The sequence below is a fragment of the Sulfitobacter sp. F26204 genome (genome assembly GCF_026410305.1).
Classification (GTDB): domain Bacteria; phylum Pseudomonadota; class Alphaproteobacteria; order Rhodobacterales; family Rhodobacteraceae; genus Sulfitobacter.
Window position 1 is genome coordinate 1 of the sequence record NZ_JAPMLQ010000009.1, and the last position, 57498, is coordinate 57498.

Consider the following 57498-nt stretch of genomic DNA (forward strand, 5'->3'; position numbering starts at 1 on the left):
GCGCTTCCAACGCCACCTTGGCCTTAAACTCTGGGTGATGTTGCTTCCGTTTCGACATCGTCAATCTCCTTCGTGTTGAAGATCAACAGACAACAAATTGCAGCTTACGTCAGTGTCCGAATTTCGGGGGGTAGCTCAATGGAGACGCAGCGCAGGCGCGCAGCGACGGGCATCTGCGCGCCTGTTGACAAACTTCTCCTCATATAAATCGTTCTCGACCGCCAGCCTCCCAATCTTTGCGTGCAAATCCTTGATCTCCGCTTCTGTCGGGCCGCTCTGCTTGCCGCCAGAGAACACATCGGCCATCCCTTCGATGGCTTGACGCTTCCATGTGCTCACCTGATTTGGATGCAATTGATGCTTTGCCGCAATCTCCTGCACGGTCTTGTCGCCACGCAGCGCTTCCAACGCCACCTTGGCTTTAAACTGGTCTGTAAAGTTCCGGCGCTTCGCCATTCTCGTTTCCCTTCAGAGGTTTGGGATACACCTTAGCTGACTGTCCAGTTTTCTGGGACCACTTCAGCCACAGTCCCCTCTGGACTTACAACAACGAGCGACCCAACATGGGCATCGGCGGAGTGACACCCGCCATGAAACTAAAAGCAGCCGCGTGAATTCTACGGCTAAGCCCCATTAAAGATGGGGGATTACCCCACCCGCTGCTTTTGCTTCGGAATTTTGTCACGGCGATCAGCGTTGAACTTGTGCGGTATTTATAGCAAGCTGAATAGAATAAGCCGTGACTGATATCACCCGAGTCGTGCTCCGTGCATCAAGGCTATAAATGTCGTGCATTGTTATGAGAGAAGACGAATATGGTAAATGGGAATTTTAACTCAGCAAACGACATAATTGCATACGGTTCTGCACTTCTGCCTCCATCAGATCTCATTGGGGTTATACTTTGTTCCATTTTTCTGATAGTTATTAACTTCCTCATTCTGCTAATAATTATTAGCACCCCTAAAACTCGCAAACCACAGGGGACGCTTGCAGAGAACGAAGAGTACATATTTGTACCGCATTGGTACTAACAACCCCCTCTGCTAACGCTGTTGTTTAATCTCGCAGTAAGATGGCTAACCAGCATCCAAAATCATACCAGCTTATAAGGTTTCAGAAATTCGTAATAACCTGCGCTGAGGTGAAATATCCCAGTACTGTTATCTGCACCTTATGGCTCGAATTGCCGAACAAGCTAATTAGTAACCGATAATGGGTGCACTTTTCGCGCCGCTGGAGGCGAAGATACAGTCGATTAAACCACCGCTAGGCCGCATCCTACCCCTGTCGGTAAACGCAGTTCACCGTTTTGCACGCTCAAGCCAGTGCTTGGATCATCGCCGAGGTGCTCAAATTCTGCCAATTCGTGTGGATAGAAATGTGTGCCAAAAGTCGCCGTCATGTGGGCGATTTGCGCCGTGTAGAACTTTGGCCCAAAAGCAGCGCCAATACGATATCCTAGGCCGGCCGAATGGCACATGCGTGCCGCGATTAAAGTATTTCGCAGCCCTCCCATGCGCGAGACTTTGAAATTCACACAATCGGCAGCTTCCGACCGGATTATAGTCATCACGTCCTCAAGGCATTGAATACATTCATCTGCTTCGATGTGCATGTCCAGATTTTCGCGCAACAACTTGAGGCCTGACAGATTTCGTGCAGGCACAGGCTGCTCCGCTAGATCAACACCAAAGCCAGCTACCTGCCGCAGTGTCATCAACGCCCCTTTGGTCGAGTAGGACTGGTTTGGATCGACACACAGCCGAACATTGTCGCCGACCCGCGCACGAACCTCACGGATGCGGGCTATGTCCTTGGTGGCGTTCCCGTCCATCTTGATTTTAAGGTTTTTATACCCTTCTTCACAAAGCACAGCCGCTTTTTCTGCGGCGTCCTTGGGGTCACAAATCGGAACGATGCGCGTGTTCACAATCCGGTCGGTCAATGCGCCGCCGAAAAGTACCGACAGTGGCACGTCCAAGAGCCTGGCGCACAATTCATGCAGCGCGAAGTCTACGCCCGACTTTGCATGCAGATGGCCATAAACATTGCTGTTCATCAATTGCCAAATCCGTTCGATATTATGCGGATTTTGCCCCACAACAATGGGGACCAGCGCATCCAATACAGCCTTGGCGCCGTCAGGCGTATCAGAAGATATGCCGACTGCCTGAGAATACCCATTGGCGACGATACCCGTGTTTGTCGTCAGCGTAACCATCCACCCTGTGACAATGGGGATAGGTCCGCCGGCATACCGCCAGTCCTTGTCTTCTTGGGTCAGATTACAGGCTGTGACCTGCATGTCGTTGATAAAAACTTCGGTCATCGCGGCCTCTTTCAATAACGACCATGTGGAAAACTCGGAAGGCGTGAGTTATAGAATTTGACTCAGGAAGTTTTTGGTCCGCTCGTTCTTGGGATTGTCAAAGAAATCATGTGGCTTGTTCTGTTCTACGATTTGCCCTTGATCCATAAAGATGACGCGATCGGCCACTTGTTTGGCAAAGCCCATTTCATGAGTTACGCAAATCATTGTCATCCCCTCCTCTGCGAGGCTGATCATGGTGTCGAGAACCTCCTTGATCATTTCGGGATCTAGTGCCGATGTCGGCTCGTCAAACAACATTATCCGCGGGTTCATGCATAGACTGCGCGCAATCGCGACACGCTGTTGTTGCCCCCCCGACAGTTGACCGGGGTATTTGTTTGCTTGATCGGGAATCTTGACCTTTTCAAGAAAATACATCGCAATCTCTTCCGCTTCTTTTTTTGCCATCTTGCGAACCCAAATCGGCGCGAGTGTACAGTTCTCCAGAATCGTCAAGTGTGGAAACAAGTTGAAGTGTTGGAAACACATGCCAACTTCCGACCGGACCTTGTCAATATTCTTGAGATCTGACGACAACTCGATCCCATCAACGATAATATCGCCTTGTTGGTGTTCCTCCAGTCGGTTGATGCAGCGGATCAATGTCGACTTTCCGGACCCCGACGGCCCACAAATGACAATCCGTTCGCCAGTGTGAACGGTCAGATCAATGTCGCGCAAAACATGAAATGTACCGTACCATTTGTTCATATTCCTAATTTCAATCGCGACTTCGTCTTTAGGGTTGGGAACGTGATGATTGAGCGCGGCAGTTGACATGTGATATTTCCTGTTGGTTCAGATTAGAGGCATTTCATCGTTAATCGGCTCTGATTTCAGTCTGATCAGGTGTCGGTAAATCTTGTAAAGGTGATAAACCTATACTATAGATTAATTCACGTCACAACATAAATTCTCACACTACTTTTGGCCCAGAAAACCTATCACTAATGTAAGGACTTAACGGATGTGCAACGTAACTCAATCGGTCGAAAACGAAGTCTTTATCTGTGATGCGCTACGCACTCCGGTTGGGAAGTACGGCGGTGCGCTGTCCTCCGTGCGGCCAGATGATTTATTGGCGAATGTGCTCCGAACGCTTGTCGAACGCAGCGGAATCCCGACAGATCTGATCGAAGAGGTCGTCATTGGCTGTGCCAACCAAGCGGGTGAAGACAACCGCAATATTGCCCGTATGTCCGCCCTACTGGCCGGCTTGCCCGTGACCGTTCCCGGCGTCACGATCAATCGGCTGTGCGCCTCTGGTCTGGACGCTATTGGCCTTGCCGCACGCTCTATCAAAGCTGGAGAATTGGATCTTGCGATCGCCGGTGGCGTCGAGAGCATGTCACGCGCGCCATTCGTCATGGCCAAAGCCAACGCGGCGTTTTCCCGTCAGGCCAGCATTGAAGACACAACTATTGGTTGGCGCTTCGTCAATCCAACGATGGAGGTGCAGCATGGCGTGGATTCCATGCCGTCGACCGCCGAAAACGTGGCTGATGACCATGGCGTCAGTCGCGAAGATCAAGACGCCTTTGCCATACGCAGTCAAGAACGGGCAAGCGCTGCGTTGAAGTCAGGCGTGTTTAACACAGAGATTATTCCAGTTTCGGTCCCAGCTCCCAAAAAGACCGTTATTGAGGTGTCGTTCGACGAACACCCCCGGCTGTCCAGTTTGGATCAACTTGCATTGCTTCGCCCGATTGTGCGGCCCGACGGAACCGTAACGGCCGGCAATGCCTCTGGTGTAAACGATGGAGCCTGTGCGATGATTTTGGCATCTACGAAAGCAGTCGAGGAGCACAACCTGACACCACGCGCCCGTGTATTAGGCTTGGCGTCCGGCGGCGTTGCACCGCGGACGATGGGCATGGGACCGGTTGTAGCTGTGGCTCGATTGAATGCCCGACTTGGCCTGTCGATGAGTGATTATGACGTGATTGAGCTGAACGAGGCCTTCGCCAGCCAAGCCCTCGCTTGTCTACGTGAATTTGGAATCGCCGATAACGCAAGTCACGTCAATCCAAACGGCGGAGCCATTGCCTTGGGTCATCCACTGGGCATGTCAGGCGCACGCATGGTCACAACCCTAACCCGAGAACTAAACCAGCGCGGTGCGCGGTATGGTTTGGCCACGATGTGCGTGGGCGTTGGTCAAGGTGTTGCCCTCGCAATCGAGGCTATTACCTAAAGTAGATCGTTAAGTCAGCTTGATATCCAATCGCACCACATCGCCGCGGTAAATTCCTTCGGCAACCAAGACCGCCACACCGTTTTGGTCAACAGCGCGCCGATGCACAAAAGCGACGGGCGCATTCAGCGGCATATTCAATGCATCGGCAACGTCCATATCAGCGCTGCCAATCGTCAGCGTCTGCTGCGCTTCGACGATCTTGAGCCCTGGGATATCGCTGATCAATCGTAGTGCGGTTTTTGTGGTCAAATCTTTGTCCGAAATACTGTCATTCAGCCGTTCATCTATATGAATATCCGTAATCAAGAACGCTTCTTTGTTGCGAAAGTGGCGACGACGCAGGTGTCGGTACATCGGGGCGAGAGTTCCGATCGGATAGGCCACCTGTTTTAGGATCACGTTGGGTTCGTCTGACAGAATCTCGATTTCTGAATCGCCTGCAGGGCGCAGTAACCCACCCAAATCAGTTGCAACCGAGCACCATAATTCTTCTTGCGGACGCCGACGCACAAACGTGCCTTTTGCCCGATACCGTTCGATCAACTGTTCTTTTTCAAGCTGGTCCAGCGCCTGCCGGATCGTCGCACGCGCCACGCCGCAATCTTCTGCTAGCTCATCCACAGTTGGAATTTGACTACCAAGCGGCCACTGCCCCGAAACGATCCTGCTTCGAAACAAGGTCGCCAATTGGATGTAACGTGCAATCGCACTTCGGCCGAAATCAAGGGGTGGGCCAGATGCTCCGCTCATGTTTTTACCGCATTCCTTCGTCAATCTATCGCGCGACGCTAATCGTTTAGTCGGGGCTGCGCAATGACCCGCAGAGGTCACGATCCCTTTCGCTCAATATGGGGCTTTCGGCCGCCAATTTATCATAAGGTCATGCGTCAGCACGAAAAAACCCGTGCCCCGTAGCTGTCTGTAATTGATCCATCAGACCGGTCAGCTCATCACAGGGCAATTGCTGCGCCCAATACATCGGCCCGCCCCGGTACGACGGGAACCCGTATCCGGTGACCATAACCACATCGATATCGGACGCCTTGTCAGCAATACCGTCTTGCAGCACCAGCTTGGCCTCGTTGACGATGGCCGCCATAACGCGATCCACAATTTCCTTCTGTGTGAAGGGTCTGGCAACAATACCTTTGTCCGCACGGCTTTGTTTGACAATTTTCGCGGTTATCGGATCGGGTACGCCAACTCGTGGGTTTTGTGAATAGTCGTACCACCCCGCACCTGTCTTGCGACCAAGCCGCCCTGCATCACACAAGCGATCAGGAATATCGACATAACGTGCCATTGGATCGCGTGTCGCGGCCAGCCGGTCGCGGCGTGCTTTTGCAATGTCCAGTCCAGACAGGTCACTGACCGAAAACGGGCCGAGCGCGAAACCAAAATCGACCAATGCAGCATCCACCTGTTGTGGATCTGCCCCCTCTTCTACCATGAACTCACATTGCCCACGGTAGGCCGCGTAAATGCGGTTACCGATGAACCCTTCCGCAGATTTCGCCAAAACCGTAGCTTTTCCAAGCTTACGTCCGACTGCAAACGCCGTAGCAAGATTGGTGGCGCTGCTGCGTGGTCCGCTCACCACCTCTAGCAGCCGCATCCTGTCAGCCGGACTAAAGAAATGCATCCCGATCAATCGGCTGGGGTCTGCCATTGCATCGGCAATACCGTCGATATCCAAATAAGATGTGTTTGTCGCAAGCACGGCGTGGGACGGCACGATAGTTTCGAGATCTGCAAACAGAGATTGCTTGGCGCTCAGGTTTTCGACTATTGCCTCGATCACAAGGTCGGCTGTCACCAGCTCGCTACGATCCGTAGTAGGTGTTAATCGCGACATGCAATCATCCGCCTGAGATTGGGTTAGACGACCTGCCTTAACTTGACCAACATATCCGTCACTGATCCTCTGCACACCCGCATCCAAGGCTTGGGCAGCAAGTTCGATGATGGTCACGTGGAAACCCGCGTTTAGAAAACAGATCGCTATTCCCGCGCCCATGGTTCCAACCCCAATTACGCCAACTGTCCGCACGTCGCGCGCCGAAACTTCTGTAAGGCTGGGAATGCGTTTTGCATCACGTTGCGCGAAAAATTGGTGCCGCAAGGCGTAGGCCTCGGGTGACAAACGTAAGTCTTGGAACACCGTGCGCTCTTTGGCCAAGGCGGTGTCGAACGGCTCTGTAGCAGCGCGTTGGATGGAAGTGATTGCCGCTTGCGCTGCGGGCACACTTTTGTTCCCGCGCAGTGCTTTGGTAATTTCTACGACGATTTGATCGGTATAGATGTCAGGTACAGGGGCAGCACTCAAAAGGCGCTTTTTCCCATTCAAAGAGCGCAGGAACGTGATCGCGTCGGCGCGTAGATCATCCCTAGATATCGCATCCAACATGCCAAGTTTGTGTGCTTCGACGGCCTTAACACGCGCGCCCTTGCAAATGAGCTGAATCGACTTCGCAACCCCAACCAAGCGAGGTAAACGCTGCGTGCCACCCGCTCCTGGGATGATGCCCAGTTTCACTTCGGGTAAGCCAACAAGTGCATCTGCGGCCCCGATCCGAGCATCGCACCCAAGTGCCAGTTCGTATCCACCCCCAAGAGCTGCGCCGTTGATTGCAGCCACGACAGGAAATGGAGCGTCCTCAATCGCAGAGATAACAACAGGTAATTGCGGTTCTGCGAGCGGGCCGGAAAACTCTTTTAGATCTGACCCCGAGATGAAATTCCGTCCCACCCCCATTAATACTACGCCAGCGATGTCTTGATCGGCGGAAAGCGTTCTAATGGCGGCCAATAGCCCTTGCCGCAAAGCTTGGGTAGAGGCGTTGACCGGTGGGTTGTCCAGCAAGACAATCGCAATATCACCATCGCGCTCGATCCGAACGACATCAGTTTTTGTGGTCATAACTTAGCGCCCCACGAACACCGGGCGGCGCTTTTCTACAACAGCGCGTGTGGCCTCGCGTGCGTCTTCGGTGGCCATCAGTTTCGTGCTGTAACCCTGCTCTTTTGCATAACCGTCCTCGACTGGCATGAACTCGATCTCATTCAAGGAGGCCTTGCCCAACCGCAGGCCAAGTGGTGCCTTGGCAGCAATAACTTCGGCGATCTCTTGCGCGCGAGCCATCAGCTGATCGCCCTCCAACACTTCGTTCACCATGCCAACGCGCAAGGCTTCGTCCGCACCAATCGGTTGGCCGGTAAAGGCCATCATGCGCAGCACGCTTTGCGGGACAAGCCGCCCAATATGGGCACCGCCACCGCACCGACCAACATTAATTTCAGGCAGACCAAACGTGGCGTTTCGCGATGCAAGCCGGATGTCACAAACGGATGCCAGCACCGCACCTGCACCAAGCGCGGGGCCGTTCACCGCTGCGATGACCGGCATTGCTGCGTGACGAACCGCACTGAACATGCGCCGCACAATTGCGGCCCGCGCGGGGTCATCCTCGACCGAGGCCGCAAGGAATTCGTTCAGGTCCAAGCCAGCACAAAACGCCCTATTGCCCTGAGCCGTCAGGATAACGCAGTTGATGTCATCCCAGTCCTTTGTGCTTTCAAAAAGTTCCGCTAACTCCTCGTACAGCCCGATTGTCAAAGCGTTGACTGGCGGGCGATCCAAAGTGATACGTGCAATTTTGTCGGCTTTTACGATGTGCAAGGTCATGCAATATAGACTTTCTTTAAGAGCATAGTGAGGGGCATTTTTTTTGGAGACTAGCCACGGGCCGCGGCCAGTTTGGCCAAAACATCCGCGCGGCGCGCCTGCGCGTCGTCGGCCAGATTGTCATACAGACTGTTCCCGTCTGCATCGATGGCAACGGTCAGGGGACCAAGGCGTTCGACTTCAAGCACGACCAAACGGTAATGCGAAATCATGTCCTGCCATGCAACTTTGACCACATGGCGGATTGATGCGGATAACAAGGGGCACCCGCCTCCCAAGAACGAAAGATAGACGCCACCGACATCTTTAAGCGCACGGGCACATTCGGCATCCAAGCCACCTTTGCCACCAACGCACGCCAAATCCAATTCACGGATGATGCGCGGCATCACAGAATTGAACCTCGTACTTGTGGTCGGGTTCATATAAAGGACGTCAAATTCACCGTCCTTTTCCTCGCTATAGCTCCCAAGGTGGAAAAACGCCGCGCGGTTCAAATCCACCGGAAGGGGCTCACCCCGATCCAGATAGTCCAGAATACGTGCGTGGGTCGGAATACCTGCGGTGGCGTTGATCTGACCGTCCAAGTATATCATTTCGCCCAGCTTGAGGCTGCGGGCAACTTCGGGCGTCATAGGAAGGGTAATCGTGCGGATATCGTCCATTTTTACTCCACCCGCTCGACGCGGCCATCGCTATAGATACGGGCGCGGGTGCGGCGGTTGATCCAGCAGTTGAAGCTGACCGCGACAGGCGTAAATCCGTGGCCTGAGGCATAGTTAACATGTACGCCCAGCGTAGTTGTCTTACCGCCCGTTCCCATCGGGCCAAAGCCCAGGTCATTCACCGCCTCGGTCAGGCGCTTCTCCATCGCCGCCAGAATAGGCTCTTCATTGATCGACCCCAATGGGCGAAGCGTCGCCTCTTTGGACATTTTGGCGCAGTAGTCAAACGTGCCGCCAATTCCCACTCCCATGATAACGGGTGGGCAATGCTGTGACCCCGCCTTGATCGCGGTGTCCAGCACGAAGGTTTCGATCGTTTCCAACGTGGGGAATGTGAACAATTCCATCGCAGCCCATCGACCCGAACCAAGCGCCTTAGGCGAGCAAGTTATGTCGATGTAGTCCGCGTCACTGATCAAATCGAAGGTCACAATCGGCATGTCTTTGCCGTGATACCCCCGTTCACCAGTTAGCGGATTGGTGACATGCTTTAGGATCGGCGGATCAATCGTTTTGACGAGGTTATCAAACCCCTCACGAATGGCGTTTTTGATGTCCGCATTCCAAACAGCTTTGGTTCCGATGCGCACGAAATAGACCGGGACACCGGAATCGGAACATACATAACGATCATTGTCCTCAGCCGCTTTTGCACTGTGCAGCATCATCGTCAGCGTGTTCTTGGCTGTGACGCTGTCTTCATTTTCACGGGCGGCCTCAAGCGCCGCCTTGGTATCATCTGGCACCTTACGCAAGGCCCAAGAATATAGGTCTTGTGTCAGCTGACTAATGGCGCTGTCTGATATTGTCATAAAGGTCCTGCCGTTCGATTTGAGAGCATGTCCGCGAGCATTGCTACATATTTTAGATACGAATAGCCTACTATTTGTCTTATCCAGGCTTGCTTAGGGCATAAGTATGACCTATTGGTTTTGATGTCAATCACGGTAGGGGTAAAATCAATATGGATACCAACCATCGCCGAAACTTTCTGCAACTTTGTCTGAAATCGGATGCACTCTGATGTCTGGCTCTGAGCACGTACAAGTGGACGGCGCATCGCTGTATTTTGAGGTCGAAAGCGCTCACTCGGGGGCCCCTTGGCTGGTATTTTGTAACTCGCTATTGACCGATCACACAGTATGGGATGGGCAAGTCGCCGCGTTCAAGGATCGGTACAATATTCTGCGGTACGATCAGCGCGGGCACGGAAGAAGTAGTGACCCCGACGGACCAATGTCCTTTGATGTTCTTGGATCGGACGCCATTGCAACCATGGAGGCATGCGACATTCCCACCGCTACCTTTATTGGGTTATCCATGGGCACGCCAACAGCACTTGATATCTGGGGTAAGCGGCCCGATCTGATCAGTCGATTGGTGTTGTGCGACGGGCAGAGCCGCCCGACGCAACAGGGGATTGGTCTATGGAGCGAGCGGGTCCAAGAGGCCCGCACGATTGGCCTGGACGCCTATTGTCGCGCTACTTTAGGTCGTTGGTTCGGGTCTCAGTTTTTGGAAAAGCAGCCAGAGCAAGCGCAGGTGATTTTGTCCATGATGATGCGGACCCGCTTTGCCGGTTTTGAAAACTGCGTGCGGGCCCTGCAGAACTTTGACTACGCCGACTTGTTGCCAAGCATCACGGTTCCGACCCAGATACTTGTGGGCGCAAATGACGGTGGGCTACCGATAGTCATGCAACAGATGTGCGAAAACATCCCAGCCGCAAAACTGACAGAGATTGCAGGTGCTGGCCACATCCCCAATGTTGAGCAGGCCGCGGCCTTTAATAAGGCACTTGGAGATTTCCTCAGTAAAACAACTTAGTATCACTTCGGAATATTCATTAATCAACGCCAGACGCCCAAAAGAACATTAGTACATATGATTGACTTATAGGGGGCAGCATAATAAGGTTATGTCGAATGAACATGCTGCCGTGAGGTGTAAACTAAAGGATGGCCAAGCCGCCATGAAACTACATTGGTCCCCCCGCTCGCCCTTCGTTCGGAAGGTGGAAATCGCCCTTCATGAGGCCGATCTTGTTGATAAAGTCACCCGTGTACGATCTGTCGTTGCACTGATTGCCGCCCCCAACCCAGACGTGTTGGTTGATAATCCGCTGGGGCAAATCCCAACACTTGTACCGCAGACCGGACCGCCGCTCTATGACTCGCGGGTCATTTGCGAATACATTGATGGCCTGTCTGAAAAGACCAATCTGTTCCCGACGAATGCCGACGATAGATTTTGGCACCTGCACTGGCAGGCGCTTGGCGACGGCTTGGCAACTATTCTGATCACATTGCGCAACGAACGCCTGCGCGAGGGCGGGGGCTCACACGTGATGCGGGCTGCACTTGAAACCAAGGCGCGCGCCTCAATCGCAGCCTTAACCGGCGACTCGACTCAACTAAAGGCTAGCGAATTTGGCATTGGTCATATCGCAATTGCCTGTGCCTTGGGTCAATTAGAATTCCGCTTTCGTGATAGCAACTGGCGCGCGGCACATACTGGCCTCGCAGCTTGGTTTGACGAACTTGAAACGCGGCCCTCAATTGCAACGACCAAAGTGGTCGACGATGGGACTGCGCCTGTAGCGTCTGGCCCATCAGATTTGGAAAAACTGGAGTTTTCAACGTGACCGCACCCAGAACTGGCCCGCTTTCTCATGTGACTGTTCTAGACCTAAGCCGCATCATGGCAGGGCCATGGTCTACGCAAATTCTCGCCGATTTAGGCGCCGACGTAATTAAGATTGAGCGAAAAGGTCTTGGTGACGACACCCGTAAATGGGGGCCTCCCTATCTCAACGACACGGACGGCAACCCTACTCAAGAATCCGGTTACTATTTGTCGGTCAATCGCGGGAAACGCTCGGTCGAACTGGACCTAACCACCACTGAGGGCCAAGATGCCGTTCGCGCCCTGGCCAAGACGTCAGACATTGTCGTTGAGAACTTTAAGGTCGATACACTTGCCCGCTACGGGTTAGATGCGGCATCGCTGCGCACGATCAACCCGCGTCTGATCTATTGCTCGATCACAGGGTTTGGCAGCACGGGTCCGCGGCGGACGCAAGCCGCCTACGACTTCATGGTCCAAGCAATGGGTGGCTTGATGAGCGTCACAGGCGAGCGTGATGGCGAAGCAGGTGCCGGCCCCCAAAAGATCGGTGTTCCGATCGTCGACATTATGACCGGCATGTATGCCAGCGTCGCCATCCTGGCTGCCCTCGCGCGGCGCAATGAAACAGGCAAAGGCGACACGATCGATATCGCGATGCTCGACGTGCAAACCGCGTTTTTGGCAAATCAGGCGATGAATTATCTCGTGTCAGGCAAAACACCCGTGCGCAACGGCAACAAGCACCCGAACATCCAGCCACAAGATGTGTTCAAATGCCGCGATGGCCACATCGTTATCGCGGTTGGCAACGATGCGCAGTTCGAGAAATTCTGCGCAGTGTTGGGCATGGAAGGTTGGGCCGAGAGCTCTGACTTTGCAACCAACCCCGCCCGCGTGTTAAACCTACCTGTACTGCACGCCGAAATCACCAAACGGCTGGGCACCAATGATCTCTCCCATTGGATCGCGGCGCTCAGCGCGCAAGGGGTGCCATGTGGCCCGATTAATACCATCCCGATGGTCTTTGAGGATCCTCAGGTCATACATCGTGGTCTCTTGCGCAACATCCCCCACCCGCTGTCGGGAACCGTGCCTCAGGTCACAAGCCCAATGAGGTTCGAAGACGCGATACTTTCCTTTGACACTCCGCCGCCGCTCTTGGGGCAACACACCGAAGAAGTTCTGAAAGAATTTGGTCTTGGCGCGGCAGCTTCAAACAAGCTGGAGGCGTGACCATGGACAACAAGACCGTACAAATGGCACGCATTGCCCTTCCTGACCTTGGCGAGATGACGCCAGACCAACAGGCCGTATTCGATGCGGTTGTCAGTGGCCCGCGCGGCACTATCATTGGCCCCCTACGGGCCGCCCTGCTCAATCCCACACTTGCCGATCGCTGGCAAAAGCTGGGCGAGACTTTGCGCTTCAAGACCAGCTTGCCCAAAAACATCAGCGAGCTTGCAATCATCACAACCGCCCGCCGTTGGGCGAGCGATCTGGAGTGGATCATCCATCAAGCAGCAGCGCTCGACGCTGGGCTCTCTCCCGATATGACCGAAGCCATCAAGCAAGCGGTGCGTCCCGAATTTTCCGATCCAGATGAAGAGAACGTTTATCTGTTTACCCGCCAATTGCTACAAACCGGCAAGGTAGACGATGCGGTCTACGAAAGCGTTCGCCTCCGCTGGACAGACGTCGGCGTCATGGAGCTTACGGCCGTCATCGGTTACTATTCCATGGTCGCCATGACGCTCAACGCCCATAAGATACCCCTGCCCAATGGGGCTGCTGCGCTGTTTCATCAGGCAAGTGACGAGGCCCTCACTGAACTTGGCTAGGACATCCGATTGATGACTAAAAGACATAACGCCATACCTTACAGGGTGCGGCGTTTTTCTTTGTCCGAAAGCTAATGGTGATTCCAACAGAAAAAGGACGCCATGCAGATGCACGGCGTCCTTTGGATCATACGATTTGTCGTTATAATCAACTGTGGCCGAAGTTGGATTCTTTCTCGACCCGCTGGCTGTAACGAGAGATCGAGCGGCAGAAGACCCAATAGATCGCGGCGGCGAAAGCATATCCTTCTAGCTCCATCCCGATCCAACGCGAGTCATTCACACCCGCATTGATCATGCCCAGCAGATCAAACAATCCGATGATGATCACCAAAGAAGTGTCCTTAAAGATCGCAATAAATGTATTCGCAATCCCTGGGATCGCAAGCCGAAGCGCCTGCGGAAGCACGATGAACGCAACGGTTTTCCAATGCGACAGCCCAAGCGACTTGGCCGCCTCGCTCTGCCCAATAGGGACCGCTTGCAACCCGCCACGGACCACCTCCGCCATGTAAGCAGAAGCAAACAAAGCCACGCCAATCAGCGCCCGCAGCAATTTATCGACGGTTACCTCTGCTGGCAAAAAGATTGGCAGTAGAACGGAGGCCATAAAGAGTACCGAAATCAACGGCACCGCGCGGATCACTTCGATAAATGTCACTGCAAACACCGACACAACCGGCATTTTTGACCGACGCGCCAAGGCAAGCAATGTGCCAATTGGCAAGGAGACAGAAATCGCCGTAACCGCAATCGTCAGGGTTAACGTCAGCCCGCCCCACTTTGAGGTCGACACCTTTTCCAATCCCAAACCACCACTTAGCAAGATGAACGTCAAGATCGGAAACCCAAGCACGAGAAAGCCCAGTACATAGGCCTTCCACGGCGTGGCCCGGATCGAAAGCCATGCCAGCCCAGCCAGCAAGATGACAGCAATGATATTCACCCGCCATTGCTGATCCGTGGGATAGAAACCGTACATGAACTGATTGAAACGGACGATGACAAACGGCCAGCAAGCGCCGTCAGGATTACAGCCATCTTGGCTATCCCCCGACCACGTCGCCGAAAACACTGCCCAGTTCAAGACGTGATAAGCAACAAACAGACCAAGCGAGATGGACATCGCACTTAGGAAGATGTGTAGCGGCGATTTTAACAGGTTCTGATGGACCCAAACGGCAGCGGTGGCATTGGCCGGCGCGGCGCGCTCCATGATGTGATCGGGCGTAGTCATTATGTTCTCTCCACTAGCGCGACGCGGCGGTTATACCAGTTCATAAAGGCCGAGATGATCAGGCTGACACACAGGTAGAAACCCATCGTGATCGCCACGATTTCGATCGCGCGGCCGGTCTGGTTGAGGGTGGTTCCGGTAAACACCGAAACGATGTCGGGATAGGCAATCGCAACCGCAAGCGACGAGTTTTTGACGATGTTCAAATACTGGCTGGTCAACGGTGGCACGATGATGCGCATCGCTTGCGGGATCATCACAAGCTTCATGGTCTGCCAATTGGTCAGACCAATCGCCAAGGCGGCTTCTCGCTGTCCTTGAGACACCGCTAGAATACCGCCACGCACCAGTTCTGCAATGAACGCAGCGGTATAAAGCGACAGGCCGATCAACAGCGCCATGAACTCCGGCGGAAGCCATGTCCCACCTTTAAAGTTGAAGCCTTTCAAGACAGGGTAGGTCCAATTTGCGGGCTGGCCAAAGATCATCCAAGCGCCGCCGATCAAGCCCACGGTTGTCAGAAGGAAAGGGATGAACACGGCTTTGCCCTCGCCGCTTTCCTCTTGGACACGGCGGGAGCGACGCACAAGATAGACGAGCGCCGTAATTGAAAGTGCACAGGCCACATAAAAGGCCCTTGTCCCGTCCGAATACTCGGGCCAAGGCATGAATACGCCGCGCACATTCAGGAAGACGCTGTCCATAAACGACAGGCTCGATTTTTGATGGGGCAGAGCGGACAACACACAAGTGTACCAAAACACCAGTTGCAAAAGCAGCGGCACGTTGCGGGCCAGCTCGATATAAGTGCGGCACAGCTTGGCCAATGGCCAGTTTTCCAAAAGCTGGAAGATACCGACAATCATGCCGATGATTGTCGCAATAATAATCGCAAGTGATGAGACTGCGAGTGTGTTGGCAATACCAACCAACAAAACCCGACCAAAAGTTGAAGAGGTTCGGTCGTAGGATATGACGCTGAATGAGATATCAAATCCGGCCGTCTGTCCCATAAAGCCGAGACCTGTGGTCAGGCCAAGCGCTTGCATATTTTCGATCGCGTTCAGCGAAAAAAACGCCACACAAGCCGAAAGTGCCAGCAGCGCCGCTCCCTGAATAGATAGGGACCGTATCCGTTCGGTATTCATGATTTATCCTCATCAATGGCGTTACGCGCCAAAACGACGTTGCAATGCGCGGGCAACCTTAGCCGCCCGCGCATCACACCATTCTAGTGGGGTTCAGTTCGCGGGAGGAACGTACATCACACCACCATCTGACCACAGCGCGTTAAGGCCACGATCAAGCCCGATGGCTGTTTCTTTGCCCAAATTGCGCTCAAAAGATTCGCCGTAGTTACCAACGTGCTTGACGACCTGGTAACCCCAGTCAGCCGGCAGTCCAAGGTAGGCCCCAAACTCGCCCTCGGAACCAAGCAAACGCTTGACCGCTGGGGTGTTGGTTGTGGCAAGTACTTCGTCAACGTTTGCCTGTGTGATACCGCTTTCTTCTGCAAGAACCATCACGTTGAACGACCAACGAACCACATCACCCCATGCGTCGTCACCTTGACGAACAGCAACCGCGAGCGGCTCTTTCGAGATGACCTCATCGAGCACAATGTGCGCACTCGGATCAGGCAATTGACTGCGGCGCACAGCAAGCTGTGAACGGTCGCCCGACATCACGTCACAACGGCCCGCCTCATAGGCTTTGCGGATCTCGTCGCTTTTGTCGAAAACAACAGACTGGAACGACATGTTGTTTGCGGAAAAGTAATCTGCAAGGTTCAACTCGGTTGTGGAACCCGTCCGCAAGCAAACAGTCACACCATCAAGTTCCGACGCTTTGGTCAGCCCCAAGTCGGCCCGAACCATGATACCCTGACCATCGTAATAGTTGATTGCCGCGAAATCCAGACCAAGGCTCGCGTCGCGGGTCAATGTAAAGGTCGTAGAGCGTGGAAGCAGGTCAACTTCACCAGACTGGAGCGCCGTAAAACGGTCCTTGCTGTTCAACGAAATGAATTCGATCTTATTTGGATCGCCAAAGATGGCGGCCGCAACCGCGCGACAAGCATCAACGTCGAACCCCACCCAAACGCCTTCGTCATTTGGTGCAGAGAAACCTGCAACGCCTTCGCTTGTGCCGCACAACAGGTGGCCGCGTTCTTTGACGTCCTCCAGTGTTCCGGCTGTTGCGGCGCTCCCCAACGCCATGGTGCATACAGTTGCAGCACCCATCAGAAATTTTGCTTTCAAATTCATTCTTTCTCTCCCTGAGTTCGAGTTTTATGTTTATTTAACCCGCCGATAACGAGCGGATCACCCTCGCCAAACCGGCAATGCCGTCGGCTATCTGCTGCGTAGAAGGCAGCGAATACGAAAGTCGTAATGTGTTGACGCCAGACCCGTCCGAGTGGAACGAAGCACCGGGAACGAAGATCACTCTTTCCTGCTCAAAGGCGGTCTGTAGCAATGCGCCAGCATCCATCCCTGCTGGCAACGTCAGCCAGACAAACATCCCGCCTTTAGGCTTAGTCCAGGACACCGTGTCGGGCATATGCGCTTTCAATGCATTCAACATTGCATCGCGTTGACCCTTGTAAAACGCGCGAAGTTTTGTGCCATGAGATACCATGATATCGCGGGCAACATCGTTGACGATCATCTGATTCAACATTCCCGAATTCAAATCCGACGCCTGCTTGATCGAGACCAGCTTGGCGATAATTGGTTGGGCAGTGATGATCCAACCGACCCGCAATCCCGGCGTCAAAGACTTGGAGAACGTGCCCAAATAGCTGACAATTGGCGCGGCGGCATCGCTGGCACGATCAAGCTCCAGCAACGTCGGAAGCCGCTCACCTGATAGCTGCAATTGATCGTAGGCCTGATCCTCAATGATCGGGATCTCATATTGACGCGCAAGCGACAGGATCGCCTTGCGTTGCGCTAACGTGAGCATCGTTCCATTGGGGTTGCCATGGTCGGGCATCACATAGAAAAACTTGGCGCCAGCCTTAAGTTCCGCTTCGAGCGCAGCCAAATCCAGCCCGCTATCGTTCAATGGGATCGCGACAAACTCTGGTTCAAACAGGCCAAATGCCTGAAGCGCGCCAACATAGGTGGGGCTGCACGCGATAACCCGGTCACCTTCGTTGATGAATGTCTTACCGACAAACTCCAAGGCCTGCTGTGATCCGCTTGTGATCAAAACATCATCAGGCGAGATTGGCCATTCGGGGCTACCCAACTGATCTGCAACAAACTCCCTAAGTGGCAAGTAACCCTCTGAGGCGCCATACTGCAACGCCTCAGCGCGGCGCAAAGGATCGCTTAAAATTGCGTCCGTAGCGCCGCGCAAGGCTTCAAACGGAAATTGCGATGCACTTGGCGCCCCCGCAGCAAAAGACACTACACCCGGCATCCCTGCTTGCTTTGCCATCGCGCGGATTGCGGATGGTTTAAGCGCGTTCGCACGATCTGAGAGTTGGTTTTCTAGGGCTGACATGAAACGCTTTCTTGACGAAGTGAGGGGGAGGTTTCGGTTGGCTTAGTCCGCTGGGTTAGCCACATTCTTTAACGGTCTACCCGCGATGAAATTATGGGCTTCGCTCAACATGTTACAGATCAATTCTGCGCGCACCTCTTGCGTGACAGACGCCGAATGTGGGGTTAGAACAACGTTATCGAGTGCAATAAAACGAGCATTTAATGCGGGTTCTGTCGCGAATACATCAAGACCTGCGCCAGCGATTTCATCGCCTTCTAGCGCGGCCAACAATGCCACTTCATCCACGACAGAGCCGCGCGCGATATTTATTAAAAAACCCTGCGGACCCAATGCGTCCAAAACCGATCGATCACATAGATTCTCGGTCGCTGGACCACCCGGGCAAGCAAGTACCAAAACATCCGAAACCTTAGCCAAATCCTGCGGGCTCGCCGCGTAATCATACGGCAGAGCCGTATTCCTGATTCGGCTAAAATAACAAACCTCCATGCCAAGGCCAGCGGCACGGCGCGCAATCGCCTGACCAATCCGGCCCATACCCACGACACCCATCCGCTTTTTGTGCACGCTGGTTGATGGCCGGATACGCTCCCCACCCCAACGCCCGGCGCGCACGAAACGGTCCGCCTCCGCAATACGGCGCGTGATCGCATAGGTAAGCCCGATCGCAAAATCCGCGACATCCTCGGTTAAGATATTTGGCGTCACCGACACCACGACACCATGTGCGGTCGCGGCTACAAGATCGAGCTTTTCAAGCCCAACACCCTGGGACAGAACCAAACTAACTTCGGGAAACGTCTCAAGATCCTGCGCCGACAACCCGCGCATCGCGGTTGTTACGGCGATGCGAATGCCTTGGGTATTATCATCCGTATGCATCACAAGCTCGTAGGTTTCAGCAAGTGCAGCGCGCAAGTCCGTAGGGAGTTCTGTAAGAAGAATAAGTTTCTCTGGCGCCTCTGACAAAGTAAGTTCCCCAATCTTTAGATTAGTAATAATTGGACCCTATAGTGCATAAGGTCATATGTATAGCCTTTATAGCTGCCAATAAAACCGAGTCAATAGCCCCGTCATCAGAATAGCTTCTGGATTGCGGACTACAGTTGCTTTGCCAAACGCGTCGAACCAGACCCCACACTAGTATTGCCAAGTTGTTGGCGTCAGATTGTGAAAAGTCGGCGAAAGCGTAGTTATGGCGTCATTTCAGCAGCGTTGTCAGCCCAGAGACTGAATGCAACGTAGCGGGCGTGGCGGTATGAAGATGCGGTGAGTTGGTAACGGCGGGGGCGGAAGATTAAGTTGATCTGGTCATCAGCAGAGACGAACCGTTGAGCCTGCCGGTGGGATTTGAACCGGCCCATTATTTTCTCTCGTTTTTGGGTCGGCCGGCGCGACACCTCGATCGCGTTGTTTAAGCCTTTGTGGGCGCGGTGGTCAGGGTGCGGTGCCAGCATCTTGATCGGCTTGATGTAACTGCGCGACTTGTCCGTGATGACGACCCTTGGCTCGCCAAACCGGGCTACCAATCTTTGGGATAATCGCCTTGCCGCTTTGGCATTCCGGCGCGTTTGTACAAGAATATCAAGAACGTCTCCCCTCGCGTCGATCGCGTGCCACAGCCAGTGCTTCTTGCCACGGATCGTGATCACGACTTCGTCCACATGCCACTTGTCGTTCGGTGGCGATCGATCCCGATGGATGCAATCTAAAAAATGTCGGCCAAAACAATTGGTCCAGAGCCGGACCGTTTCCCGGCTGACAATCACACCCCGCGCAGCCAACAGGTCTTCAACATCAGCCGTGCTTAGGTCTAACCGGTGGTACGCCCAGACCGCGTAAACAATGGCCTCACGAGGATAACGGAAGCCCTTTAGGCGCGGCCTATCAGTTGGAATATTCATCAGAGGGCGATGCCCAAATCAAACGCGATAAACAACTTGGCAATGGCCTTTGGACGGAAGACGCCCGCTGAGGTCTTCCGCGGAAAAATGATGGAAGAGTTGAGCCTCAACCCCTACCCTCAGAGACTACAGGATCCGCAGTTCAGATATTGCTCACATATTATGGTATTATCCTCAAGAGCGATCAGTAGTTGGCCTGCTCGTAGCCGTAGTTGCCCTCATAATCCCGCCAATCGACGAACACCGAACGGTGATGGATGCTCGGACAATTTTCACCCCACCTCTCGAGACCCACATGGGCCTTCGGCAAGGTACTGATCGATGATCGCCGCCAAGAGAAATCGCCCTGTGTCCCGTAGGTCCCGAGTACAACGACCGCACTCCTCTCGCAGTCGCCTTCGCTACCTGCCTGATATTGATGAGCATAACGCACATCAAAGACTCGTATCGAGCGCACGAAGCTGAACTCCGGCCCGCTGATGTCAATATCGGCGCGATCTTTGACCAGCCGAAGAGTAAAATCATTGATCAAATCACCGGCTTCAACCCTTTCCGCAGAGATGACCCTCGTTGGCGGAAGATCGGCTTCCTGCGATGGAGCAACAGCAATCGTCTGGAGCAGCGGAATACGCGGTCTGTCGAACAGAATATCATAGATGCGACCATCATCGTCGCCAGTGCCTTCACTGTCGTAGGATGCACCCATCGGGCAGCGCCAGATCTGCAACGGAGGCTCTACCGGCCAGGGCGTAATCCTTCGGATGAATTCCGCGCGGGCGCGTGAACATGGCACCGATGCCGGCCAACCGCCCGAGAGACATAGCAGGATTGCGCAATCGATTGGATAGGTTTGAGCGCTCGTTCGTTCCACCGTCCCTACGAAGAATGTAGTAGCTAAAGAGACTAACATCGCGATACGGCTAAGGGCTTTGGTCATGGGGAGTGTCCTACAGGTTCGGCTGCTTGATCATCTTTGCATCGTCGTATATTGAATCTTACTATAATATACTTTTGAATTCTCAGTTTGATATCTGTCAAGAGCCGCTACTTTGAGTTTTTCCATCAACAGTCGAAAGCGCTTCAAGGAATTCGGCCACGTCCACCGGCATCGACGATTTCGGATCTTCGAGCACTTCCGGGAGAAACACTGGCTCAATAGCCCCGGCAACACCCTCTTCGCCGAGCCACAGCACAGACAAGTCAGAAGAGTTCCACAAATAGACCCAGCCGACCGTGCGCTTCTTATCTTTGCCAAGCAACCGGGCAATGGGCTTCGCTTCTTCTTTCAACCGTCTCACCGCCGCATTCACTCCAGTTTCAGCGAACGAGCATTACCTCGATCGTTGCCAAGTAGATTTCTCTGAGGTGCCCCTAGATTTGTAGACGCGTTGCCCCCTAACTTTGAGGCAAGGAGGCCGACATGGGGACAAGCAATTACAGCGACGAGTTCAAGCGGGACGCGGTGCATCAGATCACGGTGCGGGGCTATCCGGTGGGGGAGGTGTCCCGGCGTCTGGGCGTCAGCACGCATTCCCTATACAAATGGTTGAAGCTGTTCGCGGAGCCGGCTCCGATGCCTGGCGTGGACCATGAAGCCGAGAACCGTCGGCTGAAGCGGGAGCTGGCCCGGGTCACCGAGGAGCGCGACATCCTAAAAAACCGTTCCGGGTTTTGGCCCGCCTGTGCGCGGTAGAAACAGCCCGTGCTAGTGTTGCTCTATGAAGGGCAGCGGCCGTTCGCTTATTGGTGGTCTGCCTTTGGGCAGAACCCCGTTAAAAAACGTGGTCCATGGGTTGATGCGGACTTGAGAGTGGTGACGCTGTTGTACGGTGATCCCGGTTAGGAAGATGACGGATTTGCATAGCCCACGCCCTTCTGTTGCCAACAGGAGGACAGAAGATGGCGAAGCAAAAGACCCACAAGACGCCAGCGATTGAGACCGTGAACATCGGCGCTGCTGCTGTTGATATCGGTTCACGAGAGCACATGGCGGCGGTGAACCCCGACGCGACCGATGACCCGGTTCGCGCGTTTGGCACCTTCACCCATGACCTGCATAATCTTGCTGATTGGTTCAAAACGCACGGTGTTACCAGCGTTGCGATGGAATCCACGGGTGTCTACTGGATTCCGGCTTACGAGATACTTGAGCAGCACGGCTTCGAAGTCATACTGGTCAACGCGCGCTATGCCAAGAATGTCCCAGGCCGCAAAACCGACGTAAGCGATGCCAGTTGGTTGCGACAGCTGCATTCCTACGGTTTGCTACGTGGCAGTTTCCGCCCATCAGCTGAGATTGCCACACTGCGGGCGTACCTGCGCCAACGGGAGAGGTTGGTAGAGTATGCGGCGGCCCATATCCAACACATGCAGAAAGCGCTGATGGAAATGAACCTGCAACTGCATCACGTTGTGTCTGACATCACCGGTGTAACCGGAATGAAGATCATCCGCGCGATCGCCGCAGGCGAACGGGATTTGGACGTCTTGGCATCTCATCGCGATGTTCGATGTCGCGCATCTGTTGAGACAATCAAAGCTGCCCTGAACGGTAACGATCGTCCGGAGCACCTCTTCGCGCTGTCCCAATCACTGGAGCTCTATGACTTCTACAAAGGCAAAATGCTGGAATGCGATCGCCATCTTGAGGCTACGCTAGCCGAACTGGGCGCAGACCAAGATCACGACCCCAGCCAGCTACCCCGTCCACGCACAAAGACCAAGCAGGTCAGCACGCCGTCATTTGATGTACGCGCGGCGCTGTTTGGAGTTCTTGGAGTTGATCTGACAGAGATCCATGGGATGGGACCTTCACTATCGCTCAAGCTGGTTGGGGAGTGTGGGACTGACCTGCGCGCATGGCCAAGTGCCAAGCACTTCACGTCATGGCTGTGTCTGGCACCGGGCAACAAAATATCTGGTGGAAAGATGCTGTCGTCTCGGACGCGACGGTCATCGAGCCGCGCCGCTGCACTCTTACGATTGGCCGCTGTTACAATCGGACGAAGTGATACTGCTCTTGGCGCATTTTATCGACGGTTGGCCGCCCGAGCAGGCAAGGCCAAGGCAGTCACTGCGACGGCGCGCAAGATTGCAGTTTTGTTCTATAACACCTTGCGACATGGCATGACCTACACAGATCCCGGCGCATCACATTATGAGGAACGGTACCGCAACCGCGTCCTTGGTAACTTAAAGCGTCGCGCCAGGTCATTCGGATATGATTTGCACGAACTGCCTGCCGAGATTGATATGGCTGTTTCTTAGGAAGGCAACGGCGTACTTCGCGCGCGAGTCCCAATGAAGTACGCCTTCATTCAGGCGCATCGTGACGAGTTCGGCGTCCGGGCCATGTGCCGGGTGCTGCGGGTCCATTTCAGTGGCTTCTACGCATGGCTTAAGGAACCGTTAAGCCAGCGTTCGCAGGAGGACATTCGTCAGACCGAGCTGATCCGGCAGGCCTGGGCCGACAGCGGCAAGGTCTACGGCTACCGCAAACTGGCCGACGATCTGCGCGACGAGGGCGAACGGATTTCCGAGAACCGAGTGGCGCGGCTGGCATCGCTGGCCGGGATCGCCGCGCAGATCGGCTACAAGCGGCGTCCCGGCCGCTATGGTGGCAAGCCTGCCATCGTCGCTAAGAACAGGCTGGAGCAGCGGTTTCAGGCGTCTGCGCCCGATCAGGTATGGGTAACCGATATCACCTACATCAGAACCCACGAGGGCTGGCTGTACCTTTGTGTCGTCATCGATCTGTTCTCCCGCCGTGTCGTCGGCTGGTCGGCTCAATCCCGCATGACCACCGATCTGGCCTTGCAGGCTCTACTGATGGCCGTTTGGCGGCGAAAGCCTGATGGCAAGGTTATGGTGCATTCCGACCAAGGCTCCCAGTTCACTAGCCGGGAATGGCAGTTGTTTCTTCGCCAGCACGATCTGGAACCCAGCATGAGCCGACGTGGCAACTGCCACGACAACGCCGTCGCAGAGAGCTTCTTCCAGCTGCTGAAACGGGAACGGATCAGGCGTCGTACCTACCCGACCCGTGAAGCCGCAAGGCAGGACGTGTTCGAGTACATCGAGATGTTCTACAATCCGAAGCGCAAGCACACGAACAACGGCATGCTGTCGCCCGTTGACTTCGAAATCAGACAGCTCAAACTGAACAAGGCAGGTTTCTAGGAAACTAGGGGCACCTCAGTTGCGCAACGTGCAGCATCTCAAAGACGCGCGCGCCGTCGCAAGCTCGTGCGTCTCGCCGGACTGCGCAAAGCTGTGATCAAGCAGCTTAAAGAAGGTTGGTCGCCTGAACAGATCGCAGGTCGATTGCAGTTTGAAGGCCAATCCGTGCGCGTGAGCCACGAGACCATCTACGCCTATGTTTACGGCCCGGATGGTCGTTCCAAACAATTGGCGCGGCACCTTCCGAGTCGCCGTAAGAACCGCAGGTCGCGATACGCAAGAAGACCCAGAGGTCAGGTATTTCCGCCAGATCGGTCCATTCATCAACGTCCTGAGCACGTGAAAACCCGAGAAACTTTCGGCGAATGGGAGGGTGATCTGATGATCTTCGAGCGCGCTCAGGGCAAGATGAACGTCGCCTCACTGGTTGAGCGCAAGACCCGTTTTGCTGTCTTGTTCCGCAACAACGACCGTAGTTCGACCCACTTCATAAACAAGCTGATGGGTGTGATGGAACCCCTCCCCCAAACCGCGCGCCGGTCGATCACCTTTGATCGTGGCTTTGAGTTCCGGGAGTGGCGCAAGCTTAAGCCAGGGATCGGAACGGAGGCTTGGTTTTGTGATCCACAGGCGCCATGGCAAAAGGGTTCTGTCGAAAACCTAAACAAGCGAGCACGGCGCTATCTTCCACGCGATGCGCCCGTGGCCGCGCTCACAAATCGAGATATGAAGTCGATTTGCGAGCGCTTGAACGGCACCCCCAGAAAGTGCCTGGGCTGGCGGACGCCGACTGAGGCGTTCAGGGAAGAACTGATGAAACTGAGATAGCGGAAACCGTCGCAACGACCCTTGAGAGTCCAGTTGCGATGGTATATTTTCGTATGTATGCTGAGGTCTGTCACAGAGGGTCCTCAGCATGCGTCATTTACTCAAGAAGCTTCTCCCCTCGGTCGTAGTCGCTTTAACCGTGACAGGCCTTTCGCTACCGATGTCCGCCCGAGCGCAGACATACCCGATCGATTGCGCGATCCTCTTGTGTCTCTCTGGCGGTTGGCCTGCTTCAGTTCCTTGCGCCCGAGCCCGCGCCGAATTCATTCGGCGGATTACGCCCTGGCCGGTGGAACCGCCACTGCAAATCTGGCGCTGTCCCATGGGCGCCTCCTATGAGAGCGATCGGCTATCAAACAACGCTGGCCGCATCTTCGAGATCTTGTACCGGCCCGATAGCCGTAGACCACTCCAATCCTTGCCAGTCGACGATATCGTTCTCGCCGACCGGGCCCTCCAGCTTATTCAGGACCGCGCGGACATCGATATCAGCGGACCTGAATTCAATTTCGTGCGGTCCATCCGTGTCTATGATGTCCGGTATGCGCGACAGCATGAATCTGGACGTGACGGCGACTGCAACCGTAGCGCCACCGTGGTCCTCGGCACATACGGAACCCAAGGCGACTTCGCCTGGCAGAGGTCCTCCATCACCGCCCTACCCTCCGCCCATATCGGTCTTGAACGCTGGGGCCAGAATTGCCCCGGCATCTATCACCGTTCCGTCTTCGTCGACTGGCGTGACTATGAAGGGAACTACGGCTTTGAGCAGGTGAACTACTAGCGCCTAGAAAGACAGCGTTGGCATTCATCCGTATTGACCTAAGTGCTCTGGGTTACTCAATTACCGGTCGTTCGCTGCTGACGATGCCAAAGTCTGTAGAGCGGGACTAAACGTACTTTCGCTGCGACTGCGCCAATGGCGGCTTTCGATGAAAGCACCCGGTCATAAACGGTCGTTTTTGTCACTAAGGTTAATATCGCCGAAATCATTGGAAAACATTGCGCCACAAACCCTTGGCAAACCTCGGTTTGATTTTGTCACGTTTTTGGCTACGGCCTAAGGAGCGGACTTTGGTGCACGGCGCAGCATTGGTCATTATGGGCTCAGAGTCCGCATTCGCCGCGTTCGGCTCCAATGTCTGGTATGCTCGCGGACCCTATCCATCAATATGAACTGGCGGCTACCTGAGAGGCCTATTTGCTGTCGCCGCTTCCGATCCGCTTCAAACCGTCGAAGTCGATTTCCTGCTTCTGTTCCGCAGTGAGATCCGGCCGGATTTCCGATACCGGCTGGGGCCCGTGGACGTCCCACATCACCGCATGCGCGCCTGTAGTCCAGCGATATACCCAACCAACAATGCTGTCCCCATCGGTCCCGATCAGATTGGCGATCGCGACGCCTTCACCATTATCATCGTCCACTGTTTACTGACTTCCTGCACTTTGGCGCTGCAATCGCGGCATCGTGTTCTCAGGCTTCGCCTGCACAGCATGACGCAATTGGTGGATGTTTGCTGACTACTTCTCTTGAAGGAGCTCACTTCACATGGGGACGTCCAATGCGGTACGCCCCAAAATTTCTTTGCTCTCAAATCTTGTGGTCGGGCTCCGTGGCGGCTTCGACGATCGCCAATATCTCGAAAGGGTCAAACCCAACGGCGCGGGACAATGCGATGAGCTCGACGACGTCGATCCGGCGCTCTCCGCTTTCGACACGGGCCACGAATGACTGGTGATGCCTGAGTTTGACTGCCAATTCTTTCTGGCTGAGTCCTGCTTTATTCCGAGCGTCGACCAACGCCTGGCACAGAGCCTCCTGACCTTTGCTTCTGATTGTTTTTGCCACGCGTCACATACCTTTTGTGACGTCGCTAGCGGATGAAATCTGTTATCTAAAAAGTAGATATTTGAGGGTGTTATCGGCGTCTGATTTCCAAGGGATGCAAGTCTGGTGCATGCCCAGTGGCCCATCAATCCCCCACCAGTTCTAAAAACCGGCCGTAGTCCTGGCTGACCTCACGGGCTTCCTCGAAAGCACGCGCACGCTCCTGCTCGAGGCAGCGAAAGTGGTCCTGAATGTCCGTGATGTAGACATCGAAGTCCCGCCGTATGATATCGGCGTAGTCTCGGGCGGCGTGCGAATCGCTGGGGACGAATGGCCGAACCGGGGCGAGGCAAGAGTTCGCCAGGCATGCGACCGGAACGAGAATCAGTAAGGCCATAGCATGCATTGTCACCAACCGGCTCAACCGTAAGTTTCTGAAACTCCTATTTTCCTTGATAGACGCCAATGGCCGTGCCTAGAGTTTGAGTAACCGAGATACAGCCGTATCTGCCGCATTATATCTTGCGGTCGTTAATATACTATCGTAACACCGGGCTTCAAGTAGGAATGCCCGGAAGTTGCGTCTTTGCAGAAAGCGTGAGCCGGGCCATGAACTGGGACATCGAAGCACCAAATGTGGTTACGGAAGCACGTTTCCGCGAACTCGTGGAAAGCGGCTATAACGCTGAAATCCTGTGCCAGGAGTCGGCACACAAAAAGGGCCCGAGTTATTACGGAGTCTGGATCATGCGTGTCGTCTCTGACGAAGGCGTGGAAAAGCTGCTGGTCACGGCCCGCACCCGGACGACCTATAACGACATCAAGATCCGCGAGTTCAAAACCATCACGGGCGTGGTGTCCTTCCTCATCGGGATCGGCTTCTCCCATGCCGATGTGCCACTCGAGGAAGGCCAGCGGACGACACACAAACTGGCTGCAACCGACAAGGGCGGCAGCAAATAGCCTTCTCCTTTGCTGGTTACTGGCGGGTCCCGCTGCTGCGCAATTGGTGTTGGTCATGGATAGCGATGGCTCTCTGACCCCGTCCCGTTCCCAGGAAAGGTTTGCCCGCAATTACAATGACGGTATCGGTCAGGGGTCCGCAGCTGATGAGCTGGCGATCCTCGGTGAGACTGACCTTGAGCCAGACAAAATCCAGATGGCAGCCCTCGCCCGTCCGGCACCCCTGCCCCGCGCCGATGTACTGGCGGCCATCGAGGCCACCGCTCTTCGTTACGCCGGGCATCCAGGGTTGCGCCGCACGAATCTCTCAGTCCGAGATTGGCTGACCCTCTACCGCGCCAATATCGAGGTCGAAAGCGCCTATCGACAGGATGCGGTATCAAGCGTAGGCGCCATCGGCCTTGGTCAATTGATGCCTGCGACGGCGCGCGATCTCGGCGTCGACCCACGTAATCCGCTGCAGAATCTCGACGGCTCCGCCCGCTACCTCGCGATGATGCTGGAAACTTTTGGCGATCCGCGTCTCGCACTCGCTGCCTACAACGCCGGGCCCGATGCGGTCCGCCAGTATGGCGGCATCCCCCCCTACCGAGAAACCCAGAACCACGTGGCGCGTGTCATGGCCGTCGTGGCCCGATTGGAAGGATCAAATTCATGATGTCCCAACCTTTTTGGAAATCATTCCTCAAAACACTTATCGGCAATGTCACGAGAGCGCGCAGCGCGACAGTGCATTGGCGATACTGCATTTTCCAAACAAGTTGGATTTCAAACCTCTTTGTTGCATCGCTCGCGCTCTTCCTGCTGATCGCCGAACCCGCCCTTGCCCAAAGCATCGACCTCTCTCCGATCCAGAGCCTCTTGCAGGGCATCGTCGATGCGCTGACCGGCCCGCTTGGCGTCGTCATCGCCACGCTCGCCGTGCTCGGTGTTTTCCTGAGCTGGTTCTTCAACATTATCGATCTGCGACAGGCCCTCTGGGTTCTCGTCGGCATCGCCGGTGTTGCCGCCGCTCCCACCATCGTTGCCGCGGTCTTTGCCGGTGGCTGAGCGCTCGCCCCTCTTTCTGGGCCTTGTGCGGCCGCCCAAGCTTCTGGGCCTGCCCATCATGTACGCGATGGTCTGGCTCTTCGGCTCGGTACTGCTCTTCGTCTGGGTGCAGCACGTCGCGGTACTGGGCGTGGCCGCCCTTCTCTATCCCGTGCTTTGGAAGGCCGCGGATTGGGACCCGCGCTTCATCGACGTGATGATGACGGCGCTGCAGGAAACGCCACCGACGCGGAACCGCTCGATTCACGGCGGGGACAGCTATGCGCCCTGACAATGCGTTGGATGAAACCCTCGATCTCCGCACAATGACGCCGGACTGGTATGCGCGCGAAACCCGTCTCGCGTATATGCTCCCATACGTGAGCTTGGTCGACAACCGCACCGTGCGGACCCGGGTCAACGAGCTTTTCCAGTGCATCCGGCTCGACGGGGTCAATAGCTACACGACCGATGACGCCTATCTCGACAAGGTGACAGCGCTCTTTGCCCGGATCATTGCGCAATTGGGGCCGGAGTTCAGCTATTACGTCCATAAGGTCTCGAAGGCGATCACGCCGGACCTCGAGCCTCTACGCGAGGACAGTTTTGCTGGAGAAGTTGACCGACTTTGGCGCAAGAAGCTCGAGAGCAGCGGGTTGCGCGACAAAACCCTGACGCTCACGGTCATTCACCGCCCGCCCCCGAAAAGCGTCCTGCAGTTCCTGAATCGCAGCGCGCCGGATCGGCTGAAAGAGGCAACCGAGAAACGCCTTCGCCGATTGGGCGAGGCCATGAGTGTGTTCGTGTCGGGCCTGACGGAGCTGAATCCACGCGTGCTAACAGCCAAAAGCGGCGAGTTGATCGGCTTTTTGGGCGCGCTCAATACCGGCAAGGAATTGCCGCTCTATCCGGCGAACACCTACGGCTTCCTGTCCTTCAACGTGGCCAACACCCGCGTGACGTTTCAAGGCGATCATTTCGAGCTTTCCGAAGGCGTCGTGGGGCATCGCTACGGCAAGAGTTTCACCATAGGAGAATACTCGGAAGGCACCTCCTGCACCATGTTTGACATGCTGAACCTGCCGGTCGACATGATCGTCACGCATTCCTTCACGCCGATCAATTCGAATCTCATGGCCGGCCGCATCAAACGGCAAAAGCGCCAGATGCAGGCCAGCCAGGATGCGGCCCTATCGCTCCTGGAAGCCCTCGATATCGCCGCCGATGATCTCGAAGCCAAGCGCCAGAGCTTCGGCGAGCACCATATGGTTGTGACGCTCTTCTGCGACACGCTCGAAGAGCTGCAGACGCTGAGCGCCGAGATCGTGAACGCCGCCGCGACCGAAGGCGTGAAGATGATCGGCGAGAGGGTCGCGGCCAAGGCGCATTATCTCAGCCAGCACCCCGGCAACCAGCCCAAGCGCGTCCGCGCCAGCGCCGTCACCAATCGCAACTTCGCGGATTTCGCGGCCTTCCACCGGACGCAGCTCGGCAAACCGTCCGCGCAAACCCCTTGGGGCCGGGTCATCACCTATTTGCCCACGCCGGAGCAGAGCGCCTACCGGTTTTCCTATCACGAGCATGGCAGCCCGGACAAAGAACCGACCAGCGGGCATACCCTGATCATGGGACGGCCCGGGGCGGGCAAATCGGTGCTGTCGGCCTTCCTGATGACCCAGGCCCGTCGCGCAGGGGCGCGGATCTTCGTCTTCGATTACCGGCTCGGTATGGAGATGGCGGTCCGCGCCAATGGTGGGCGCTATGCGTCTTTGAAAGCCGGGCAACCCACGGGCCTCAACCCGCTCTGGACCGAAACCGATACGCGCGGCACGGCCTGGCTTTCAGACTGGCTCGCCACCCTGCTCTATCGCGCAGACAAGCCGCTCACGCCGGCACAGACCAACCGCATTCAGGAGGTCGTGCGCCAGAACGCCCAAGCCGCGAACCCGGCCCTGAGAAACTGGCGAGATTTCGCATCGCTGTTTGTGTCCACCGATGATGGCGGCGATCTGCACCAGCGCTTGCTCGAATGGACTGAGGAGGGCCGCTACGGCTGGATCTTCGGACAGACGCTGGAAGACACCTTCTCGCTCGAAGGCGATGTGGTCGGGTTCGATCTCACCGGCATTCTCGACAGCGAGGCCGAGAAGGAGCGGATGGCGGTCCTGTCCTATCTTTTCCGCCGGGTCGAGCGCGAGATCGAGGACCGCCGCCCCACCATCATCGTGATCGATGAGGCCTGGAAGGCGCTCGACAATGCTTATTTCGCCGAGCGGTTGTCGAACTGGCTCGTGACCGCGCGCAAGCAGAACACCGTCGCGGTGATGATGACGCAATACGCCAGCCAGCTCGAGCGTACCCGGACCGGCAAGACCATCGTCGAGGCCGTGCCGACGCAAATCCTGCTCCCGAACATCCGTGCCCATGCGTCCGATTACGCGATGCTCAATCTCTATGAGAAGGAACTCGACGTGCTTCTCAACACCGGCAGCGACAGCCGTCTCGCCCTCATCCGTGACGACCAGGGCTCCATCGTCGTTGATGCCGATCTGAGCGCGCTCGGACCCAATCTCACCATCCTCGGCGGCATGGAAAAAGGCGAGGCGCTCGTTGGCGCCGATTACCGTGACCGCCCAGACTTTTGGAGGCTTTTATGACACGCATTCTTTTGTTGTTCGCCGCACTCAGCGCTTTGGCCTCCTGCGCCCAATACCAGGGACCGCAGGCCAATTGCTTTACCTTCCTCGCCTCAACGGTGCCAGTCGCGCCGGATTGCAGTTTCACGCCTCTCGGCGCACCGGTGGGCGACATTGATGTCTAGGCTGCCTCATATCCTGGCCCTTTGCCTGCTGCCCGGTCTCGCCCTGTCCCAAGGTGTGCCGACCAATGACAGTGGGCTGACCGCGCGTGACATCGTCGAAACAGGTGATCGCGAGGCCGACCTCGCGATCCAAGCTGACAAGCTTGCCGTACGTGAACTCATCGCCGAAATCGAGCGCGAGCAATTGGCCACCCTCCAGCGCATCCTCGATGCCCAAACCAGCTTCGGCGGTCAGGGCTTGCCAGCCATGGTCTCTGGTCTGGAAAGCGGAAGCGGCGATCCGGACCGCTCCGTCGAGGCGGTCTATGGCACGGGTGAGATCGATCCCAATCCCGGCGGCGCGCAGATGTTCGGCGACGCCGCACAAAACATCGAGCAGCTCATCATCCGTGTCGCCCAGGAAACCAGCGGCTTTGCGGGAGTTGCCCGCGCAGGGCTCTCACCCGTCCAGTGGCGCGCACTCCTACAGGCGCTCATCTGGCAGGAAAGCCGGTTTACGATCCGGGCTCGTTCGCCCAAAGGGGCCTTCGGTCTCACCCAGATCATGCCGGGCACCGCGAGCGATCTCGGCATTAACCCGGAGTACTATGATAGCCCGTACTTGCAGGTGCAGGGCGGCGCACGCTATCTCGCGACGCAGCTGAACACATTCGATGGCAACATCATCAACGCGCTCGCGGCCTATAACGCCGGACCCGGTCGCGTGTTCGAGTATGGGGGCGTGCCACCCTTCGCGGAGACCCAGCACTACGTTCAGGTCATCCCCGAACGCTACAATCTCTATTTGAGCCGTATCGGCGGGATCGAAGCGCTCGGCACGATTGATCCGGTGCTTCTCGCCAATGCCAACCTCTCGATCACCGGGCATGGCGCGGCCTTCTATGGCAACAACGCGCCCGCCGCGATCCGGCGGGCCGCCCTCCGCATAGCGGATATCGTCGAGCAGATTTCCGAAACGGAAGACGTACAGGAAAGCATCGCACTCAACACCTATGCCCGCGCCGAACTCGTGCGCCTCGTCGCAGCCCGCGTCCGGCTACAGGCGGCGCGCACCCGCGTCCTCTCCTCCGAAGAGCTGGCCCAGGCCAGCGCGCGCATGGCCGAGGGCGCATTCATGGAATTTACGATCAGGGAGATAGACTGATGAGACATCTACTCATGAGAACGGCCTTGGCCACGACACTTGGGATTGGCCTGCATTGCGGAGCCCTCTCCCCTGCCATGGCGCAAGGCGTTCCTGTCGTCGACACTCAGAACATCGCGCAAAACATCCAGCAGCTCCGGCAGATGATCGAAGACGAGATCCTGCAAAACGAGCAGCTGACGCAGCTCCGCGAACAGCTTGCGACACTCACGGAACAACTCGCGGAGCTGCAACGGACCTACGAAGCTCTCACCCGCCTCGCCGAACTACCGGAAATCATCCGCACCGAGATGGAGGACGAGCTGAACGGCCTGCTCGATCAGGAATTCGGCGACATCCTCGCCACCATCGAGGCCATCAAGACGGGTGACTTTTCAGGCCTGTCCGGCTCCGGTGCAGGCGAGATCGAAACCCAGATGGACCGGGTTTTGGCCGATCTCGGCTTTGACGATGACACGCTCTCGGAAATGGCCACCAGCGGCAATCCCGGAGCCAATCGCGTTGCCACGCAAGCCACCACCGGCGCGCTCGTCTCGGCGGCGGCCCAGAACAGCTATGAGGACGCAGGCCAATCATTGGAACGGGTCGACCGCCTCGTCGGGCTCATCGATGACATGGACGAACTCAAGGAAAGCATTGATCTCAACACGCGCGTGACGGCGGAACTGGCGATCGCGCTCGTGGCCATGTGGCAGCTCGAAGCGGTGCAGACCGTGGGCGACGGCACGGGCGGCGTGATCGATGCCGCAACCATCGCCGAAGAGCAGCGGTTTATGGACTTCACGCTGCCCGAGTTGCGGGCAGATTGATCAAGGGTTTTGACAGGTGGCGAGTGAACAGGAAATCATCGAGGAAGAGCTGGTCTATGGTGCGCTGCGCCGTGAACGGCTCTGGCAGCGGCTTGGGCTCATCGGCCTGATCTTCGGCATCCTCGGATGCCTGAGCGCCGCGGCTGTCGCAATCCTCGATGTCGACCCGCCTCCCGTCGTTGTCCCCTATGATCCCGCCACCGGCTTTGCTCTCCCCGAGGCCTCGGTGGGCGCTTCCTCGGTGACCGCAAATCAGGCGATCATCGAGGCGGAGGTCTTCCGCTATGTGACCGACCGCGAGGTCTACAATCAGCTCGACAACGATCTGCGCATCCGCAGCGTCTTGCGACGCTCGGACGGGGCGGCCGAAAGCGGGTTGCGCCAGATCTGGAACAGCGCCAACGATAACTACCCGCCAACGATCTATGGCCCCAATGCGCGGCTCGACGTGGAAATCCTCAGCATTAACCGGATCGGCACCAACCGCGCCACGGTCCGCCTGCGCAAGCGCCTGACATCCATCAATGGCGTCCAAACCGGGCTTTTCACCGCCACGCTTCTCTTCGAGTTCCGCCCCGAAACCCGCCGCTCCATCGACGAGGTCTGGACCAACCCCTTCGGCTTCACGGTCCTCGAATATTCCATCCGCTCCGACAGATTGGAGAATTAATGCGTTTCTGGAATTCACTTCAAAATATCTTGTCGCCAATGTCCCGAGAGCGCGCAGCGCGGCAGGGTATTGGCGACGCAACTCATTCCGGAAACGCATGTTTGTTGCTCGTACAAATTGCTGTTGTTGTCCTTGTCGTTTTGCTGCCAGTCCTTGCCTTCGCGGAAGCCATTCCGCGCGGTGGCCCCAATGACAGCCGCGTGCGCTTGGCCACCTACCAGGAAGGTCAGGTCTATCGACTGAATGTCTCGCTCACCCATGTGACCACGATCGAGTTTGGCGAGGGCGAGAGCATCCGCTCGATCATCGCAGGGGACACCGAGGGCTTCGAGATCGATGGTGTGCCGGGCGGGCAAGCCTTCGCGATCAAGCCCGTCGCGCGCGGGGTGCATACCAATGTCACGGTCTATACCAACCGCCGCAGCTATTATTTTAACGTCCAGGAGACCCGCAGCCCGACCTTCTACGTGGTCCAGTTCCGCTATCCCGAAGACAATGTACGGCCCACGCGTGCCATCGCGGCCCAAGCACCGAACTACAATTACGGGGCCAGCGCGCGCACCGAGTTCACCCCGACCCGCGTCTGGGATGACGGAAACTTCACGTATTTCGCCTTTCCGAGAAACGCGCCTGTGCCGGCGATCTTTCGGTACGCGAATGGCCGAGAGCGAACGGTCAACACGCAGGCCACCGAGGACGGCGTGATCCGGGGCTCCGGGGTGAACAGGCAATGGGTGCTGCGGATCGGGGACGAGGTGGTCTGTATCGAGGCCACACCACCTGCGGGGGGAGGCTCATGAGCGACACCGGAAACGCAGACCTCGAGAAACGCCTCGCTGCTCTAGAACAAGGCAAGGGCGCTGGTTCGCCCCCTGCCCCACGGCGCTCACCGCTGCTCGCTTTGGTCGTCGTCCTCGTGATCGGCGCGGGCGGTCCACTGCTCTATCTCCTGTCCCAACCCGAGGAAGAGGAAGCCCTTCCCACGGCCACGCCGGACGTGTTCCAGAACGAAGGCGACGGGTTCGGCGCCATCGAAACCTTGCCCCCGGCCGAGCCCGAGGTTGTGTTCGTCGCACCCGATCCGGTCGAGCCCAATGCCGAGCTTCTGGCGCAACTCGCCGCCCTTCAGGCTCAAATTGAGGAGTTGCGCAATGCGCCCGAACCCGTCGTCGAGGAAGACACGGCTGCCGCCGAAGCCATCGATGCACTGACCGCCCAAATCGCGGCTCTGCAATCGGCCTCAGAATCCGCGCAACAGCAGTTTCGCGATGAGCTCACGGCGCGGGATCGCAGCCTTGAGCAGTTGCGCATGGATCTGGAACTGGCCCAACTCGAGGCCAGCCGACCGCAACCCGCCCCAGCGGGCCCCACGGAGGATGAGCTGCGCGCACGCGAGCAAGAGCGACTGCGCCGCGAGGAAGAAGCCCGGCGCATGGCCGAGCTGGAGCGCCGCGCCGCGGAGGAACGCGCCTTCCAGGAGCGGCGCATCGCCTCACCAACCATCGCCTTTGGTGGCACGTCCGGAGCGAATGAAACGGCTTTGACCGAACGCACCTTCGGCGAGGTGACGGATTTCGTGCTGAACGGTGCGTTGCCCTCCACCGTGACACAGGCCGAGGTGATCGCCAATCCCTCCAACACCATCGTGCAGGGCACCATGATCCAGGCCGTCATGGAAACCGCCCTCGACAGCTCCCTACCCGGCCAGACCCGTGCCGTGGTGTCCGAGGATGTCTACAGCGTCGATGGCGCGCGCCTCTTGATCCCCCGCGGATCCCGCCTCATCGGGCGCTACCGCGCTGGCGTCGATATCGCGCAGCGCCGCGTGACGATCGCGTGGGACCGGATCATCCTGCCTGACAACCAGACCGTCCAGATCAGCTCCTTCGGAGGTGATGAACGGGGCCGCTCCGGTGTCACCGGCTTTGTGGACACACGCTTTGCCGAGCGTTTCGGGTCGGCTGCCCTGATCTCGCTGATCTCGGCCGCGCCAAGTGCCGGCGCCTCCGAGGTCCAGGATGAGACTGCCGCCGACGTTCTCGAAGACGTTGGCGATGATCTGGCAGATGCGACGGACAGCGTCATAGGCGATTACCTCTCCATCGGCCCCGTCATCTATGTCGACCAGGGCGCCCGTGTCACGGTCATGGTCGACCGCGATCTGGAGATATTCTGAGCCCATGTCGCTGAGCTATCTCGAAACCTCCCTCGACAGGATCGACGCCGCCGCCCGCGACGATGTCATCGAGATCTGCATCAACCCTGATGGCACCTGCTGGGGCGAATTCCAGGGCGATCACTTCATGAGAAGACTGGACCAGAAGCTGACCGCAACAGAGGTCAAAGATCTCGGCAACCAGATCGCCTCCTCCGCCAACACCACCATGAGCAAGGACCGCCCGATCGTCTCGGTCTCGATCACCTACAAGGGCCGACCGATCCGAGCGCAGGTGATCACACCACCCGCGGTGCTAACGGCCATGTCGATCAGCCTTCGGTTCTTTTCGAGCCTGCTGCTCGAAGGAATCGCGCTGGATTTCCTATATGGCAAGGAGCGCAAACTCGAAGAACTCCGCCTCGAGAAAACCCGGGAACTGCGCGAGGTAGTGACCGCTGGCGTCATCAACGATGCGCTGGCCTTCTGCGTCGACAACAAGCTCAACATGATCGTCTCCGGCGGCACCTCCACTGGCAAGACCGTGGCTGCGCGCAAGATCCTCTCGCATGTTCCAGCCGATGAACGGATCGTCACCATCGAGGAAGCGGCCGAGCTTCTGCCGACCCAGCCAAATGCCGTCACCCTCATCGCCAATCGCGACGCGGAATTCCAGACCGCCGATGTGCTGCTCACCGCTACCCTGCGCATGCGCCCCGACCGGATCATCCTCGGCGAGGTGCGTGGCAAGGAAGCGATGACTTTCCTTGAAGCCATCAACACGGGCCATGGCGGATCTATGACCACGCTTCACGCCGAAACCCCGCAATTGGCCGTGCAACGCCTGGCCATCGCGGCGCTCAAGACCGATATCCCGATGACCTATGCCGACATGATCCAGTACATCGAAAATTCCATCGATGTGATCATCCAGGCCGGTCGCCACGATGGCCGGCGCGGCATCACCGAATTTTACCTCCTCGGCGCGGACCAGATCGGAGCTTCCCAATGAAGACCTTTGAATACGATATCTTGTCCTTTCCCATGACCCGTAAGACCAGCCTTGCCGACATGCAGGCCAGCCTGAATGCCAAAGGTGCAGAAGGCTGGGAGGTCGTCTCGATCAGCTCCTCAGAATTCGCCAACGTGGGACACACAGTCTTCCTGAAGCGTGAGACCACACCCGCCGGAGCGACAGCATGAGGCAGGCGGGCTGTACCCTCGTAGTGACTGCGCTGGTTCTGGGCCTGACGTCGGCACCCGGCTTCGCTGAGCGCAATCTCGTGCCGACCCTCGAGCGCAGTTTCGACGTCTGTCCAGACCGGCCCGCTGAACCCGTGTGGATTCAGGAGATCCCCCAGCGCCAAGCCTATCAGCGCGTGCTGGTCCAGGACATCTACCGCGCCCAGAATCTCGAGCGCATCGTCGAGATCGGCAACTGCGACTGCGCGACCCGGTTCCCATCGTGGGATGCGGCAGAGGCGGTGTTTCGTGAGCTCTACGCCAGTGATGAACGCTGGGAAATGCTGGAAGCTTCGGACGCCTACAATCGGCGCGCTAACGCTGCCCGCCCTGCCGCCAAGGCCATCTGCGAAGCCGCGGGCAATTGGTAAGGCGGGGCCCTGATGAGCGTCGTCACCTACTTCGTTGAAACCTCCCAGGGCTATCTCGACACTGCGGCGGAAACTCAGTTCGGGTCCGTCACCGCGACAGTCGGCACGCTTCTGGTGCTGGGAACAACGCTCGTGGTGATCCTCGTCTTCCTGAACATGATCTACCAGTACAAGGCGATGGACGGGCGCACGGCATTCTGGCTCGCAGTCAAGATCGGACTGATCGGGATATTCGCGACCAACTGGGTCCAGTTCAACGCGCTCTCCTCCGCCATCCTTGCCGGCATCGACAGCATTGCGGGTGCGCTTGTCGCCTCGGTCGGTGGCGGTACCCCAGGTCCCTCCGGTACTTTCGCCGAAGAGTTTGACAGACTGATCGCGGAGTTGGGGGACTACTTGAACGCCGCTGGTTCCGAGTTGAACTGGATGGCCGGCGCCATGCTCGATATTGTCGGGGTCCTGTTACTCTCGATACTTGGCGGGCTCGCCGCCTTCATCCTAGTTGCCTCGCGCCTGATGATCGCGCTTCTGATCGGGATCGCACCGGTTATGATATTCCTGACCCTCTTCGAAGTGACCAAGGATTATTTCGCGCGCTGGCTGTCTGCGCTGGTTTCCTTTGCGCTCTATCCCATCGTCGTCGCAGGTGTGTTCGCAACGATCACCGGTGTTTCTTCCGCGCTCATTGGCGAACTTGGTGACCCGGAAGGCGCGTCAAATATCGGCGCGCTCATCCCATTCTTCATGATGGTCCTCATGGCCAAGGGCTTCATCATTGCCACGCCCTTCATCGTCCGCGCGATCTCCGGAAACATCATGATGCCCGCCCTCTCCGGTGGTCTCGGCGGTGGCTACAGCTTTGCCCGCGCCGCAATGGGCAGCCAGCAGGCCTACAATCGCTATCTGATCGGCGGGGCAAGTGGCGCAGAATACGCCGCCCTCAGGGCGCGGCAGTTCTTCGGCGTGCAGCAGATGCCCGTGAGACAAGGCATGGGGCAGACGGGTTCCGCAGTAGGCACAGGATCCGCTGACTCGGGGTCAAAAATGCTGGCGCAGCTGGCGAGACTGGGTCGACTTGGACGACGGTGACGGCCCTTAGCCGACGGTCGCTCACCTTGGTCGTCAATGTCCGCTAAATGGTTGCAAGCAAAGCATCAACAAACTCTGACCTGACCGCGAGGAAGGGGATTGTCCGGTCGTCGTCGTTTGGCCCCCTAACGATTACGCCGACAACTTTTCCAGAGAATAGCACGGGACCACCACTCATTCCCTCGTAAGTTCCCGACAACAAGGCGATCACGTTATCGGATGTGGCGGGCGTGCCGTCAAAGGTCTGCCGCGAGAAACCTGTCACTTCGGTGTCGCGGATCGTCAGAGACGTGCTGTCCAGATTGGAAGGATAGCCCGCAGCCTGCACCGCAGAGCGGATGCCCAGCGCTCCAGCTTCGGCTGTCGAGGCCATTTGCAGCGTGGCTGCTGGATTGAATGCGGGCATTGGAGTTCTTAACCGAATGAGCGCAAGGTCGTTGTGTTCGTCGCGGGCTACTTCGTCCGCTTCCATTGCGAATGCCGGGCTTTGTCGCGGAAAGATGCGCAGATTTGGTCCAAGGCAATGCGCGCAGGTCGCAAACAGGTTCTCGGCTACGGCGAAACAAGTGCCCACTGATCCGCCATCTGTGTCATTTTCGAGATACCAAACGGCTGCGTTTAGAACCTCGCTATCCTCGACCAATGGAATCGAAAATTGTCCGCCCGAGGACAATGCGTTGAACCTCGCGGCAAGGCCGCGGAAGACCTGGTCAGTGGATCCCTTCACCTGCCGAATAAACTCTATTTTCCCTCGGAGCACCCATTCGAAGTTCGTAGCTTCCCGCTCCGGCAACCGGCCTCTATCTGGGCGCTTATCGTTGAAGTGGCGTGCCGATGCCGCAGCATAGCCATTAAACTCCCAGTCATGAAGCATCGCCCTGACATCGCGAACAAATTTGCGCTTAACGTTAACTTTCTCATTCACAACCAGACCGGTGACTTCCTGTTGAAAGGCGGCGCCCAGCAGTCGTGTCTTTGCGTGGTTAATTCTAAATCCGTTGTCCTCAATCATCTGCTGAAAGGTGTCGGATAGAATGAAGTCATCGTGGCTGTCGGGGTTTGCAAAACGTCCGATTGGCGCCGGAAAGGTCCTGCGATTGGAGGAGATTGTGATGTCATCGGCATATCGCGTGTAGGTGCATCCAAGTTGCCTGCAAAATCGAGCCAACTCAGCATCGAGTTTGTCTGAAACGATGTTTGCAAGTATTGGCGACAGTGCGGCGCCAGGCATCAGGACATGGGTTGTTCGAAGACTGCCTTCGACCTCCTTTTCTGTTTGAAAGCAAGCGATGTGCGCGATGAACTGGGCAATCTCTTCTGGATAGTCATAAGGCGGGGCCATCAAACGCCCGCGAATGCGACCGAAGTGAATGGTCTCGAAGTAGTCTTCAAGGTCAATGTTGAGCACCCAGCGCTTACCGACGTGTTGTCGAGCATTGCTCACTATGCTGCGTTGATGCCCGCCGACAAAACCGTGGACGTGGGCGCGAGGACGATAGTCGCTTTCCAGAAGGCGCAGGATGTCACGCTGCAACCCGAGAAGCGCAATACGCGGTGCGCAAATACGCCGTGTCCCACCACTTTTCTTCGGTATGGTGAATTCTTTGTATCGCGCACCTGGAGCAAGTCCGTAAGCGATGTAGACAAATCTCTTCCGATAATTCCGGCGAAGCGCAAAGGCGATTTGTCTAAGGTTGGCAAAGGGCTTTAACGACATGGGTGCATCAACGACCTACAATCTCGCATTCCCAACATCGCGGGAATTTCGCAATTCCGTAACAGCATGTAGCGGGGCGAGTTGAAAGTAACCTTCTCGCAGGTGTCGCAGGTAACACAACACTTGGTTGATTGCAGGCCGCTGATGCTCGGTCACGTGTATCTTGATCTTTGAGTGGAGGCAACGGTGGCAGAGTGTCGGTTGCTTCCATTGCAGTCATTCGGAGTGCAGCGAATGGCTGCTTCCCGTCCCGACCACGACCAAGTCGTTTCCGGCCCTTTGCTGCCATTCGCGCTCCGTTCTAAATCGTGCATCTTCACAACTGTTTCGTGCCATACATTTAGGCGGCATGATTACAGGCGCTCGTCCCGACCTGAGTGCGCGATAAACAGGACGACAACAATCGCCGGCTGACTGATTGCTTTCGCAACTTTATGCGCGCGCAGCTTTCTTGATAAGCTCCAGTTGGCCGACCGCATAGCGCTCCACAACAACCAATGTTTCCCTGCAGGCGAGAACCAGATCATCAGGCGGCGGCGCCTCGTCATAGTAGGTACCGTGGCATAGGGAGTTGATCAGGACACTCTTGAGAGTCATGCCCTCCTCGCCCGCAAGATGCTTGACGAAATCTGTCAGGCTGTCGGACTTGTCCGGCCTGCAGAAGCGGCCAATTGCCTCCAGCACCGAGCGGACTGAATTTGCGGTCCTATGATCAGGGTCTTTGCCGTTCGCCACCTCGTGGATGTCCACCAATTGCTCCTGGAAGGGGGCGATGTACTTGTTCAGGCGTGCAAGACTGTGGCTCTTGCCGTCGGTGTGAAGTACAAACGCTGCATTATCATCGACCACACGGTTCGTAAGCGAGATATTGAAGAAATAGCTGCTGTGGGTGAGCAAGAGTAATTCCGGCCTCCAGCACTTTTTGCCATCAATCTTTCCTGGATTTATCGAAATCTCACCCTGATCCGAAATGTTCAGGTTCTTGAGAGTTTGCGCAATTGCGAAAACAAAATCATAAGACATTGACGTAATCGGATCGTCAAAGACGAGAAACAGCTTCTTATAATCACTACCTGTTGCTACCTTCTTGTGCGTGCATGCAATGAAATAGCAGAAAGAAATTGCTGTCTTCTCGCCGTCACTCAACGTCCGATGCGGCCCACGAGCCATTTCCTGTTGGCCGCGCTTCAGCACAAACCTGGTCTTGTCGAAAACGTATTTGTCGGCGAAGAACTCTTTCAGGAGCAATTCAAAGGTCTCGGCAACACGATCCCGTGCTTGTGCCGACGGACTTGCCTTTTCCAGCTCACCTAAAGCGTTCTGCTTCAAGACAACATCGGCATGAAGTCCCCGCAGGTTTTCGATGTCGGGCCAATTGCCGATAGCGAATTCGCGCTCAAACACCGCGCAGGCCTTGCGTTGTAGAATCTTGCGCTCTTCATCAGCTTTCTCGACAGCTAAATTCAGCGCTTCCGCTTTCTCGTTGTTCTCGCCGATGGCCTTGTTGATCGCCGCGATACAAGCGGACAGGTTCTCGGCAGGAAGCGCAGCCGCGGTTCCAAGTGCTGAGGCCTTCTGTTCGATCACTGACTTTATAGCCGTGATCGCTTCCCGCACGCTCTTCAGCGCATCCGCGCCGTCGCTGACTTCTGTATCCTTTTTCGATGGCACATGACGCTTAAGCGCGTCATAGCGGGACTTCTGCCTTGCAAGCTGGGTTGCCGTCGGATCCAGCTGCGCTTCCTTTTGTCTGAGCTTTCGAAAGAAGTCCCTCAATTCCGCTTTGTGTTTCTCTTCTTCGTCTTCAAAATATTCAATGTAGGCATCAATCACCGCCTTAGGATCAGGGTCCGTGATACCCTGTTCGCAGAAGGGGCATACGGTCCGGTGCTCATCTCGAATGATCTTTGCGCCTTCCTCGTAAAAGCCGTGATGCGCATCGATCTTCTTCTTGATTGCGTCGGAGACACTTGATGGGGAGGTCGGGCGCTCAAGCGAAACAGCAAGGGCGTCGAGATCGACATCATTGGTTGCAATGGGTTCAATTTGCCCAGGATAGGCAGGTTCTGCAGGTATTGCCTTGAGGCTATCGAGGTCCCTGATGATGTCGGTGAGAGATTGCTTCGGCGCTTCTGGCTTCTCTTGAAAGGTCTCCAGAAGCTTTTCCAGAGAAAGAGCCTTGTACTCTTTCAGTTGTTTGTTGATGCCTGCCTTCTCGTGCAGCTCGGATTCTTTCGCGGCGGTAAATTTGCCGTCAAGCGTATTGTATGCCTCGGAAGCCTTCGCCCTTGCTTCTTCCAGCACCTTCTTCGCATCATCGAGCTTGATGTTTTCGCTATCGACGGCGATCTGGTTTTCAATCTCGCCATCCAGTTCGTATTTTCGTTCCCGCAACTCTTCTTGCACGAAATCCTCGGAGAACACGTGGAAGATTGTGTCATTGACCGTTGCTGTGACCGCATCTCCAGCCTTTTGAAGGTCGAGAGTTCCCATTGCCGTCGTACCGCGAGAAAACGCAAACGAGCCGGAGCCATCGGTGGATTCGTCAGAAACAAGGTTGAGAGCGGCGCCTGACACATCTTCCTGCTGGCCGTACAGATCAAGATACCGGAAGGCGCGCGACAGGAAGGACTTGCCGATACCGTTTCGCGCGAAAACCAGGTTTTGATTGCTCTTCGTCAACTCTCCATCGAGAGTGAAGACGGGTCCGAGATATCGGGCGGACACGGAAAATTTTGGTTTTGGTACTGTATTCATTTTTCAAATCCATCAAATCAAGAAAACTCGAACCCTTGTGTCCAGCTTCAATATCCTTCGGCTCAAGCGCCGATGGATTGGCGCTCACTCGTGATTGGTGCCTGCGGGCAGCCGTAAGTCAATATCATCTGGCACAATGCTGAACCCCCTAGCCATGGCTCTGCCGAACTCGATTGTTGGCCAATGACGTGTCTCGAGCTTCCATTTTCTTACTCGCAAACGGATGTTTTCGCACGTACACTGAGCGTTAGCATCCCGCCCTCTATGACCTTCAGACCATGCCCACCGCCCTACCGATGAATTGGCTTTTTGCCACCCTCCTCCTGCAGCATCGCTTCCATTTCTTCTAACCCATCGACTGCAGAGCGCATCTGCGCCTCATCATCCACCCCCACTGTCTCGGCATCCGCAAGCTGTCCCCCAAAATCCATCTCCATCTGGCGCTGTTCCTCGGCGATAACGGCTCGAACGACATGCGCGGTCTTCTTTGGAACAACATCAGATTGCCCTGACGGTTGACCGTCAACGCTCTCGCGTGCCCGCTCCACATCAGTTTCAAAACCACAGGGGCCGTCCGGTGGCGGTGTCATCGGCATGGCGCGCATGCTCAGCGGCAGCGCGTCTTGCGATCCCCCTCCCCCCAGCTCCGGAAATGGCAACTCGCCCGTCTGCGCCGCGTGGATTGCCTTGAACAGCCGGTCGTCGAAGTACTGGATCCGCTTCGCCCGGACAGGCATCTGGGCATCGATCACCATGACGATCTCGTCGAGCGGCAAGCGGCGCGCCTCATCCTCAGGCAATAACGAACTTTCTTCGGTCCGTGTGGATTGGCTGCGCCCTTCAAAGGGGTTCTTGCCGATGGACTGGGACCGCGTGACCACGGTCTTCGTGGTCTTGCCGACCGCCTTGCTCAGCTCCTCGACGGTTTTTTCGTCTGACGGCGTGAGGTAGAGCTTCACGCCCGCATTGCCCTGCAGGGAGCGGCGGGTGTTCTCGCCGTAGATTTCATCGAGAGCGGGGATGGTTTGGGTGACCACGGCCAAATGGCCGCGATAGGTTCGCAGGGTCTCGATGCTCTCGACCACGATGGGCATTTTGCCCAAACGATTGAACTCATCGAGCATGATCATCACCGGCCACGGCTCATCCGGCCCGGGGTCCTTCTCCTGCATGGCGGAGAGAAGGTCCGAGAAGAAGAGACGGATCAACGGCGCGAGGGGTTTCACCATCAGCGGCTGGACCACGAGGTAGACCGAAAAGGGCTTTCTCCGGATCGTCCGGAAATCAAAATCCGACACCGCCGTCGCTTCATCGATGGCCGGGTTCTGCCATTGATCGAGCCCTGAGGTCATCAGGAGCGAGACGTAAGAGGTCAGCGTGTCGTTGTTGGTCGAGGCAAGCCGCGTGAAGATCAGCTTGGCCGCCCTGTTGTCGACCTCATGGCCGCGCGCGAAATACTCCTTCTGCTTGTTCCCACCCGACGCCGCGATGCGGTAGATCTCGCCCAGGGTCGGACGCTTGCGCTGGAACGCCAAGAGCCCTGCCGCCACGAAGAGATCGATCCCGCCCTTGAGGAGGCCCTGCACCCGGTCGTTGTCACTCTGCAGGAACAGCGTCGCCAGGAGCTGCAATTCCATCTGCTGGCGCGCAGGATCTTTCAGCTCAAAGATGCGCAGGAGCGGGTTGTAGCGATGCGTCCGCTTGCCCTCCCAATCGGTGGGGGCAAAGCGATAGACCTTGTCGCCCTGCGCTGCGCGGTGCCGGGCCGTGGCCTCGAAACACTCCCCCTTCACATCGAGCGTCACGGCGGAGCCTTGCCAAGTCAGCAGGTTCGGAATGACAAAGCCCGTGGTCTTGCCACGGCCCGTGGGCGCCACGATCAGAGCATGGGGGAAAACCTTCGAGCAGATGTAGTTGGCGCGGGAGCCCGGCGGTCCCAGCTTGCCGAGGATGAACCCGGTCCCGGGCGCCCCGAAGAACCCATTGGCCTTCATCTCGCGCGCACTCTGCCAATGGGTCTGGCCAAAGCGTGTCAGGGCGGACCCCGAGAGGGCGAGGCTCAGCATCAGACCGACGGCGGCGAAGCTGCCGATGATCAGGTGAATAAGTTGGGCGTCCTCGGGACGGCGATCGAGGATCGCCAGATAGTTTTGCGCGATATAGGCAAAGTCGATCTCGGCCCCGAACCCGAGATCCTGGTAGGTCAGCACCGCCGAGGCGATGGTATAGCCCATGGCCCCGGTCACCAGCGTCACCAGCAAGACCCCTGTTGCGATCCGCGCTTTTCCCATGGAGGCGCTCAATGGACCTGACCCCGCTCGGTCTCGCCATCCACGTCTGTCGCGCGGTGTTTTTCATACTCAGCATCGGCCAGTTCATCGACCACCTGGCGCAAGGCCTCCGTGTTGGCCGTCGCGGCATCGGACTGCAGATAGACCTTGGCGACATAGAGCCGGTCGAGGCGATCCTCGAGAACCCTCTCCAACGCATTCGCATCGCCGGATGTGAGGCGGCCCAATTGGCGGTCATCCAGCACCCGCGCGATCTCCTCGCGGAAGGCGTCCCGCTCCGCCTCGGTCTCGAAGGGCGCGGACAACTCCCCCGCGCGCTCATGGTCCAGAACACGCGCAATCTCCTCTGCAAGGCGGTCGGCACGGTCAGACTGCGGCGCAGTTTCACCGCGGGCTGCGAGGAGGTCGTCGCGCTTGGCAGACCCGAGCCCCTCGCGCAACTCGTTGTCGCGGCGGACCTGATTGATGGCCTCCGTGTCCCGTATCTCGATGACGGCGGCATAGGTCGCACCGAGCCCGCGGGCGAGGTGGGACGGCATGTCCGGATAGCGCGCGCGCAAGTCATCCGTGACGGCATCTGCAACGGGCGTACGGAGGTCGCGTCCCTTCATGATCCGGTCGACCTCGCGAGTGATCTCGCTGGCGCGGGCCGCATCGGTGATGGTCTCCCTGTAGGGCTTAGACCGGTCGATCACATCGGTTGGGCGTGCGAGCAGCTCCGGATGTGCCTCGAGATATGCGCGCTGCTCTGTTTCGATCCGGCGCTCCGCCTTGGAGGCCACCTCCCACTCCCGGTCCTCGATCTGCTGCGTTGTCAGACCCTCGGCGCGCATCTCCTGACGGATTGTCCCTTCCATCGCCCGAACCGCGTCCTCGTGATAATGGAACCGCTCGCTGACCGCTTCCGCTTCCATAACACCATCCCGGCGCAGCACGTTCTCCCGTTCCAGCAGCGTCCCAAGTTCGACATGCACATCGTTGAGACTGTCGCGCGCCTGTTCCTGGTCGGCGCGGCGTTCGAGGTTCAGATCGCACGCCTCGGCCACCTTCGAGAGATCATCGGCGATCCATTGATGTTCGAGCGCTGCATTTGAGGCGCCCGTCTCGATCCGGGCCACCACTTCCGATGTGCTGATCCCCGTGCCGCGCAGGGCCGCGTCAATGCGCGACCGCAAGTCCGGCTCGGCCAGACTGTCTAGCCGGCTGGCGTCGATATTGGCCTCGGAATAGATCCCGCCTTCCGACGGAGCCTCAGACAACGTGCTCGAACGCAAACCGAGCGGCTGCATGTGCTGGACCTGCGTCTGGATCTCGATGAGGCGTTTTTCCAGTAGGGGGCGTTCCGCGTCCGCCTTCTCGGCGATCATGCCCTGCACCCGCGCGAGCTTTTCCGCATAGAGGCTTCTCAGATCCTCGAAACTTTGATCCTCGGCCATGTACACATCTCCTGTTCGGTCCACCTGCCCGCCACGCGCCAGCACCTCGCCCGCGCGGAAGAGGGCTGCGGCGATGTCTTCCCGGGCTTCCCGGGAGGCCTCTGCGGCAAGCGAGTGGTAGACAGTTCTGGTATTGGCGATCTCCGCCAGCGTCCGCGTCAGGTCCTGCCCTACGCGTTCTCGCTCGCGGGGTGCGCGCCCCTCTTCCTTCGCGGCATAAACTTCGCGGGTGGGGGCCGGGTAATGCACAACCCCGCGATCCACCCGGCGCGTGGCCTCCAGGCGCAGACCGTACTTCTCCGCCTCCTCGACCATGGCGAGGCGGAAATCGTCATAGTTGAAGCGATGGTTGCGCCCGAGGAAAAAGAACTCGCCTTCTTGCGAGCGGCGGTTCAGCACCAGATGCGCATGCGGGTGATCGCGGTCTTCATGCACCGCGATGATGTAGTCGAAATGCCCCGCGTCACGCTGGAAGAACCGCTCGGCCACATCCGTCGCGATGTCGCGCACATCCTCACCCCGCGTGCCGATGGGGAAGGACATGAGCATGTGTGTGGTCTGGCCCAGCTTGGGTTTGAAGCCTGCATCCCACCGCTTGGCGAAGCGCTCGGTCAGGTCCTTGATGTCGCCCGCCTCGAGCTTCGCCTTGCCATCCAGGAACCCGCTACTGTCCACGATATGGGTGGACTTGGTGGTGAGGTACTCGAGCTGATTGGCGAGCTGCGATTTGGTATGCGTGCCCCCGCCCCGGATCGCCTTGAAGACCGCTGGCCGATGCCCCGCTGCCGCGCGCACAAGCTGGGTCTGCTTGGCCACGTGCAGCCCCTGCATTGAGCCCCGGACGCGGCTCCAGCCATCCCGAAAGACCTCGCCCGTGACGGCATGGACGGCATCATTCAGCCGCATGCGCAAACTCCCTCAGCGCGGCCGTGGCCTGCAGCTGCATCGCGTCGCGACGGCGGCGCAGAAGCAGATCGATCTCGTCCGCGGAATCCAGGATGAACCGCGCCAGCCCGCGCATCTGCGCGAGGCGCAATTCGGAGAACTCGGCACGCGTGCCACCATCAGCCCCCTGCCCCATCCGGTTGGCCCGCGTCATCTGCTTGGCGATCTGTGCGACCCCATTGCCAACCTCGTGCAAAGAGGCCCTGTATCGCGCCATTTCAGCTGCCGTCTGCGCGTCCGGAACGAACACCCCGACGGCTGCCTGGATGAGCCGCCGCAGCCCCTCGGCACGGCTCTCGATGCCGGCCTTCGCCAGCACCTCGTCGAGCGCCTCAAGCTCCGCAGCCGTGACCTTCACACTGACCGCCGAGACCGGGATCGCGGCATCCACCTGGCGCTCGGCATCAGCTTTGAGCGTGTACTGGATCGCTCGCGGCGACACGCCGAACCGCTCAGCAAGGGCCGATGTGGTCACACCTTCCGCAGCCTCGCGAACGATCTCCATGCGGTCCGCATCGGTGAGACGTTTTGAACGCGACATGCGAAGAAAGACCCCCTATTTCCTGCCACCTTCCACCAAGGCTGCCCCCACCTTACGATAATATACCTAGCTGTCAATAATATACTTACGTTGCATTCAGTCTCAGGCAGCCTTGGTGTCCGCTTCCCCCGCGGCCCGCAGGGACGCGGGCCTGTCCCCTCGCCATCAAGAACCCCACCTGTCCAATGGGTCCCCTTCCCCAGCCCCGCCCGAGGGTCTGGCCGAGCACGCATGTGTTCGGACCGAACCGCGGGCGGGCGCAAACCCCTCCGACAGGTCGGACAGGCAGGGTCAAGGAGGGCCAGATTTGGCTTGCCAAATCTCTGCCGCAAAAACCGGGAGGCCCTGGCCGATAGGTTTTTGTGGATGGCCCCCTTGAGGCTGACTGGCCGGTCTGTCGCGGCCTGATCATTCCGGGGAGTAGTGCTTCCGTTGAATGCGCAGCGACCGGCATCCCTGGAACGGGGATCAGGCCGCCCCAAGATCGTCCTGGGGCGGCCCATCCTCATAAGAGGATTCAGTCCTGGGGATCCTTCGCGCTCGGCGGGAACATCACCAGCTCCGAGACCGCGACCGGGAAGTCGAGCTTGAGGCTGAAGAACTCCGAGCCATCCCCGTTGCGGGTGTTGCGGAACATGGCGCCCACGCGTTGGAAGCGGGTGCGCTCCTGACCATCGGTGTCGGTGAACTTGACGGGGACGGTGGCGACGTAGTGGTTGGTCATTTGGGCTACTCCTTGTTGCGATGGGGATCACCCGGCACGGGGGCAAGAGGCCCGGTCGCAAGCGCAAATGCGGAGGGTCCGCGGCCAGCCGTGGAAGCCGTATTTGTGCTTGCCGAAGCGTGAGCTGAGGGCACGATTGGGCCGACCCCGTGCGATCCACATCTATGAGCAAAAAGGAGTGATCCGGATGACCCCTGCCATCACGCCGGCGCCACCATCCGCGTCCCGCCGAACCTGGCCGGGGTGCTGACGGAGCCCGCCCGCGTGGATGCGATGTTCCGAAACACGCCCCGAGGGACGTGCAGGTCTTCAGCCTCATGTGCGACGTCTCGACCCCTCGTGTCTTGCGCTGCTGACGATGTGCGTGAGGTGCGCACCATCCCCAGCCCGTACCGATGCGGATGGGCCGCACTCTGACGGACTGGGTAGAGGGATAACGGTGCTGGCCGCCGCAGACTGCCGATCGCGCATGACAGATCGCACGCGCCATGAGACATGACGAAAGGGCCGCGCCAAGCGCGACCCCCTCTCTTCAATCCTGCGCAGTCTTCTTCGCCGGGTCAGCAACCCGCATGACCGTCAGGCCTTTCGCTTCCGCCTTCTGCCCGAGGTTCAGCGCGACCCCGTTGCCGCCGAAGAGAACAACCCCCGTCGCCGCGAACTTGTCGTCCAGCATTTCGTCGTTGCACTTGAACGGTGCCGCCCGCCCGTGTGCGGACCAGCGCGGATCGAAGCGCGCCTGTGCTATCCCGCGTGCCCGGGCCCACCGGGCCGCAATCATCTCCGCCCCATGCTTGCCACCCTTGTGGCAGAGGAAGATCTCCTGGTTGCGGTTCTGCTTGATCCGTTCTCGAACCTTGTCGAGTGTGTTGAAGATGACATCGACATCGGTCCAGTCAGTGGCGCCCGAGACAATCAGGGGCACGCCCTCGACTTTCGACTTCTCGGCGGTTTCACGGTCGTGCTGCTCCAGGAGCTGCCGTGCCTCGAAAACCGCCCCGGTCTCTTGCGCCCTGACGCCTGCGCGCGACCCGGCTGCCGGGATGAAGGCGTGACCCGTCTCGATCTCGTAGCATTCCGCTGCCGCCTCGCTCATCACCTCGATGGCGCCGACGATCTCCCGCAGCTGCAAAAAGCGCGCCTGCGCCTCTTCGAGCGCGGTCTCGGCGATCTCCGATCCGTCATGGGATTTTGCCAGCGCGCCGATCTTGTCGGCGGTGCGGTCGACCTCCTTGCCGAGCGCCACCTTGCGGCGCTGCAGGATCGTCGCGAGCCCATGGGCCAGCGGTTCGATTTCGGCTTCAAGCCCGGTCCCGCGCAGCTGACCGAGCAGGGTCTCGAAGCTCTCGCGGATGATGCGGTCGGTCAGGATGTGATCTTCCGGGATCGGGAGCTGTGCGTCCTTCTCGGTCAGCCCGAAAAGTTCGATGGTCTCGTAGGTGTTCGCAGTGTCGTAAGCCATGTCTGGTCTCCAGTGTTCGGTTCCAAGGCCACCACGTGAGTGTGGTGGCATGGCCGAATGCCTGGTTTCCGAATCTGTCCGGGTCAGGGACGGCGCAGCCGCCGGCTTGCCGGGCGCAAAAGTTTTCCGCGTGCAGCAACTGACACATGCGCGCCCTCACGCACGGGACCGCCCCAAGCCACAGGCCCCGTCCTCGCCGAAAAGTTTTGCGATCCTTGACGCGGGCTGATTTGGGGGCCATCCGGAGGATATGCTTCCGCACTCATGTGTGTGTGTTTAGACGGTAGGTTTGCCCGACCCGAGCAGGCAAACGGCCCGACCGGACGCGGGAGACGGATGAAGCGGCGGGATCGTTTTGGCCTCGGGCCAAAACAGACCAGAGCGCAATCCGGCGGAGCGGCCGAGGAGGGACGTGCTCGCGAGGCGGGCAAACCGGGATGCCGGGTGCGACGCCGCGGTGAGGCCGCATGGCCGAATGCGCGACGGACCGAAGGGCCGTTCTCACCTGCGACACGCGAAGCCGAGCAGGGGAGGCCGGAAGGCATTTCTGGATATTTCTGGAGGTTGCCTATTGAACGCAGGCGATGTATCTTGAAGGTAGCTTTATTGGGGCTGGCGCGCTGTGAGAAACAGGTCGGCGCAGCAGGTGAGAATCAACCCAGCGAACCTGATCCGGGCCCATTGGATCTTGGTTTGCCGAGCTTCTTAGAGTTCCACGGTTTGCTCAATCAATTGCGCGCTTTCCGACTCCTGCTATAGGGCCCACGGCTTAAACTGGACTCGGAGGCACGCCAGAGGAATGAGCAAAATGAACATCAACACAAATGTGCCACCTGACGAAATTCTTCCGGTCGAACTCGACCGGCTGTCAAAAGGTGTGGACCGGATTTTGGAAAGGTGGGTCGGTGAAAATCGCCCAACAAAACTGACACTCCTAAACGATCTCGCTGCCGCTATCAGCCCAGGCTCAAATTGGGGAGCGCTGAAATCGAAACAATCCCAGCATCAACGCGAGTCAGAAGACTTCAACACCAGTCTCATTCCAGCGGTCAACCGCAAGGCCTTAGAACTTCCAGCTCGTCTGGCGGAAGTGAAGTACACCAAGAACGGCATTGAACTTTCATACTTGACCGAAGAAATTCGCTCGCTATTCGGCATGCATCATTCTGGCGATCCAATCATCGGCTTGGAACTTAGTGTCGTCGAGGGTAACGGGTACAGTGAGGCTTCTATCTACGCAAAGCTGATCCTGAACCGTGGAGGAGCCATCAGTGCGGTCGAAGCCTACGCATCCGATCTCGAGCCAATCGTTGCGCAACTCATCTACAACGCGATCCAAAACCTGAACTCCGTCGATCTTTACCCCACACTGGCACAGGGCGATTGTCGTTCTCTTCGAATTCTGGTTGGCCCATTTGACTGTGTTCTGTCGATTCCGGAGTTTTATGGGCGCACACCCGATGAGGGCTTCGCATCTCAAGGGTTGAAAGTGCTGCTTGATGAAGGCGAAACACCATCCATAACAGATCTCGATTTGGCGCTGCGCCTTGCATCCGTTGCGGTCCCACTTCTTGGGCAAAAGCAGTTCGTGGATATTGATAGTGTCCGGTTCAAACTGTCTCAGCCACTGGTGCAGATTTGGCAACCTATGGAGTTTTCAGCGCCGGACTTGCTCGATGATCGACCAATGTTCTGGATACCTGACGGTGGGTATTGGACACACGAAGGCGACGACTACCTGATGGATCACAATATCTGGACGCATAGCACACTGGGTGAGTCTCTGGATCTGGCATTGGCGCTCATCAATATTGACGACCCAGATATCTTCCTAAAGGTGTCCCTCACACCCATGCCAAAAGGACAGAAAAAATCGGACCCGTTACAAGAAAATTGGCGGGGAGGATTTCATCGTTCATTCCAGGTTCTGAGGATTCGGACGGGTGAACCAACCCAAGAACTTTGCCTGAGTGGTGCCACAAAAGAACGTTTCGAAAAGGGCTTCATCGGGTGGGCAATTCATGAGGGGCATGAGGTTGTCGACGATCGGTCGCAAACAAAAACCGAAGCGCTTATCCAGCGCGATGTGAGGCGTGCCTCGCAACACCTACGTCAAGTAGAAGCGATCATGGGTGGGGCCAATCCAAGAGACAAAGAGCTCTTGAACCGCATTCGAGAGGGAAAAGAGGACGTCTAGGCAGAGTGACGCCGGTCGTCCTCTTTTTGCGGAGCCCCTTGCGAAAGTTATTGAACGACAATGCTCTCACCTAGGGCGAAAGCGGCCAAAGCAGGGTAGTGTGAAAACACGCCCTGTTCCGCTTGGGCAATTTTGGCGAGCTGTGAACGAGCCTCCGCTACGGATTTTGCATCATCGGGGACCAGTTCGCGAAAGACTGCCAAAACCGGCATCGCAACTTCAACTGTTGTCGCGAGCGTGCCGCGTTCACTGAATTCGTTGTTGAAAGCTCCGTTGCCGATATCGTCGACCAGAGCAAAGGCTTCCCGGCAAATTTCTGGGTAATTCATGATCAATGTGAACCTTTATACAAAGTGCAGGAAGGACTGGCACGTTTACCATGCCAATCCAAACTATGTTTCATCGTTCTGGGTTGCTAGTTGGAATCTCCCGGCGACCTTTGTTTCGGGAACTCTCGGTGTTCTGAACCAAAAGACATCACTCATCCCGCCTTTTCGAGGAGTGTAATCGACATCTCGACCCGCCGAAGCTGTTTACGAAGCGGCGCGCAATCTGGATAGGCCAGCTTTAGCTTCCCCTCCAGGCCACGAAGGGCTGCAATAACATCTTCGGTTGAAGAAAGCTTCTCGTGAAAAGACTGATCCTCGTCCGTCCGCTGATAGTAGACGTCGAAGAACTCAGGCCCCTCAAGTTGCCCCCGGCCAATTTCAAAAGCCAGCCAATCCTCGAGGTCTGATCGAAGCGCACTCATCCGCGTGTAGACCACCGAGCGCGAAAACTCTGAACGCATCGCAGCCTTGATTATACGTCCAGCTTCAATGTGACCGTCTACTCCAAGCTCCCCGGTCGGACGACGGCGCGAGCATCCCGGGTTATAGTTATATGGCACAGTAGACTTACTTGGTGACGGATAGATCATTCCTTTGCATCTGGCACGGCGCTCGTCCTGACGGGTCTTAGCCATGGGACTTAGAAAAGTCTCCCACGAGGATACAGACTCGCCGGTCCAGTTGCCGCTGACCATGGGGACTGGCATTGCGTCGATCTTCCCTATGAGGGTATCCAGATCGTAGCCGGACCTCTGGTCCACGCCGACATAAAGATCGCAATCATAGGGGCTATACATGCCTGGCCAACCGGTCTTTTCGATGCGCCAGCCTGTGCGATCAGACCAAGCTGCGCGCTCTTCAACATCAGGCGCGCCTCCGTAGGGTTCATCAACCAGGACGAACTGGCCGCTGGCTTGGTCAATCCAATCCGTCGAATGGTCCATGTTCGGAAGTTTATCGCGATTCAGAATCTTGGGATATGCAGTACGGTTTCGATATGGTCGCAGCCCGGTATGCTCCATGAAGCGAAGCGATCGTTCTGCGGCACAAACCCTGCTTCGCGCATATTCTTGGTTCGGTGCGATGTCGTCACACACGAAATGATCGCCGGCAACCATTCTGAGATTGCCGAAGCCACGCACGTACCTTAGTGCGCTTTTCTCGCACAAATCCAAAATTGGCATCGACAGATCAATCCGCAGAGTTTCTCGTCCGCATCGGTGGCGGAGCTCTTTGTCGCTCCAATAGATGGTCAGGAGTATGTATGGTTTTGAAAGCGCGGGCCTAGTCATAGGGAGGGTCCGCTGCGCATGACGGAAACTCTCACAATTGGCAGATTTGGAAGCAAGTTCCAGCGCGTCAGAGTGCTTGATGCCTTTCGACTTCTTTAACTCTTTGGCAAACCGTTTTACCCCGGCAAGGGTGGTAGGATGGATATCTTCGATCAACATAGCTATCTCCCGGCCTGAAATAGAAACGCCACTCGCCAATCGTCCCTCAAGCCAGAATGCTAGCTGATAAGGAAGATATGAATTCTAGGGACAGTGCTGCCTGCAGCTTCGAAACGGCGAGTGCCATGCTCCTGCCTAGAGCAACACCAATATATGAAGAAGCACGTTCCAGTGCAAGTCGCGCCCTCCAATTCCAATACCAACAACATTGAGCTCCGACACTCATTTGAGCCAACGAAACGGTTCTTGGGCCGCCGGAAAATATTTGCCAGGTTCCAGAATGTGCGGATCCTTTCAGTCGATCGAACAAAAAAAGGGGAACCGCGTTCCCGCGGTTCCCCTTGCCCCTCCAGTGTTGAGATTTGTCGTCCGATCATGCGACCAGCGACAGCCCCGCGCCTGCGTCCTGCGGCTGTTCACCGCTGTCGATGAACGGGATGATCGAGAAGGTCTGCCCGCCGCGCTGTTCTTCGTTCTGCACGGCGTTGACGCGCAGGTCGCCATCAGGCGTGTTGATCAGCAACGAAAGGTAGTCATTGCCCGTGCGGCTGCTTTTCGCCATCCAGGCCGAGCCGACGCGGATCGGTGCGCCCCGGGGCGAGCTGACCTCGATGCGGTAATCGGGGTGGGTCTCCTCGGATTTGTAGCTGTTCTCGATCAGCATAAACTCCAGATCGAACATCATGTTGGCGATGTAGCCGGTGAAGGCGTTGTCAGCGTCCATGGCGGTGAGCTCGCCCGAGATCGAGCCAGATTTCATCAGGCCGTTCGAGACCAGTGGGATGATCTCGAACGCGCCGCTCTGGGCCGCACGCGCCTCTTTCGTCTGCACCGCGTTGACCCGGAACGGGCCGAGGCCGACATCGATCTGCATCGAGATGTAGGGGTTGCCGCTGGTGTTGCCGGTCTCGTTCCAGGCCGTGCCGATGCGCACCTTGCGGCCTGATTTGTTGACTGCCGTCACGTCAAAATCCGGGCTGCGTTCGGACATCTTGGCCCGCGCCTCCAACTGGATAGCGATATCAAAGCGCGTCGAGTGGATCATGCCGGTGTACTGAGCGGCTGTGGTCTCGACATTGCGGGTGAGGGTTCCTGCGAACATGGGATGGTTCCTTTTGGATTGGCCGGTGTCTGACGTCCTTGCCAGCGCATCCGGGATTGCTTTCTCGACCCCTTGAGGGATCACAAATCAGAAAGCTTGCTTTCCTTTCAGCCCCGCCCACGGGTCAGAGCTGCCGTCCGAGTGGGAATGCCCCCACGCCTCCGGGTGCTACGCCCCTCCCCTGCCCGTCTGGTCTTGATTGGCTGCCCGGATTTTCCGCGCCGTCCTCCGATCGCGCGATGAAGAACTCCGTCTCTTTGCCGTTCAACCTTTGCCCACCCCGGTCGGTCAGGCCGATGCAGCTACCATTCGGCACGTAGGTAATGAGGTACTGACCGAGCCGGTCCTTGTGGACAACGTAGCCGGTATTGGCCCAGTGCACGGTCTGGCCGGCATCGACGGCCGCCTTGATGTCATCGAGTGTCATGTGATCCTCCTCAAGTAGAATGGTGGGGAAACGACGCAAGAAGCCCGATCTTCCAACCGGGCTTCCGTGCGGCATTCAATTGGCAAAAAGCCGGGTCCTGTCAGGCACCTTGCGTGGCTTGCGTCGCGTGCGCCGCCATCCAATCCTTCAGACCAAGAACCGTTCTGCCGGCGGCGACTTCAGATGCCCAGGCAACCCTTGGGTCGCCGCAGGGCTCATCGCCGACATGCCGGTCGATATGGCCATTGGCCATCCATGGCTCGGGCTGGATCCGTCGCAGCCAGTCCGCCATGCTCGGGATGCGGCCCTGGCAGTCTTCACGGACATGCTGCTCGCCGATCCAGCGCACGGGGATGTCCCGACCCGCGCTATTGGTCAGAGTCAGGCCGAAAACCCGTTCCGCCTCGAACAGGCCTTGAGCGTGGTGGCGCATGGCTCGGTGCGTAAAGAGCGCGAGGGGCTCTTTCGAGGCATCGAACCAGTCATGTATGGACTGATAGTCAGACGGCACCCCGCCGAATTTCCGGGCAGAGCTTTCAGCATGATGAAGCGGATGGGCCATCTCAAAGACCCTCGACATAGCTGTGCGAACATTCGACATAGCGGTCCGCGTGATCGAGGGTGATGCTGTCGTTGCGCAAGTCCCAGGTCAGCGTGCCGTAGCCGCCCTCGTTATTTTCGAACCCCGGGTGATGGTGATAGGCGAGCGACCAGGCGAAATCGCCAATCTCTGTGGCAAGCGCCTCCGGCAGTCGGACCTCTGCAGGCTGAACCGTCACATCCTCGACATTGCCGGAGTCGCCATAGCCTTCGTATTCGGCAGTCACCTCGCTGATGCCAAGCGCACGTAGTTGCGCGAGCAGCTCCGCTCGAGATGCCTTCAAGGT

The 57498-nt window shown here is 57.3% G+C and carries 55 protein-coding genes and 3 pseudogenes (1 of these 58 only partly in view); 26 read left to right on the forward strand and 32 right to left on the reverse strand.

Annotated elements, in window-relative coordinates; all coding sequences use genetic code 11:
* Nucleotides 1-135: 135 nt before the first annotated feature.
* From OS190_RS17370 to OS190_RS17380, 3 genes are all read right to left on the reverse strand, one after another.
* On the reverse strand, nucleotides 136-456 hold the full coding sequence (locus tag OS190_RS17370) for a transposase (RefSeq protein ID WP_267159996.1): 321 nt from the start codon (nucleotides 454-456) through the stop codon (nucleotides 136-138).
* A gap of 802 nt (nucleotides 457-1258) precedes the next feature.
* The gene (locus OS190_RS17375) at nucleotides 1259-2332 is read right to left on the reverse strand and encodes a mandelate racemase/muconate lactonizing enzyme family protein (RefSeq protein WP_267159997.1); all 1074 of its coding nucleotides are present in this window, start codon (nucleotides 2330-2332) and stop codon (nucleotides 1259-1261) included.
* 48 nt (nucleotides 2333-2380) lie between these two features.
* Nucleotides 2381-3154, reverse strand: coding sequence for an amino acid ABC transporter ATP-binding protein (locus OS190_RS17380; protein WP_267159998.1), 774 nt, complete (start codon nucleotides 3152-3154; stop codon nucleotides 2381-2383).
* Nucleotides 3155-3341: 187 nt separating this feature from the next.
* Between OS190_RS17380 and pcaF the strand changes: the two genes are divergently transcribed.
* A complete protein-coding gene (pcaF, locus tag OS190_RS17385; RefSeq protein ID WP_267159999.1) occupies nucleotides 3342-4568 on the forward strand; it encodes a 3-oxoadipyl-CoA thiolase in 1227 nt (408 codons plus the stop codon).
* 9 nt (nucleotides 4569-4577) lie between these two features.
* On the opposite strand, the gene OS190_RS17390 is transcribed toward pcaF, so the two are convergent.
* The 5 genes from OS190_RS17390 to OS190_RS17410 form a co-directional block, all read right to left on the reverse strand.
* Nucleotides 4578-5321, reverse strand: coding sequence for a GntR family transcriptional regulator (locus OS190_RS17390; RefSeq protein ID WP_267160000.1), 744 nt, complete (start codon nucleotides 5319-5321; stop codon nucleotides 4578-4580).
* A 130-nt stretch (nucleotides 5322-5451) separates the two neighbouring features.
* Nucleotides 5452-7491 (reverse strand): 3-hydroxyacyl-CoA dehydrogenase NAD-binding domain-containing protein, encoded by a 2040-nt coding sequence (locus tag OS190_RS17395; protein ID WP_267160001.1) that lies wholly within the window; start codon nucleotides 7489-7491, stop codon nucleotides 5452-5454.
* Nucleotides 7492-7494: 3 nt separating this feature from the next.
* Entirely contained in the window at nucleotides 7495-8256 is a 762-nt protein-coding gene (locus OS190_RS17400) for an enoyl-CoA hydratase-related protein (RefSeq protein ID WP_267160002.1), read from the reverse strand.
* A 50-nt stretch (nucleotides 8257-8306) separates the two neighbouring features.
* Nucleotides 8307-8921 (reverse strand): fumarate hydratase C-terminal domain-containing protein, encoded by a 615-nt coding sequence (locus OS190_RS17405; RefSeq protein ID WP_267160003.1) that lies wholly within the window; start codon nucleotides 8919-8921, stop codon nucleotides 8307-8309.
* A gap of 2 nt (nucleotides 8922-8923) precedes the next feature.
* Nucleotides 8924-9793 (reverse strand): fumarate hydratase, encoded by an 870-nt coding sequence (locus OS190_RS17410; RefSeq protein WP_267160004.1) that lies wholly within the window; start codon nucleotides 9791-9793, stop codon nucleotides 8924-8926.
* Nucleotides 9794-10004: 211 nt separating this feature from the next.
* Between OS190_RS17410 and OS190_RS17415 the strand changes: the two genes are divergently transcribed.
* The 4 genes from OS190_RS17415 (at nucleotide 10005) to OS190_RS17430 (ending at nucleotide 13447) form a co-directional block, all read left to right on the forward strand.
* Nucleotides 10005-10808 carry an alpha/beta fold hydrolase gene (locus OS190_RS17415; RefSeq protein ID WP_267160005.1) on the forward strand — a complete coding sequence of 268 codons (804 nt, stop codon included), beginning with the start codon at nucleotides 10005-10007 and terminating at the stop codon, nucleotides 10806-10808.
* A gap of 145 nt (nucleotides 10809-10953) precedes the next feature.
* Nucleotides 10954-11625 (forward strand): glutathione S-transferase family protein, encoded by a 672-nt coding sequence (locus OS190_RS17420; RefSeq protein WP_267160006.1) that lies wholly within the window; start codon nucleotides 10954-10956, stop codon nucleotides 11623-11625.
* Nucleotides 11622-12842, forward strand: a complete 1221-nt coding sequence (locus OS190_RS17425; RefSeq protein WP_267160007.1) for a CaiB/BaiF CoA transferase family protein — start codon at nucleotides 11622-11624, stop codon at nucleotides 12840-12842. Before OS190_RS17420 ends, OS190_RS17425 begins: the two co-directional genes overlap by 4 nt.
* A 2-nt stretch (nucleotides 12843-12844) precedes the next feature.
* Nucleotides 12845-13447, forward strand: a complete 603-nt coding sequence (locus OS190_RS17430) for a carboxymuconolactone decarboxylase family protein (protein WP_267160008.1) — start codon at nucleotides 12845-12847, stop codon at nucleotides 13445-13447.
* 148 nt (nucleotides 13448-13595) lie between these two features.
* On the opposite strand, the gene OS190_RS17435 is transcribed toward OS190_RS17430, so the two are convergent.
* The 8 genes from OS190_RS17435 to OS190_RS17470 form a co-directional block, all read right to left on the reverse strand.
* Nucleotides 13596-14684 (reverse strand): amino acid ABC transporter permease, encoded by a 1089-nt coding sequence (locus OS190_RS17435; protein ID WP_267160009.1) that lies wholly within the window; start codon nucleotides 14682-14684, stop codon nucleotides 13596-13598.
* Nucleotides 14684-15832, reverse strand: a complete 1149-nt coding sequence (locus OS190_RS17440; RefSeq protein ID WP_267160010.1) for an amino acid ABC transporter permease — start codon at nucleotides 15830-15832, stop codon at nucleotides 14684-14686. The genes OS190_RS17435 and OS190_RS17440 overlap by 1 nt, the downstream gene beginning before the upstream one ends.
* Nucleotides 15833-15925: 93 nt before the next feature.
* Nucleotides 15926-16945 (reverse strand): amino acid ABC transporter substrate-binding protein, encoded by a 1020-nt coding sequence (locus tag OS190_RS17445; protein ID WP_267160097.1) that lies wholly within the window; start codon nucleotides 16943-16945, stop codon nucleotides 15926-15928.
* A gap of 40 nt (nucleotides 16946-16985) precedes the next feature.
* Nucleotides 16986-18197: an aminotransferase-like domain-containing protein gene (locus tag OS190_RS17450; RefSeq protein WP_267160011.1), complete on the reverse strand. Its 1212-nt coding sequence runs from the start codon at nucleotides 18195-18197 to the stop codon at nucleotides 16986-16988.
* Nucleotides 18198-18239: 42 nt separating this feature from the next.
* On the reverse strand, nucleotides 18240-19082 hold the full coding sequence (locus OS190_RS17455; protein WP_267160012.1) for an NAD(P)-dependent oxidoreductase: 843 nt from the start codon (nucleotides 19080-19082) through the stop codon (nucleotides 18240-18242).
* Between the two features lie 311 nt (nucleotides 19083-19393).
* A complete protein-coding gene (locus OS190_RS17460; RefSeq protein WP_267160013.1) occupies nucleotides 19394-20104 on the reverse strand; it encodes an IS6 family transposase in 711 nt (236 codons plus the stop codon).
* A 184-nt stretch (nucleotides 20105-20288) separates the two neighbouring features.
* Nucleotides 20289-21014 carry a hypothetical protein gene (locus OS190_RS17465; protein ID WP_267160098.1) on the reverse strand — a complete coding sequence of 242 codons (726 nt, stop codon included), beginning with the start codon at nucleotides 21012-21014 and terminating at the stop codon, nucleotides 20289-20291.
* Nucleotides 21015-21138: 124 nt separating this feature from the next.
* Entirely contained in the window at nucleotides 21139-21393 is a 255-nt protein-coding gene (locus tag OS190_RS17470) for a hypothetical protein (RefSeq protein WP_267160014.1), read from the reverse strand.
* A 131-nt stretch (nucleotides 21394-21524) separates the two neighbouring features.
* Here OS190_RS17470 and OS190_RS17475 point away from each other — a divergent pair.
* The 5 genes and pseudogenes from OS190_RS17475 to OS190_RS17495 form a co-directional block, all read left to right on the forward strand.
* A pseudogene (locus OS190_RS17475) lies at nucleotides 21525-21761 on the forward strand (transposase); the annotation flags it as partial.
* Between the two features lie 242 nt (nucleotides 21762-22003).
* Nucleotides 22004-23371: an IS110 family RNA-guided transposase gene (locus OS190_RS17480; RefSeq protein WP_267160015.1), complete on the forward strand. Its 1368-nt coding sequence runs from the start codon at nucleotides 22004-22006 to the stop codon at nucleotides 23369-23371.
* Nucleotides 23372-24283: pseudogene (locus OS190_RS17485) on the forward strand (IS3 family transposase); the annotation flags it as partial.
* A gap of 18 nt (nucleotides 24284-24301) precedes the next feature.
* Nucleotides 24302-25111 (forward strand): annotated as a pseudogene (locus OS190_RS17490) (IS30 family transposase); the annotation flags it as partial.
* Nucleotides 25112-25199: 88 nt separating this feature from the next.
* The gene (locus tag OS190_RS17495) at nucleotides 25200-25895 is read left to right on the forward strand and encodes a hypothetical protein (protein WP_267160016.1); all 696 of its coding nucleotides are present in this window, start codon (nucleotides 25200-25202) and stop codon (nucleotides 25893-25895) included.
* A 413-nt stretch (nucleotides 25896-26308) separates the two neighbouring features.
* Here the strand turns inward: OS190_RS17495 and OS190_RS17500 are convergent, their stop codons facing one another.
* The 3 genes from OS190_RS17500 to OS190_RS17510 all read right to left on the reverse strand — a co-directional run bounded on the left by OS190_RS17500 (nucleotide 26309) and on the right by OS190_RS17510 (nucleotide 27336).
* Nucleotides 26309-26536, reverse strand: coding sequence for a hypothetical protein (locus OS190_RS17500; RefSeq protein ID WP_267160017.1), 228 nt, complete (start codon nucleotides 26534-26536; stop codon nucleotides 26309-26311).
* A 166-nt stretch (nucleotides 26537-26702) separates the two neighbouring features.
* Nucleotides 26703-26960, reverse strand: a complete 258-nt coding sequence (locus OS190_RS17505; RefSeq protein WP_096873460.1) for a helix-turn-helix domain-containing protein — start codon at nucleotides 26958-26960, stop codon at nucleotides 26703-26705.
* 124 nt (nucleotides 26961-27084) lie between these two features.
* Nucleotides 27085-27336: a hypothetical protein gene (locus OS190_RS17510; protein WP_416237421.1), complete on the reverse strand. Its 252-nt coding sequence runs from the start codon at nucleotides 27334-27336 to the stop codon at nucleotides 27085-27087.
* 212 nt (nucleotides 27337-27548) lie between these two features.
* Here OS190_RS17510 and OS190_RS17515 point away from each other — a divergent pair, with 212 nt between their 5' ends.
* The 15 genes from OS190_RS17515 (at nucleotide 27549) to OS190_RS17585 (ending at nucleotide 39232) form a co-directional block, all read left to right on the forward strand.
* Nucleotides 27549-27902, forward strand: a complete 354-nt coding sequence (locus OS190_RS17515; protein ID WP_035252602.1) for a hypothetical protein — start codon at nucleotides 27549-27551, stop codon at nucleotides 27900-27902.
* Between the two features lie 43 nt (nucleotides 27903-27945).
* Complete coding sequence (locus OS190_RS17520) at nucleotides 27946-28560, forward strand: lytic transglycosylase domain-containing protein (RefSeq protein ID WP_267160019.1); 615 nt, start codon at nucleotides 27946-27948, stop codon at nucleotides 28558-28560.
* 107 nt (nucleotides 28561-28667) lie between these two features.
* A complete protein-coding gene (locus OS190_RS17525; protein ID WP_027246639.1) occupies nucleotides 28668-28952 on the forward strand; it encodes a TrbC/VirB2 family protein in 285 nt (94 codons plus the stop codon).
* On the forward strand, nucleotides 28945-29223 hold the full coding sequence (locus tag OS190_RS17530; RefSeq protein WP_267160020.1) for a VirB3 family type IV secretion system protein: 279 nt from the start codon (nucleotides 28945-28947) through the stop codon (nucleotides 29221-29223). Before OS190_RS17525 ends, OS190_RS17530 begins: the two co-directional genes overlap by 8 nt.
* Nucleotides 29213-31588 carry a VirB4 family type IV secretion/conjugal transfer ATPase gene (locus OS190_RS17535; protein ID WP_267160021.1) on the forward strand — a complete coding sequence of 792 codons (2376 nt, stop codon included), beginning with the start codon at nucleotides 29213-29215 and terminating at the stop codon, nucleotides 31586-31588. Before OS190_RS17530 ends, OS190_RS17535 begins: the two co-directional genes overlap by 11 nt.
* Nucleotides 31585-31752 (forward strand): hypothetical protein, encoded by a 168-nt coding sequence (locus OS190_RS17540; RefSeq protein WP_203199933.1) that lies wholly within the window; start codon nucleotides 31585-31587, stop codon nucleotides 31750-31752. Before OS190_RS17535 ends, OS190_RS17540 begins: the two co-directional genes overlap by 4 nt.
* Before the next feature lie 55 nt (nucleotides 31753-31807).
* A complete protein-coding gene (locus OS190_RS17545; protein ID WP_267160099.1) occupies nucleotides 31808-32896 on the forward strand; it encodes a lytic transglycosylase domain-containing protein in 1089 nt (362 codons plus the stop codon).
* Nucleotides 32896-33705, forward strand: a complete 810-nt coding sequence (locus OS190_RS17550) for a type IV secretion system protein (protein ID WP_267160022.1) — start codon at nucleotides 32896-32898, stop codon at nucleotides 33703-33705. Before OS190_RS17545 ends, OS190_RS17550 begins: the two co-directional genes overlap by 1 nt.
* 16 nt (nucleotides 33706-33721) lie before the next feature.
* Entirely contained in the window at nucleotides 33722-34375 is a 654-nt protein-coding gene (locus tag OS190_RS17555; RefSeq protein ID WP_267160023.1) for a VirB8 family type IV secretion system protein, read from the forward strand.
* On the forward strand, nucleotides 34375-35175 hold the full coding sequence (locus OS190_RS17560; protein ID WP_416237422.1) for a TrbG/VirB9 family P-type conjugative transfer protein: 801 nt from the start codon (nucleotides 34375-34377) through the stop codon (nucleotides 35173-35175). The genes OS190_RS17555 and OS190_RS17560 overlap by 1 nt, the downstream gene beginning before the upstream one ends.
* Nucleotides 35172-36551, forward strand: coding sequence for a TraB/TrbI/VirB10 family type IV secretion system protein (locus tag OS190_RS17565; protein ID WP_267160024.1), 1380 nt, complete (start codon nucleotides 35172-35174; stop codon nucleotides 36549-36551). Before OS190_RS17560 ends, OS190_RS17565 begins: the two co-directional genes overlap by 4 nt.
* 4 nt (nucleotides 36552-36555) lie before the next feature.
* Entirely contained in the window at nucleotides 36556-37542 is a 987-nt protein-coding gene (locus OS190_RS17570) for an ATPase, T2SS/T4P/T4SS family (RefSeq protein WP_267160025.1), read from the forward strand.
* Nucleotides 37539-37733, forward strand: a complete 195-nt coding sequence (locus tag OS190_RS17575) for a DUF4177 domain-containing protein (RefSeq protein WP_040182603.1) — start codon at nucleotides 37539-37541, stop codon at nucleotides 37731-37733. The genes OS190_RS17570 and OS190_RS17575 overlap by 4 nt, the downstream gene beginning before the upstream one ends.
* On the forward strand, nucleotides 37730-38143 hold the full coding sequence (locus OS190_RS17580; RefSeq protein ID WP_267160026.1) for a hypothetical protein: 414 nt from the start codon (nucleotides 37730-37732) through the stop codon (nucleotides 38141-38143). Before OS190_RS17575 ends, OS190_RS17580 begins: the two co-directional genes overlap by 4 nt.
* Before the next feature lie 12 nt (nucleotides 38144-38155).
* Entirely contained in the window at nucleotides 38156-39232 is a 1077-nt protein-coding gene (locus OS190_RS17585; RefSeq protein ID WP_267160027.1) for a TrbL/VirB6 family protein, read from the forward strand.
* Between the two features lie 43 nt (nucleotides 39233-39275).
* Here the strand turns inward: OS190_RS17585 and OS190_RS17590 are convergent, their stop codons facing one another.
* From OS190_RS17590 to OS190_RS17620, 7 genes are all read right to left on the reverse strand, one after another.
* A complete protein-coding gene (locus tag OS190_RS17590) occupies nucleotides 39276-40949 on the reverse strand; it encodes a reverse transcriptase domain-containing protein (RefSeq protein ID WP_267160028.1) in 1674 nt (557 codons plus the stop codon).
* 432 nt (nucleotides 40950-41381) lie between these two features.
* A complete protein-coding gene (locus OS190_RS17595; RefSeq protein WP_267160029.1) occupies nucleotides 41382-43706 on the reverse strand; it encodes an AAA family ATPase in 2325 nt (774 codons plus the stop codon).
* 290 nt (nucleotides 43707-43996) lie between these two features.
* Nucleotides 43997-45997 (reverse strand): type IV secretory system conjugative DNA transfer family protein, encoded by a 2001-nt coding sequence (locus OS190_RS17600; protein WP_267160030.1) that lies wholly within the window; start codon nucleotides 45995-45997, stop codon nucleotides 43997-43999.
* Nucleotides 45998-46005: 8 nt separating this feature from the next.
* The gene (locus OS190_RS17605) at nucleotides 46006-48339 is read right to left on the reverse strand and encodes a relaxase/mobilization nuclease domain-containing protein (protein WP_267160031.1); all 2334 of its coding nucleotides are present in this window, start codon (nucleotides 48337-48339) and stop codon (nucleotides 46006-46008) included.
* Nucleotides 48326-48919, reverse strand: a complete 594-nt coding sequence (locus OS190_RS17610; RefSeq protein WP_267160032.1) for a helix-turn-helix domain-containing protein — start codon at nucleotides 48917-48919, stop codon at nucleotides 48326-48328. Before OS190_RS17610 ends, OS190_RS17605 begins: the two co-directional genes overlap by 14 nt.
* 517 nt (nucleotides 48920-49436) lie before the next feature.
* Nucleotides 49437-49643, reverse strand: a complete 207-nt coding sequence (locus OS190_RS17615; RefSeq protein ID WP_007120662.1) for a hypothetical protein — start codon at nucleotides 49641-49643, stop codon at nucleotides 49437-49439.
* Between the two features lie 532 nt (nucleotides 49644-50175).
* A complete protein-coding gene (locus OS190_RS17620) occupies nucleotides 50176-51105 on the reverse strand; it encodes a DUF2493 domain-containing protein (RefSeq protein WP_267160033.1) in 930 nt (309 codons plus the stop codon).
* Between the two features lie 808 nt (nucleotides 51106-51913).
* Between OS190_RS17620 and OS190_RS17625 the strand changes: the two genes are divergently transcribed.
* Nucleotides 51914-53302 (forward strand): hypothetical protein, encoded by a 1389-nt coding sequence (locus OS190_RS17625; protein ID WP_267160034.1) that lies wholly within the window; start codon nucleotides 51914-51916, stop codon nucleotides 53300-53302.
* A gap of 47 nt (nucleotides 53303-53349) precedes the next feature.
* On the opposite strand, the gene OS190_RS17630 is transcribed toward OS190_RS17625, so the two are convergent.
* The 6 genes from OS190_RS17630 to OS190_RS17655 all read right to left on the reverse strand — a co-directional run.
* On the reverse strand, nucleotides 53350-53631 hold the full coding sequence (locus OS190_RS17630; RefSeq protein ID WP_267160035.1) for a hypothetical protein: 282 nt from the start codon (nucleotides 53629-53631) through the stop codon (nucleotides 53350-53352).
* Between the two features lie 152 nt (nucleotides 53632-53783).
* Nucleotides 53784-55082 (reverse strand): DUF5623 domain-containing protein, encoded by a 1299-nt coding sequence (locus OS190_RS17635; RefSeq protein WP_267160036.1) that lies wholly within the window; start codon nucleotides 55080-55082, stop codon nucleotides 53784-53786.
* Between the two features lie 373 nt (nucleotides 55083-55455).
* On the reverse strand, nucleotides 55456-56184 hold the full coding sequence (locus tag OS190_RS17640) for a DUF736 family protein (protein WP_267160037.1): 729 nt from the start codon (nucleotides 56182-56184) through the stop codon (nucleotides 55456-55458).
* Nucleotides 56185-56308: 124 nt separating this feature from the next.
* Nucleotides 56309-56611 (reverse strand): hypothetical protein, encoded by a 303-nt coding sequence (locus tag OS190_RS17645; RefSeq protein ID WP_150282770.1) that lies wholly within the window; start codon nucleotides 56609-56611, stop codon nucleotides 56309-56311.
* A 100-nt stretch (nucleotides 56612-56711) separates the two neighbouring features.
* On the reverse strand, nucleotides 56712-57173 hold the full coding sequence (locus OS190_RS17650) for a DUF6915 family protein (protein WP_267160038.1): 462 nt from the start codon (nucleotides 57171-57173) through the stop codon (nucleotides 56712-56714).
* 1 nt (nucleotide 57174) lies between these two features.
* Nucleotides 57175-57498: the 3' portion of a DUF6878 family protein gene (locus tag OS190_RS17655; protein WP_164193108.1), read on the reverse strand. 63 nt of this gene lie beyond the right edge of the window; the window shows 324 of its 387 coding nt (coding positions 64-387); its start codon lies beyond the right edge, outside the window; its stop codon occupies nucleotides 57175-57177.

What these genes read in the sequence shown, in the direction of transcription:
- OS190_RS17590 (WP_267160028.1), bottom strand. Translation starts at nt 40,949, where the DNA reads ATGTCGTTAAAGCCCTTTGCCAACCTTAGACAAATCGCCTTTGCGCTT.
- OS190_RS17570 (WP_267160025.1), top strand. Translation starts at nt 36,556, where the DNA reads ATGTCGCTGAGCTATCTCGAAACCTCCCTCGACAGGATCGACGCCGCC.
- OS190_RS17410 (WP_267160004.1), bottom strand. Translation starts at nt 9,793, where the DNA reads ATGACAATATCAGACAGCGCCATTAGTCAGCTGACACAAGACCTATAT.
- OS190_RS17625 (WP_267160034.1), top strand. Translation starts at nt 51,914, where the DNA reads ATGAACATCAACACAAATGTGCCACCTGACGAAATTCTTCCGGTCGAA.
- OS190_RS17605 (WP_267160031.1), bottom strand. Translation starts at nt 48,339, where the DNA reads ATGCGGCTGAATGATGCCGTCCATGCCGTCACGGGCGAGGTCTTTCGG.
- OS190_RS17375 (WP_267159997.1), bottom strand. Translation starts at nt 2,332, where the DNA reads ATGACCGAAGTTTTTATCAACGACATGCAGGTCACAGCCTGTAATCTG.
- OS190_RS17565 (WP_267160024.1), top strand. Translation starts at nt 35,172, where the DNA reads ATGAGCGACACCGGAAACGCAGACCTCGAGAAACGCCTCGCTGCTCTA.
- OS190_RS17430 (WP_267160008.1), top strand. Translation starts at nt 12,845, where the DNA reads ATGGACAACAAGACCGTACAAATGGCACGCATTGCCCTTCCTGACCTT.
- OS190_RS17620 (WP_267160033.1), bottom strand. Translation starts at nt 51,105, where the DNA reads ATGGCTTACGACACTGCGAACACCTACGAGACCATCGAACTTTTCGGG.
- OS190_RS17455 (WP_267160012.1), bottom strand. Translation starts at nt 19,082, where the DNA reads ATGCATACGGATGATAATACCCAAGGCATTCGCATCGCCGTAACAACC.
- OS190_RS17630 (WP_267160035.1), bottom strand. Translation starts at nt 53,631, where the DNA reads ATGAATTACCCAGAAATTTGCCGGGAAGCCTTTGCTCTGGTCGACGAT.
- OS190_RS17380 (WP_267159998.1), bottom strand. Translation starts at nt 3,154, where the DNA reads ATGTCAACTGCCGCGCTCAATCATCACGTTCCCAACCCTAAAGACGAA.
- OS190_RS17440 (WP_267160010.1), bottom strand. Translation starts at nt 15,832, where the DNA reads ATGAATACCGAACGGATACGGTCCCTATCTATTCAGGGAGCGGCGCTG.
- OS190_RS17540 (WP_203199933.1), top strand. Translation starts at nt 31,585, where the DNA reads ATGACACGCATTCTTTTGTTGTTCGCCGCACTCAGCGCTTTGGCCTCC.
- OS190_RS17395 (WP_267160001.1), bottom strand. Translation starts at nt 7,491, where the DNA reads ATGACCACAAAAACTGATGTCGTTCGGATCGAGCGCGATGGTGATATT.
- OS190_RS17580 (WP_267160026.1), top strand. Translation starts at nt 37,730, where the DNA reads ATGAGGCAGGCGGGCTGTACCCTCGTAGTGACTGCGCTGGTTCTGGGC.
- OS190_RS17650 (WP_267160038.1), bottom strand. Translation starts at nt 57,173, where the DNA reads ATGGCCCATCCGCTTCATCATGCTGAAAGCTCTGCCCGGAAATTCGGC.
- OS190_RS17450 (WP_267160011.1), bottom strand. Translation starts at nt 18,197, where the DNA reads ATGTCAGCCCTAGAAAACCAACTCTCAGATCGTGCGAACGCGCTTAAA.
- OS190_RS17610 (WP_267160032.1), bottom strand. Translation starts at nt 48,919, where the DNA reads ATGTCGCGTTCAAAACGTCTCACCGATGCGGACCGCATGGAGATCGTT.
- OS190_RS17420 (WP_267160006.1), top strand. Translation starts at nt 10,954, where the DNA reads ATGAAACTACATTGGTCCCCCCGCTCGCCCTTCGTTCGGAAGGTGGAA.
- OS190_RS17370 (WP_267159996.1), bottom strand. Translation starts at nt 456, where the DNA reads ATGGCGAAGCGCCGGAACTTTACAGACCAGTTTAAAGCCAAGGTGGCG.
- OS190_RS17535 (WP_267160021.1), top strand. Translation starts at nt 29,213, where the DNA reads ATGCGCCCTGACAATGCGTTGGATGAAACCCTCGATCTCCGCACAATG.
- OS190_RS17495 (WP_267160016.1), top strand. Translation starts at nt 25,200, where the DNA reads ATGCGTCATTTACTCAAGAAGCTTCTCCCCTCGGTCGTAGTCGCTTTA.
- OS190_RS17585 (WP_267160027.1), top strand. Translation starts at nt 38,156, where the DNA reads ATGAGCGTCGTCACCTACTTCGTTGAAACCTCCCAGGGCTATCTCGAC.
- OS190_RS17415 (WP_267160005.1), top strand. Translation starts at nt 10,005, where the DNA reads ATGTCTGGCTCTGAGCACGTACAAGTGGACGGCGCATCGCTGTATTTT.
- pcaF (WP_267159999.1), top strand. Translation starts at nt 3,342, where the DNA reads ATGTGCAACGTAACTCAATCGGTCGAAAACGAAGTCTTTATCTGTGAT.
- OS190_RS17575 (WP_040182603.1), top strand. Translation starts at nt 37,539, where the DNA reads ATGAAGACCTTTGAATACGATATCTTGTCCTTTCCCATGACCCGTAAG.
- OS190_RS17465 (WP_267160098.1), bottom strand. Translation starts at nt 21,014, where the DNA reads ATGTTAGTCTCTTTAGCTACTACATTCTTCGTAGGGACGGTGGAACGA.
- OS190_RS17645 (WP_150282770.1), bottom strand. Translation starts at nt 56,611, where the DNA reads ATGACACTCGATGACATCAAGGCGGCCGTCGATGCCGGCCAGACCGTG.
- OS190_RS17510 (WP_416237421.1), bottom strand. Translation starts at nt 27,336, where the DNA reads ATGGCCTTACTGATTCTCGTTCCGGTCGCATGCCTGGCGAACTCTTGC.
- OS190_RS17390 (WP_267160000.1), bottom strand. Translation starts at nt 5,321, where the DNA reads ATGAGCGGAGCATCTGGCCCACCCCTTGATTTCGGCCGAAGTGCGATT.
- OS190_RS17640 (WP_267160037.1), bottom strand. Translation starts at nt 56,184, where the DNA reads ATGTTCGCAGGAACCCTCACCCGCAATGTCGAGACCACAGCCGCTCAG.
- OS190_RS17550 (WP_267160022.1), top strand. Translation starts at nt 32,896, where the DNA reads ATGAGACATCTACTCATGAGAACGGCCTTGGCCACGACACTTGGGATT.
- OS190_RS17615 (WP_007120662.1), bottom strand. Translation starts at nt 49,643, where the DNA reads ATGACCAACCACTACGTCGCCACCGTCCCCGTCAAGTTCACCGACACC.
- OS190_RS17480 (WP_267160015.1), top strand. Translation starts at nt 22,004, where the DNA reads ATGGCGAAGCAAAAGACCCACAAGACGCCAGCGATTGAGACCGTGAAC.
- OS190_RS17435 (WP_267160009.1), bottom strand. Translation starts at nt 14,684, where the DNA reads ATGACTACGCCCGATCACATCATGGAGCGCGCCGCGCCGGCCAATGCC.
- OS190_RS17515 (WP_035252602.1), top strand. Translation starts at nt 27,549, where the DNA reads ATGAACTGGGACATCGAAGCACCAAATGTGGTTACGGAAGCACGTTTC.
- OS190_RS17405 (WP_267160003.1), bottom strand. Translation starts at nt 8,921, where the DNA reads ATGGACGATATCCGCACGATTACCCTTCCTATGACGCCCGAAGTTGCC.
- OS190_RS17400 (WP_267160002.1), bottom strand. Translation starts at nt 8,256, where the DNA reads ATGACCTTGCACATCGTAAAAGCCGACAAAATTGCACGTATCACTTTG.
- OS190_RS17460 (WP_267160013.1), bottom strand. Translation starts at nt 20,104, where the DNA reads ATGAATATTCCAACTGATAGGCCGCGCCTAAAGGGCTTCCGTTATCCT.
- OS190_RS17600 (WP_267160030.1), bottom strand. Translation starts at nt 45,997, where the DNA reads ATGGGAAAAGCGCGGATCGCAACAGGGGTCTTGCTGGTGACGCTGGTG.
- OS190_RS17595 (WP_267160029.1), bottom strand. Translation starts at nt 43,706, where the DNA reads ATGAATACAGTACCAAAACCAAAATTTTCCGTGTCCGCCCGATATCTC.
- OS190_RS17560 (WP_416237422.1), top strand. Translation starts at nt 34,375, where the DNA reads ATGCGTTTCTGGAATTCACTTCAAAATATCTTGTCGCCAATGTCCCGA.
- OS190_RS17635 (WP_267160036.1), bottom strand. Translation starts at nt 55,082, where the DNA reads ATGTTGATCGAAGATATCCATCCTACCACCCTTGCCGGGGTAAAACGG.